This is a genomic window from Streptomyces malaysiense (assembly GCF_000980885.2).
Taxonomy (GTDB): Bacteria; Actinomycetota; Actinomycetes; order Streptomycetales; family Streptomycetaceae; genus Streptomyces; species Streptomyces malaysiense.
The window spans coordinates 57,672-115,342 of sequence record NZ_LBDA02000004.1 but is presented as its reverse complement, the minus strand read 5'-3'; the positions used below and the strand labels follow the sequence as shown (position 1 = coordinate 115,342).

At 72.7% G+C, this 57,671-nt stretch carries 39 protein-coding genes and 1 pseudogene; 17 read left to right on the top strand and 23 right to left on the bottom strand.

What is annotated here, in order from left to right; genetic code table 11:
- Positions 1–377: 377 nt before the first annotated feature.
- Entirely contained in the window at positions 378–3,647 is a 3,270-nt protein-coding gene (gene lysX / locus VT52_RS02190; RefSeq protein WP_046427767.1) for a bifunctional lysylphosphatidylglycerol synthetase/lysine--tRNA ligase LysX, read from the bottom strand.
- Positions 3,648–3,749: 102 nt separating this feature from the next.
- On the opposite strand from lysX, the gene VT52_RS02185 reads away from it, so the two are divergent.
- A complete protein-coding gene (locus tag VT52_RS02185) occupies positions 3,750–4,220 on the top strand; it encodes a universal stress protein (RefSeq protein ID WP_046427764.1) in 471 nt (156 codons plus the stop codon).
- Here the strand turns inward: VT52_RS02185 and VT52_RS02180 are convergent.
- Positions 4,156–5,406 carry an MFS transporter gene (locus tag VT52_RS02180; protein ID WP_079174788.1) on the bottom strand — a complete coding sequence of 417 codons (1,251 nt, stop codon included), beginning with the start codon at positions 5,404–5,406 and terminating at the stop codon, positions 4,156–4,158. The genes VT52_RS02185 and VT52_RS02180 overlap by 65 nt on opposite strands.
- A gap of 121 nt (positions 5,407–5,527) precedes the next feature.
- Between VT52_RS02180 and VT52_RS02175 the strand changes: the two genes are divergently transcribed.
- Both VT52_RS02175 and VT52_RS02170 read left to right on the top strand, forming a co-directional pair.
- Positions 5,528–6,475, top strand: coding sequence for a LysR family transcriptional regulator (locus VT52_RS02175; RefSeq protein WP_046427758.1), 948 nt, complete (start codon positions 5,528–5,530; stop codon positions 6,473–6,475).
- Between the two features lie 51 nt (positions 6,476–6,526).
- Entirely contained in the window at positions 6,527–7,948 is a 1,422-nt protein-coding gene (locus VT52_RS02170; protein ID WP_046427755.1) for an amino acid permease, read from the top strand.
- On the opposite strand, the gene VT52_RS02165 is transcribed toward VT52_RS02170, so the two are convergent.
- The gene (locus VT52_RS02165) at positions 7,949–9,076 is read right to left on the bottom strand and encodes a CapA family protein (protein ID WP_046427752.1); all 1,128 of its coding nucleotides are present in this window, start codon (positions 9,074–9,076) and stop codon (positions 7,949–7,951) included.
- A 512-nt stretch (positions 9,077–9,588) separates the two neighbouring features.
- Between VT52_RS02165 and VT52_RS02160 the strand changes: the two genes are divergently transcribed.
- Positions 9,589–10,122 carry a hypothetical protein gene (locus VT52_RS02160; RefSeq protein ID WP_046427747.1) on the top strand — a complete coding sequence of 178 codons (534 nt, stop codon included), beginning with the start codon at positions 9,589–9,591 and terminating at the stop codon, positions 10,120–10,122.
- Positions 10,123–10,178: 56 nt separating this feature from the next.
- Here VT52_RS02160 and VT52_RS02155 read toward each other — a convergent pair whose 3' ends face one another.
- The 3 genes from VT52_RS02155 to VT52_RS02145 form a co-directional block, all read right to left on the bottom strand.
- A complete protein-coding gene (locus tag VT52_RS02155; protein WP_046427745.1) occupies positions 10,179–11,042 on the bottom strand; it encodes an Fpg/Nei family DNA glycosylase in 864 nt (287 codons plus the stop codon).
- A gap of 137 nt (positions 11,043–11,179) precedes the next feature.
- Entirely contained in the window at positions 11,180–13,249 is a 2,070-nt protein-coding gene (locus VT52_RS02150) for a SpoIIE family protein phosphatase (protein ID WP_046427744.1), read from the bottom strand.
- A 65-nt stretch (positions 13,250–13,314) separates the two neighbouring features.
- Positions 13,315–15,249 carry a DUF6777 domain-containing protein gene (locus VT52_RS02145; protein ID WP_143070825.1) on the bottom strand — a complete coding sequence of 645 codons (1,935 nt, stop codon included), beginning with the start codon at positions 15,247–15,249 and terminating at the stop codon, positions 13,315–13,317.
- 100 nt (positions 15,250–15,349) lie between these two features.
- Between VT52_RS02145 and VT52_RS02140 the strand changes: the two genes are divergently transcribed.
- Positions 15,350–16,771 carry a lipase maturation factor family protein gene (locus tag VT52_RS02140; protein ID WP_046416926.1) on the top strand — a complete coding sequence of 474 codons (1,422 nt, stop codon included), beginning with the start codon at positions 15,350–15,352 and terminating at the stop codon, positions 16,769–16,771.
- Between the two features lie 4 nt (positions 16,772–16,775).
- Here the strand turns inward: VT52_RS02140 and VT52_RS02135 are convergent, their stop codons facing one another.
- Positions 16,776–17,690 (bottom strand): DMT family transporter, encoded by a 915-nt coding sequence (locus VT52_RS02135; RefSeq protein WP_046416924.1) that lies wholly within the window; start codon positions 17,688–17,690, stop codon positions 16,776–16,778.
- Positions 17,691–17,753: 63 nt separating this feature from the next.
- On the opposite strand from VT52_RS02135, the gene VT52_RS02130 reads away from it, so the two are divergent.
- Positions 17,754–18,704 (top strand): LysR family transcriptional regulator, encoded by a 951-nt coding sequence (locus tag VT52_RS02130; protein ID WP_240509625.1) that lies wholly within the window; start codon positions 17,754–17,756, stop codon positions 18,702–18,704.
- A 120-nt stretch (positions 18,705–18,824) separates the two neighbouring features.
- On the top strand, positions 18,825–20,171 hold the full coding sequence (locus VT52_RS02125) for an amidase (RefSeq protein ID WP_046416923.1): 1,347 nt from the start codon (positions 18,825–18,827) through the stop codon (positions 20,169–20,171).
- Positions 20,172–20,253: 82 nt separating this feature from the next.
- On the opposite strand, the gene VT52_RS02120 is transcribed toward VT52_RS02125, so the two are convergent.
- Together VT52_RS02120 and VT52_RS36655 are read right to left on the bottom strand one after the other, a co-directional pair.
- A complete protein-coding gene (locus VT52_RS02120) occupies positions 20,254–20,907 on the bottom strand; it encodes a hypothetical protein (protein ID WP_079174787.1) in 654 nt (217 codons plus the stop codon).
- 230 nt (positions 20,908–21,137) lie between these two features.
- Positions 21,138–21,311, bottom strand: a complete 174-nt coding sequence (locus VT52_RS36655) for a hypothetical protein (protein WP_106979947.1) — start codon at positions 21,309–21,311, stop codon at positions 21,138–21,140.
- Between the two features lie 458 nt (positions 21,312–21,769).
- Between VT52_RS36655 and VT52_RS02115 the strand changes: the two genes are divergently transcribed.
- On the top strand, positions 21,770–22,159 hold the full coding sequence (locus tag VT52_RS02115) for a hypothetical protein (RefSeq protein ID WP_046416922.1): 390 nt from the start codon (positions 21,770–21,772) through the stop codon (positions 22,157–22,159).
- Positions 22,160–22,200: 41 nt separating this feature from the next.
- Here the strand turns inward: VT52_RS02115 and VT52_RS02110 are convergent, their stop codons facing one another.
- From VT52_RS02110 to VT52_RS02095, 4 genes are all read right to left on the bottom strand, one after another.
- Positions 22,201–23,709, bottom strand: a complete 1,509-nt coding sequence (locus VT52_RS02110) for an SDR family NAD(P)-dependent oxidoreductase (RefSeq protein WP_046416918.1) — start codon at positions 23,707–23,709, stop codon at positions 22,201–22,203.
- Between the two features lie 293 nt (positions 23,710–24,002).
- Positions 24,003–25,334: a wax ester/triacylglycerol synthase family O-acyltransferase gene (locus VT52_RS02105; protein WP_046416917.1), complete on the bottom strand. Its 1,332-nt coding sequence runs from the start codon at positions 25,332–25,334 to the stop codon at positions 24,003–24,005.
- 145 nt (positions 25,335–25,479) lie between these two features.
- Positions 25,480–27,801: a GH92 family glycosyl hydrolase gene (locus VT52_RS02100; RefSeq protein WP_046416916.1), complete on the bottom strand. Its 2,322-nt coding sequence runs from the start codon at positions 27,799–27,801 to the stop codon at positions 25,480–25,482.
- Between the two features lie 161 nt (positions 27,802–27,962).
- Positions 27,963–28,733 carry a (2Fe-2S)-binding protein gene (locus VT52_RS02095; protein ID WP_046416914.1) on the bottom strand — a complete coding sequence of 257 codons (771 nt, stop codon included), beginning with the start codon at positions 28,731–28,733 and terminating at the stop codon, positions 27,963–27,965.
- Positions 28,734–28,977: 244 nt separating this feature from the next.
- On the opposite strand from VT52_RS02095, the gene VT52_RS02090 reads away from it, so the two are divergent.
- Positions 28,978–30,087: a DMT family transporter gene (locus VT52_RS02090; protein ID WP_167377649.1), complete on the top strand. Its 1,110-nt coding sequence runs from the start codon at positions 28,978–28,980 to the stop codon at positions 30,085–30,087.
- Here VT52_RS02090 and VT52_RS02085 read toward each other — a convergent pair.
- On the bottom strand, positions 30,077–31,129 hold the full coding sequence (locus VT52_RS02085; protein ID WP_046416913.1) for a M23 family metallopeptidase: 1,053 nt from the start codon (positions 31,127–31,129) through the stop codon (positions 30,077–30,079). The genes VT52_RS02090 and VT52_RS02085 overlap by 11 nt on opposite strands.
- Before the next feature lie 268 nt (positions 31,130–31,397).
- Between VT52_RS02085 and gndA the strand changes: the two genes are divergently transcribed.
- Positions 31,398–32,837, top strand: coding sequence for an NADP-dependent phosphogluconate dehydrogenase (gene gndA, locus VT52_RS02080; protein WP_046416911.1), 1,440 nt, complete (start codon positions 31,398–31,400; stop codon positions 32,835–32,837).
- A 596-nt stretch (positions 32,838–33,433) separates the two neighbouring features.
- On the opposite strand, the gene panD is transcribed toward gndA, so the two are convergent.
- From panD to VT52_RS02060, 4 genes are all read right to left on the bottom strand, one after another.
- The gene (gene panD / locus VT52_RS02075) at positions 33,434–33,853 is read right to left on the bottom strand and encodes an aspartate 1-decarboxylase (protein ID WP_046416909.1); all 420 of its coding nucleotides are present in this window, start codon (positions 33,851–33,853) and stop codon (positions 33,434–33,436) included.
- 300 nt (positions 33,854–34,153) lie between these two features.
- Complete coding sequence (locus VT52_RS02070) at positions 34,154–36,106, bottom strand: APC family permease (RefSeq protein WP_046416908.1); 1,953 nt, start codon at positions 36,104–36,106, stop codon at positions 34,154–34,156.
- Positions 36,107–36,254: 148 nt separating this feature from the next.
- Complete coding sequence (locus tag VT52_RS38400) at positions 36,255–36,770, bottom strand: hypothetical protein (protein ID WP_046416907.1); 516 nt, start codon at positions 36,768–36,770, stop codon at positions 36,255–36,257.
- A gap of 467 nt (positions 36,771–37,237) precedes the next feature.
- A complete protein-coding gene (locus VT52_RS02060; RefSeq protein ID WP_046416905.1) occupies positions 37,238–38,812 on the bottom strand; it encodes a Na+/H+ antiporter in 1,575 nt (524 codons plus the stop codon).
- A gap of 236 nt (positions 38,813–39,048) precedes the next feature.
- On the opposite strand from VT52_RS02060, the pseudogene VT52_RS02055 reads away from it, so the two are divergent.
- The 7 genes and pseudogenes from VT52_RS02055 to VT52_RS02025 all read left to right on the top strand — a co-directional run.
- A pseudogene (locus VT52_RS02055) lies at positions 39,049–39,279 on the top strand (sensor histidine kinase KdpD); the annotation flags it as partial.
- Positions 39,280–39,618: 339 nt separating this feature from the next.
- Complete coding sequence (kdpF, locus tag VT52_RS02050) at positions 39,619–39,708, top strand: K(+)-transporting ATPase subunit F (RefSeq protein WP_016434100.1); 90 nt, start codon at positions 39,619–39,621, stop codon at positions 39,706–39,708.
- 8 nt (positions 39,709–39,716) lie between these two features.
- The gene (gene kdpA / locus VT52_RS02045; protein ID WP_046416900.1) at positions 39,717–41,378 is read left to right on the top strand and encodes a potassium-transporting ATPase subunit KdpA; all 1,662 of its coding nucleotides are present in this window, start codon (positions 39,717–39,719) and stop codon (positions 41,376–41,378) included.
- A complete protein-coding gene (kdpB, locus tag VT52_RS02040) occupies positions 41,378–43,531 on the top strand; it encodes a potassium-transporting ATPase subunit KdpB (RefSeq protein ID WP_046416899.1) in 2,154 nt (717 codons plus the stop codon). Before kdpA ends, kdpB begins: the two co-directional genes overlap by 1 nt.
- A gap of 5 nt (positions 43,532–43,536) precedes the next feature.
- Entirely contained in the window at positions 43,537–44,151 is a 615-nt protein-coding gene (gene kdpC / locus VT52_RS02035; RefSeq protein WP_046416942.1) for a potassium-transporting ATPase subunit KdpC, read from the top strand.
- A gap of 130 nt (positions 44,152–44,281) precedes the next feature.
- Positions 44,282–44,965 carry a response regulator gene (locus VT52_RS02030; protein WP_046416897.1) on the top strand — a complete coding sequence of 228 codons (684 nt, stop codon included), beginning with the start codon at positions 44,282–44,284 and terminating at the stop codon, positions 44,963–44,965.
- Positions 44,966–44,967: 2 nt separating this feature from the next.
- Positions 44,968–47,514, top strand: a complete 2,547-nt coding sequence (locus tag VT52_RS02025) for a sensor histidine kinase (RefSeq protein ID WP_046416896.1) — start codon at positions 44,968–44,970, stop codon at positions 47,512–47,514.
- A 78-nt stretch (positions 47,515–47,592) separates the two neighbouring features.
- Here VT52_RS02025 and putP read toward each other — a convergent pair whose 3' ends face one another.
- The 5 genes from putP to VT52_RS02000 form a co-directional block, all read right to left on the bottom strand.
- A complete protein-coding gene (gene putP / locus VT52_RS02020; RefSeq protein ID WP_046416895.1) occupies positions 47,593–51,168 on the bottom strand; it encodes a sodium/proline symporter PutP in 3,576 nt (1,191 codons plus the stop codon).
- Positions 51,169–51,341: 173 nt separating this feature from the next.
- Positions 51,342–53,828 carry a SpoIIE family protein phosphatase gene (locus VT52_RS02015; RefSeq protein WP_167377648.1) on the bottom strand — a complete coding sequence of 829 codons (2,487 nt, stop codon included), beginning with the start codon at positions 53,826–53,828 and terminating at the stop codon, positions 51,342–51,344.
- Between the two features lie 168 nt (positions 53,829–53,996).
- Positions 53,997–55,580, bottom strand: a complete 1,584-nt coding sequence (locus tag VT52_RS02010; RefSeq protein ID WP_046416893.1) for an FAD-dependent oxidoreductase — start codon at positions 55,578–55,580, stop codon at positions 53,997–53,999.
- Entirely contained in the window at positions 55,577–56,308 is a 732-nt protein-coding gene (locus VT52_RS02005) for a class I SAM-dependent DNA methyltransferase (protein ID WP_046416892.1), read from the bottom strand. Before VT52_RS02005 ends, VT52_RS02010 begins: the two co-directional genes overlap by 4 nt.
- A 78-nt stretch (positions 56,309–56,386) precedes the next feature.
- Positions 56,387–57,580 (bottom strand): lycopene cyclase family protein, encoded by a 1,194-nt coding sequence (locus VT52_RS02000; protein WP_046416890.1) that lies wholly within the window; start codon positions 57,578–57,580, stop codon positions 56,387–56,389.
- Positions 57,581–57,671 lie beyond the last annotated feature (91 nt).

Genomic DNA, 57,671 nt, shown 5'->3' with positions numbered 1-57,671 from the left:
ACCATTGGGACACCCCCGTGGAACCGTACCGGCGGCTCTCCCGGCCCTCGGACCGGACGGGCATTCACATGACAACGAACAGGGGGGCGAGCCGAGTTGGCGTCGTCGGGCGGAACGGGCCGGACGCGACGCGGCGGACCGGCGGTGGTACTGCCGGCCGTTGCCCAGGTTCTAATGACCTTCGACACATGTGGCGGCCGTGCGGCGGGAGGCGGCACCCGGGGTGACCGGCGTGCGGTCGTGCCGGTCGTTCGTGGCCCACGGCGCGCACGACCGCTTCCAGCTCCGTGCGGCGCTGGCGCCGGCCGCGCCGGTGGTCGCACCGCCGACCCCGGCCAGGATCGCCCGGACCCCCGGGCCGGAACCCGAGCCGGGGCTCAGCGACGGCGCACCAGCGGGAACGGCAGGGTCTCCCGGATCGTGAGGCCGGTGAGGAACATGACGAGCCGGTCGACGCCGAGACCGAGGCCGCCGGTCGGCGGCATCGCGTACTCCAGGGCCTGGAGGAAGTCCTCGTCCAGTTCCATGGCCTCCGGATCCCCGCCGGCCGCCCGCAGCGACTGCTCGGTGAGTCTGCGACGTTGCTCGACGGGGTCGGTCAGCTCGGAGTAGGCGGTGCCGAGTTCCATACCGAAGGCGACGAGGTCCCAGCGTTCGGCGAGCCGGGGGTCGGTGCGGTGCTGCCGGGTCAGCGGGGAGACTGCGGTCGGGAAGTCCTTGTAGAAGGTCGGCAGTTGGGTGCGCTCCTCCACCAGCCGCTCGTACATCTCCAGGACGACGTCGGCGGGTTGGTCGTCCGCCGTGTACGGGACCGATGCGCGGTCGCACAGCCGGTGCAGGCGCAGCAGTTCGGTGCCGGGGCCGATCTCCTCGCCCAGGGCCTCGGACAGGGCGCCGTACACCGTCTTCACCGGCCAGTGCCCGGAGATGTCGTACTCCTCGGTGCCCCTGCGGGCCACCGGGGCGCCGTGGGCGGCGGTGGCGGCGCCCTGGATCAGCTCGCGGGCGAGGTCGAGCATCACGTCGTAGTCGGCGTACGCCTGGTACGCCTCCAGCATGGTGAACTCGGGGTTGTGCTTGGGTGACACGCCCTCGTTGCGGAAGGTGCGGCCGAGTTCGAAGACCTTCTCCAGCCCGCCGACGCACAGGCGTTTGAGGTACAGCTCGGGGGCGATGCGCAGATACAGGTCGAGGTCGTAGGCGTTGCTGTGGGTGGTGAAGGGGCGGGCGTTGGCGCCGCCGTGGATCTGCTGGAGCACCGGGGTCTCGACCTCGACGTAGCCGCGGCCGAGGAGTCCTCGGCGCAGGGCTCCCACGGCGGCCGAGCGGGCCCGCAGCACGGTGCGGGCCGCGGGCCGGGTGACCAGGTCGAGGTGGCGCAGGCGGACCCTGGCCTCGGGGTCGGTCAGGCCCCGGCGCTTGTCGGGCAGCGGACGCAGGCACTTGCCGGTGAGCTGCCAGGCGGTGGCGAAGACGGTGGGCTCGCCGCGGTCGCTGAGGCCGCTCACGCCGTTGACGGTGATGTGGTCGCCGATGTCGGCGTCGGCGGTGAAGCGGCCGAGGGCGGGGCCGCAGCGGTCGCGGGTGAGGGCGATCTGGTGGTCGCCGGACCAGTCGCGCAGCACGGCGAAGACGATGCCGCCGAGGTCGCGGACCAGCATGATCCGCCCGGCGACGGTGACCTCCTCGCCGGGCGGGACGCCGGCGAGGGCGTGGGTCGGGGGGCGGACCCCGACGGGGTAGGGGTCCGTGCCGCCGGCGCGCAGCCGGTCGAGCTTGCGGTGGCGGACGCGGACCTGGTCGGGCAGTCCCGCGTCCGGGGCGGCGGGCGTGCCGCCCCGGTCGGGGGAGGGCGCGGTCGCGAGCGGTGTGGCCGGGGGCGCGGACCGCCGGACGGCCTCCCGGTGTCCCTTCCCCCACAGGGTGCGCAGGGAGGGTACGGGGACGAAGCCCTCGGCGATCCCCGAGGCCAGGCCGATGCGCGCGAGGGAGGCGGTCTCGCCGTAGCAGATGAAGCGCGGGTACCACTCGGGGTGGTACTTGGCGTTGGAGCGGTACAGGGCCTCCAGCTGCCACCAGCGGGAGAGGAACAGCAGCAGCCGGCGCCAGAGCCGCAGGACGGGCCCGGCGCCGATCCGGGCGCCCTCCTCGAAGACCGAGCGGAACACGGCGAAGTTCAGGGAGATCCTTCGGATGCCCAACTTCGGCGCGGCCGCGCACAGTTCGGTGACCATGAACTCCATCACGCCGTTGGGTGCGGCCCGGTCGCGGCGCATCAGGTCCAGGGACACGCCGTCGGTGCCCCAGGGCACGAAGGAGAGCAGCGCGAGCAGCCGGCGGTCCTCGGTACAGGCCTCCACGAGCAGGCACTCGCCGTCGGCGGGGTCGCCGAGCCGGTCCAGGGCCATGGAGAAGCCGCGCTCGGTCTCGGTGTCGCGCCAGGCGTCGGCCCTGTCGACGATCTCCTCCATCTCCTGTTCGCCGAGCGCGGCGTGGCGGCGGATGCGGCAGGTGGCGCCGGTGCGGCGGACGCGGTGCACGGCCTGCCGGGTGACCCGCATGTCCCGGCCCTCCAGATCGAACCCGGCGACGTGCAGGATCGCCTCGTCGCCGAGCTGCAGGGCGCCCAGTCCGGCGCGGGCGTAGGCGCGGGCGCCGTCCTCGGAGGCGCCCATCACGGCGGGCACCCAGGCGTAGCGGCGGGCCAGGTCGAGCCACGCGGCGATGGCGTGCGGCCAGGCTTCCGGGTCGCCGACGGGATCGCCGCTGGCCAGGCACACCCCGACCTCGACGCGGTAGGTGACGGCGGCCTTGCCGCTGGGCGAGAAGACGACCGCCTTGTCGCGGCGGGTGGCGAAGTAGCCGAGGGAGTCGCGGTCGCCGTACGCCTTGAGCAGGGCGCGGACGCGGGCCTCCTCGTCGCCGTGCAGGGCGGCCTCCAGGCGCTGTGAACGGAACAGCGTGGCGGCCGCGTTGAGCAGGGCCAGGGCGCCGAGCAGGCCGAGCACGAAGGTGACCTCGCGGGGCGAGAGGCCGGAGAAGGAGCTGCTGGAGACGAGGCCGCCGCAGACCCGGTCGGCGGCCCAGGCCAGGTGCTCGTCGGCCGGGAGGGTGCCCGGGAACAGCAGGACCAGGCCCCAGCCGAGCAGGATCGCCGCGGCGAGCCCGCCGAGCAGCACGGCGAGGGCGCGCCACACCGCGCCGCGGCGGGAGGCGGCGTAGAACTCGCCCCGGGCGACGAGCAGCAGGACCAGCAGCAGGCCGCACAGGATCAGGGAGGGCAGCGACTGTGCGTACAGGCCGAGGGCGAGGCCGAGCGCGTCGGAGAGGACGAGCAGGCCCAGGTAGACGACGACCAGCCACCAGGCGACCTTCTTGCGGGCGGCGGTGGCCCCGGCCAGCAGGAACAGGAACACCGCGTAGGCGAGATTGGCGCTGATGGGGACCAGCAGCAGATCGATGCCCCGGGCGAGCGGACGCAGCACCCGGCGCAGGGGCTCCACCAGCGCGATCGCCGCGCACAGCAGCCCCAGCCCGGCGAACAGGCCCCCGAACGCCTCGGGCACCCAACCGAGCAGCCCGCCACCGGCCGGGGGATCCTCCCCCGTACCGTCCCTGCGAGCGGCGGGCTCCGCGGTGGCGGTCATGGTTCCGACTCTAGGTAGGGGGGCGGGGGACGCGCGCGTCGAGACATGGTCTCCGCGCACCTGGCGGTCCACGGGAAGCAGCGGTTCCGATAGCCTCGGAGCGTGACGGAGCAGCACGAAGAGCATGCGCAGCGGTTCGAGCGGGGCACGGACGGGCCGAAGGTGATCCTCGTCGGGGTGGACGGCTCCGAGTCCTCGATGCGCGCCGCGGCGTACGCGAGCGGTCTGGCCCGGCGACAGCACGCGCTGCTCGCGGTGGTGTACGTGCAGCCGGTGCTGGCGGCCGGGGCGGCGCTCGGGGCGCCGGTGCTGGAGACGACCGACGAGATCGCCGAGGATCTGGTGACGCAGATCCGCCAGGCGGCCGAGCGGGTCCGCGGGATATTCGAGGTGCGCTGGCAGTTCCACACCTTCCGCGGCGACCCCTACGCCGGACTGGTGACGGCCGCCGAGGACCTGAAGGCGGACGCGGTGGTGGTGGGCGCCTCGGAGCAGGCCGGGCACCGGATCATCGGGTCGGTGGCGGTGCGGCTGGTGAAGGCGGGACGGTGGCCGGTGACGGTCGTTCCGTAGTGGCGGGGCGCGGCCACAGCAGCAGCGGCGTGCCGAGCATCAGCACCCCGGCGAGGCCGAGCGCGGTGCGCGCGCCGGCCAGGGCGGCGATCAGCCCCCACAGCGCGGTGAGGGCGGCGGTGGCCGCCTTGCCGGTGACCGACCAGGCGGCCAGGACACGGGCCACCCGGTCGTTCGGGGTCAGCTCCAGGCGCTCGGTGACGACGAGCGGGTTGAAGACGCCGCAGCAGGTGATCAGTCCGGCTTCCACGACCATCACCACCAGCAGTCCGCTCGGGCCGGGCCCGACGAAGGCGAGGCCGACCGGCCAGCAGGCGCGCAGGACGCCCGAGACGCGCAGCACCCGGCGCCTGCCGTACCGGGTGGCCAGCGGGCGGGCCAGCCGGGAGCCGAGCAGTCCGCCGAGGCAGGGCACGGCGAAGGCGAGGCCGTACTGCCAGGGGGTGAAGCCCAGGTGGCCGAGCATGAGGACCGCGAGGACCGGGGAGCCGGCCATGATCAGCGCGTTGTTCAGCAGCACGTTGAGGAACAGCGGGCGCAGGGCACGGCTGGTGAGCAGGTGCCGCCAGCCGTCGAGCAGTTCTCCTGCGCGGGGCGCGGTGGTGCGCTCGGGGACGGTCTCCTCGCGGCCGATGGCGCGGATGCCGAGCGCGGAGAGCAGATAGCTGACGGCGTCCGCGGCCACCGTGGTCACCGGCCCGAGCAGGCCGACGAGGGCGCCGCCGAGCGGGGGTCCGAGCACGCTCGCGGTCCAGGTCGTGGACTCGAACCTGCCGGCGGCCGTCAGCAGTCCGGCGGGCGGCACGAGTGCCTTGAGGTGGGCGCCGGAGGCGGCGGTGAAGGTGATGTCGGCGGCCGCGACGACGACGGAGACCACGAGGAGCTGACCGAAGCCGAGCGCACCGAACGCGTAGGCGGCGGGCAGGGTGAGCAGCGCGGCCCCGCGCACGAGGTCCGCGGTGATCATCACCGGTCGCTTGCGGCGGAACTCGATCCAGGGCCCGAGCGGTACGGCGGCCACCGCGCCGACGGCCACCCCGACCGAGGCGAGCAGCGAGACCTGGGCGGCGCCCGCGTGCAGCACCAGCACCGCGATCAGCGCCAGCGCGTCGAAGGCGAGCCAGGTACCGAGGGTACTGACCGTGTACGCGGCCCACAGCCACCCGAACCGCCGACCCAGCTTCATCCACAACCTCCCGTTGACCCGGGACATGAAAACCACCAGGTGGGGTGCGTATCAAACAACCGGGGCGACGCCGGCCACAACCGATGGTTGTACAGCGAGGGGCGGTGGCTACGATGACGGCGTGGATCTCAGGGCCGTACGCACCTTCGTCGCCGTGGCGGACACCGGTCAGTTCCAGGAGGCTTCGGCCGTCCTCGGCATCACCCAGCAGGCCGTCTCCAAGCGGATCGCGGCGCTGGAGAAGGAGCTGGGGGTACGGCTGTTCACACGGACCGCGCGCGGGGCGCGGCCGACCATCGACGGTCAGGCGTTCCTGCCGCACGCCCGCGAACTGCTGCTGGCCGAGGAGCGCGCCGCGGCCTCGGTGCGGCCGGGGCGGCGGGCGCTGCGCGTCGACGTGGTCGGGGCCCGGCTCGGTCCGGCGGGGCTGCTGCGCGACTTCCACCGGGCGCACCCGGAGACCGCCCTGGACGTGGTGACCCTGTTCGACGCGGACACGGCCGTCGCCGCCGTGCGCGCGGGCACCATCGACGCGACCTTCCGCGCGGTCGGCACCCGGCTGCCGGAGGGGCTGCGGGCGGCCCGGGTGTTCGACGAGCCGGTACAGCTGCTGACCGGCCCGCGGCACCCGCTCGCCGGGGCCCGCTCGGTGACCCCGGCGCGGCTGGTCGGGCACCGGATCTGGATGCCGGGCCTGGTGCCCGGCACCGAGTGGGCCGCCTACTACGCGGCGCTGGCGGCAGAGTTCGGGCTGACCATCGACTCGGTGGGCCCCGACTTCGGTTCGGAGGCGCTGCTCGACACCGTCGCGGACTCCGCCTCGCTGGCCACCCTGGTCGCCGAGGGCATCCGGCTGGTCTGGCCCCAGGGGCACGATCTGCGGCGGATCCCGCTCGTCGACCCGACGCCGGTCTATCCGCACTCCCTGGTGTGGGACGCGGCGAACTCGCATCCGGGGCTCGCCGCGCTGCGCGCCCATCTCGCCGAGCGGCCCCTCGCCCGCCCGTCCTCGCGTGCGTGGACCCCCGCCTGGGCCGTGCGTGGCGCCTTCCCTGCGCGGCGCCCCTGAGCCATCATGATCCGCCGTCAGCCGTTTGCCGTCGGCGAAGAGGTGAGGCGTATGGCAAGACTCCGCGCGGGTGAGGGCATTCTCCGCCGCAAACCGATCGAACACATCGAGGACACGGAGGTCGGCCAGGGGCCCAGCCTGGAGCGGTCGCTCGGACTGTGGCAGCTCACCGCGATCGGCGTCGGCGGCATCATCGGCGCGGGCATCTTCACCCTCGCCGGTACGGTCGCGAACGGCACGGCCGGGCCCGCGGTGCTGGTGTCCTTCCTGATCGCCGGCGCGGCGAGCGCGTGCGCGGCGCTGTCGTACGCCGAGTTCGCGGGGCTCATCCCGAAGGCCGGGTCGGCGTACACCTACGGCTACGCGGTGCTCGGCGAGTTCGCGGGCTGGTTCATCGGCTGGGACCTGCTCCTGGAGTACACGGCGATCGTGGCGGTGGTCGCGATCGGCATCTCCGGGTACTTCGGCTTCCTGGTCGAGCAGATGGGCGCGAAGCTGCCGCCCTGGATGCTGGGCGCGCCCGGCACCGGTGCCGGGCACCGGGTGGACCTGTTCGCGGTGCTGCTCTGCCTGCTGATCGCCTGGCTGCTCACCCTCGGCATCCGCAGCGCGGCCCGCTTCGAGACGATCGTGGTCACGGTGAAGGTGCTGGTGGTGCTGCTGGTCATCGGGGTGGGCATGTTCCACATCGACAGCGCGAACTACCACCCGTTCTTCCCCTACGGGATCAGCGGCGCCTTCACGGGTGCGGCGACGGTGTTCTTCGCGGTGTTCGGCTACGACGCGATGTCGACCGCCGCCGAGGAGTCCAAGGACGCGCAGCGGCACATGCCGAGGGCGATCATCTATTCGCTGGCGATCGCCATGGTGCTGTACGTGGCGGCCTGTCTGGTGCTGACCGGCATGCAGAACTACCGGTACATCGACAAGGAGAGCGGATTCAGCACGGCGTTCAAGTCGGTGGGGCTCAACGCCCTCGCGGACGTGATCGCGGTGGGCGCCATCATCGGAATCCTCACGGTCATGTTCACGTTCATGCTGGGCGTGACGCGGGTCTGGTTCTCGATGTCCCGGGACGGTCTGCTGCCCCGCTGGTTCGCCAGGACGCACCCGACGCGGCACGTGCCGACCCGGGTGACCTGGATCGTCGGGGGAGCCTCCGCGCTGATCGCCGGGTTCCTGCCGATCGGGGAGGCGGCCGAGCTGACCAACATCGGCATCCTGCTGGCGTTCGTGGTGGTCTGCGTGGCGGTGATCGTGCTGCGCCGGCGGCGCCCGGACCTGCCGCGCGCCTTCCGTACGCCGTGGGTGCCGTTCGTGCCCGCGCTGGGTGTCGTCTTCTCGATCTGGCTGATCACGTTCCTCCAGTGGCAGACCTGGGTGCGGTTCGCGGTCTGGTTCGCGATCGGCTGTCTGGTCTACTTCGCCTACTCCTACCGGCGTTCGGCGCTGGCCGGGCGGTCCGCCGACTGATCACTCCCCCATGACCAGGCCGTCCTTGGCGGCGCCCCGGCTGAGCACCACGTCCCGGATCCGGTCGCGGACCCCGGCGAGGTCGGCCCCGCCGGCGACGGCCCGGCCCACGTCGACCACGCGCCCGGCGTCGAGGTCGTACATCTGCGGCACGAACTCGGCCCGCGTCACCTGCCAGCGTTCACCGGCCCGCGCGGGCGGGGCGAAGGTGAAGCGGGCGAGGGTGGACTCGTTGCCGCGCGGGTCCCGGGAGCCGTTGCCGTCGTCCAGCTCGTCGGAGATCTGGTCGCCGAGACCGTAGACCACCCAGGTGCCGTTGACCTTCTCGTACGGCTGCGGGACATGGGTGTGACTGCCGAGGACCAGGTCGATGTCCGGGCGCCGGCCGTCGGCGGCGGCGGTCAGTGCGCGGGCGAGGGCGATCTGGTCCTCGGTGGGGGCGTCGTCGTCGCCGGTGCCCCAGTGCAGGGAGAGGACGACCACGTCGGCACCGGCCTTGCGGGCGGCGCGGGCGTCGGCGACGATCCGGTCGGCGACGATCGGGGCGAGTGCCCAGGGCTGCCCGTCCGGCAGCGGCTGCGCGGTGTCGAAGGTGTACGACAACTGCGCGACCCGCGCGGAGCCGGCCCGGTAGCGGGCCGGACGCCGGGACTCGTCCTCGCTGCGGGCGGTGCCGACGTGCGCCAGGCCCGCCGCGTCCAGCGTGTCGAGGGTCCCCCGGATGCCGTCCACGCCATGGTCCAGGGCGTGTTCGGAGGCGGTGGCGCAGCCGTCGTAACCGGTCATGGCGAGGTCCTGGGCGAGCTGCGGCGGGGACAGCGGGGCCGTGCCGCCCGCGCCGTCCTCCAGGTGGCACAGCGCCAGATCGGCACCGTGGACGAGGGGTTCGACGCCGAAGAGCATGGGCCGGAAGTCGTAGCCGCCGTCCGAGGCGTCGGAGGAGGCGCGTTCGAGGACGGCGGGGTGGGTGAGGATGTCGCCGGTGGCGACGAGGGTGAAGCCGCGGCCCGCGGGCGGCCCGGCGGCGCCGCCCCGGCCGGGGTCCTGGCGGACCTGCTGGGAGCAGGCGGCCGCCGCCGTGAGGACGGCGGTCAGGGCCAGGGCCACCTGGTGTCTGCGTCCGATCATCGGCTCACCCCTCGGGATCTGCGTCAGTGCGTCAGTACGGCTGTCGTATTTACCGACCTTGCCGTGACGGGCATATGGGTATGAAGCCGACTCTCCGTCCAAACGGTCCGGGTCCTCTCATTGACCCATCCGGTGCCCTCCGCACGGGCCCGTCGGGCGGCCCGCGGCGGTACCGGACGCACGGACGGCTGTGAACACTCTCACGCCGCGGCGCCGTGACGCCCTTGCCCTCGTGCGCTTCCGCGGGACGGATGTGGCGCGAGCGGCGCGCACTCCCGGCCGCGCGCCCGGTACCGTGAGGTGCCGGGCGTTCTCCGCGCTCCACGCCCCGCGCCGGGAACTTCCGGGTCGCGGCCGACCTGCGCCGAAACCGGGGGTCGGGTCAAACCTCGGCAAAGCGCCTTGCTGCGGGCCCCTTCGGGGCAATGGGCTGTCCTCATCCGCGTTCCGGGCGAGGGCGGGTCCCCGGGGATCGGGCGACCCTTACGCACCGGAGGAAGGGCAGGACGGAAATGCCGCACAAAGGTCACGAGGGCACCGACGGCACCGACGGCGCGGACGGCGTCGGCGGTGGTGGTGGTGAACTGGTCGTACCCATGGCGTGGTTGTACGCCGAGTACATCGCCGACGAGCTGCTGCGCACCGGCGATCTGATGCCGCCGACGTCATTCGAGTTCCGGGCGGGCCGGGACGCGCTGGCGCTTACCGTCTTCCTGTCCGACACCGACGGGGAGCTGTCCGGCATCCGGGTCGTCTCCCAGCTGGAGAACTGGCTGTCGCTGACCGCCTGCGACCATCCGTGGCAGGACTGGGTCCGCACCCGCATGGCGGACCTGACCGCCCGCGCCGGCGGCACCCCCTCCCCCGACCTGGCCCTCGCCCAGGACGCCTGGCGCTGGCTGGAGGAAACCGAACTCCTGGCCACCGACCTGGACGCGGTCCCGGGCGGCAGCACTCCGGCCGACGAGGACGACGGCCCGAAGGTGTGGACTCCGGCATGGCAACTGGGTCTGCCACTGGGCCACTTGGCGATCCACCTGTTCTGAGGCGGGACGCGCTCGGCCGCTGCGGGGACCGCGCGGGACGGCGGCTCCCCGGCCCCTCACTTCAGCAGGCGGGACAGTCTTCGGTCCGCGAAGGGTCTGCCGCCCGTCTGGCAGGTGGGGCAGTACTGGAGGGAGGAGTCGCTGAAGGAGACCTCGCGGATGGTGTCGCCGCAGACCGGGCAGGGTTCGCCGGTGCGGCCGTGGACGCGCAGACCGCTCTTCTTCTCGGACTTCAGGCGTCCCGCGGCCACGCCCCGGGAGCGCTCGACCGCCTCGGTCAGCGTGGTGCGCAGCGCCTCGTAGAGGTGGTGGGCCTCCTCCGCGGTGAGGGAGCCCGCAGGCTTGAAGGGGGACATCCTCGCCGCGTGCAGGATCTCGTCGCTGTACGCGTTGCCGACGCCCGCGATCAGGGACTGGTCCCGCAGGGCGCCCTTGAGCTGACGCCTCTCGCCCCTGAGGAGGGCCGCGAAGCGGGCCTCGTCGAAGTCGGCGGAGAGCGGGTCGGGGCCGAGGCGGGCGATGCCCGGTACCTGCGCCGGATCGCGGACCACGTACACCGCGAGGCGTTTCTGCGTGCCGGCCTCGGTGAGGTCGAAGCCCGCGCCGGTCTCCAGTGCCACCCGCAGCGCCAGCGGGCCCTTGCCCGGCCTGGGCGGTCCGTCCGGCAGCCGGTCCTGCCAGCGCAGCCACCCGGCGCGCGCCAGATGCGTCACCAGATGCAGCCCGTTGTCCGCCGCGAGGTCCAGGAACTTGCCGTGCCGGCGCACCTCGGCCACCCGGGTGCCCTCGAGGGCGGTGACAGGAGGGTCGTACGTCTTCAGCACGCTGACGGCGACCGGCAGCACCCGCGCCACCCGCAGGCCCACCAGGTGCTCGGTGAGGAAATCCGTCAGCGCTTCCACCTCGGGCAGTTCCGGCATACGTCCAGAGTGCCACCCGTCACCGACGACGCCCCCGGCTCACCCGCCCGGCCCGCACCCCGTCGGCCCTCGCACGCCGGGTTCTCGCCCCGTCGGCCCCCACCCGCTCGGCCCTCGTCTCTCAGCCCCCTCGTCTCTCAGCCCTCGTCCAGCCGGAACTCGCACCACACCACCTTGCCGCCGCCCCGCGCCTCCACGCCCCAGTCGTCGGCCAGCATGTCCACCAGCAGCAGCCCCCGCCCGGACACGCCCTCCTCCCCCGCGTCCCGGCGCCGCGGCAGGGCGCTGGAGGAGTCCTCCACCTCGATCCGCAGCCGGTGCCCGGCGCCGACGAGGGACCGCAGGGTGACGATCGCCGCGCCCTCGGTGTGCACCAGGACATTGGTCATCAGCTCGTCGGCGGCCAGCTCGATCTCGTCCCCGCGTTCACCCGCGCCCCACGACCGCACCGCCGATCTGATCATGTGCCGGGCCTGGGTGAGTGCCTCCGGGTCGCCGGGCGCCACATGCTGCCGGAGCCTGCCGCGGGCCCGCGCGGTCTCCGGCTCCCGGCGGCGCAGCACGAGCAGGGCCACGTCGTCCTCACCGCCGCGCTCCTCGGCCATCCGGATCAGCCGGTCGGCGAGATCGTCCACGTCCTCGGGCCCGTCGCAGACCTGCTCCGCCAGCCGCCGCATGCCGTCGTCCAGGTCCGCGCCCGGCTGTTCGACCAGCCCGTCGGTGCACAGCAACAGGGTCTCGCCCGGGTCGAGTTCGAGGGTGGAGACGGGATAGTCGAGCCCTCCGAACTCCGCCGAGAGCCCGAGCGGCAGTCCGCCCTCCACCTGGACCCGCCGGCACCCGCCGGGCCCGCGCGTCAGCGGGTCGATGTGCCCGGCGCGCACCATCTGCACCACCCCCGTGGACAGGTCGGCCTCGGCATACAGGCAGGTGGCGAAGCGGTCGGTGTCGAGTTCGTGCAGGAAGACCGAGGCGCGGGCCATCACGGCGGCCGGGGTGTGCCCCTCGGCGGCGTAGGCGCGCAGCACGATCCGCAGCTGTCCCATCACGGCCGCCGCGTGGGTGTCATGGCCCTGGACGTCACCGATGACCGCGCCGACCCGGCCGCCGGGCAGCGGGATCACGTCGTACCAGTCACCGCCGATGTCCCGGCCGAGCGCGGCCGAACGGTAGCGCACGGCGATGTCGGCGCCCGGCACGCTCGGGATGGTGCGCGGCAGCATGGCCTGCTGGAGGCCCTGGGCCAGGTCCTTCTGCTGCTCGTAGAACATGGCCCGCTGAAGGCTCTGCGCGATGCTGCCGCCGAGCGCGACGAGGACGCCGCGCTCCTCGTCGGAGAAGCCGCGCCGGTCGCTGTAGAGCAGGCCCATCGCGCCGATCGGTCGGCCCTGGGCGATCAGCGGCAGATAGGCGGCGGAGGCGATGCGCAGATGGGTGATCTGGGGCCACAGGAGCGGATACTCCTCGGCGAACTCCTCCGGTGTCTCGACGAACCGGGGACTCAGCGTGCGCACGACCTCGCTCATGGGGTAGGGCTCGTCGATCCGGTTCACCTGGGTGGCGGGCACGAAGCTGCCGGCCGGAGCCTCCGCGACGAGCCGGATCCGCCCGGCCTCCACCAGGGCCATCACGAAGCTCGCCGCGCCCAGGCGGCGGATGCCGTGGGTGTCCTTGAGCACGTCGATGACGTCCTGCACGGTACGGGCGTGGGCGAGGGCCGCGGAGACGACCTGGACGATGTTGGTCTGCTGGCGGAAGGCCAGTTCCTGAGCCGCGCGCATGCCGCGGGACGTGCTGTCGGCCAGTTCCTCGGTGGCGTCCCGCACGATGCCGACGACCCGGCGGGGCCGCCCGGTGGCGTCGCGGCGGATGTAGCCCTGGGTGTGGGTCCAGCGCGGCGTTCCGTCGCGGCAGCGGATGCGGAAGTAGGCGCCGTAGTTGTCGCCGCCCTCCTTGATGACCTGGGCCACCAGGGCGTCGAGCCGGGCCGCCTCGTTCCGCGGCACGCGCGGGACCAGGGATTCGGGGCGTCCGTCGAACTCCTCGGGCAGCAGGTCGAAGACCGCGTGCGCCTCGGCGTCCATGTGGAACAGGCCCTTGTCCAGGTCCCAGTCGAAGGTGCCCATGTGGTTGAGCGCCAGGATCGGGTCCGGATGGGCGGGCCAGTCCTCCGGGAGTGACAGGGCACTCGCTCCCCGATCAGCCATGGGCCCACCTTGCCAGGATTCGCCGGATTCTTCGACCGGTCCCGGGGCCACGACCCGGCCCGCGGTCAGCCGCCGAGCAGGCCGGCGGGGGTGGGGGCGGCTCCCCCGGTACCGCCGCCGGGTTCGGGCATACCACCGGGAGCCGCCGACGTGTCGGTGCCGCTGGGCGGGGGCATGGCGGGTGTCCCCGTGACGTTGGCCGGACCGATCTCGTCGGAGTCCTTGGGCGTGAGGGCATCACCGAAGGAGGGCGGGTCGTAGAGGGAGGTGTCGGGGGGATAGGCGAGGGGGTCGCGGAGGGTGGGGGCGGCGGAGGACACGCTGGGGGTGGGTTCCGGGGCGGCCGGCGGGTCCGAGGGGCCTGAGGAGGCCGGCGGGACCGAGGGAAGTACGGCGCGTGCCTCGGGGGAGGCGGTGGAGGCCGGCGTGCTCCGTTCGGGGGCGGCGGAAGCGCCGCGGGCGTCGGCGGCCGGGGTGGCGCGGCCGGCGTCGGCGGCCGGGTCGCCGGACGCCTCGGCTGTCCGGGGGCCCCGGTCAGGGGCGGCCGGCGTGGCGGACGTGTCGACGGCCCGGGGCGAGTCGCCGGTCGCGACCGGGGGGCTGGGCACGTCGGAGGTCTGTGTGCCGTGGCCGGACACGACCGGAGCGCCGGACGCATCGGAAGTCCGGGCACCACGGCCGGACACGACCGGAGCGCCGGACGCATCGGAGGTCCGTGTGCCGTGGCCGGGCGCGGCCGGGGCGCCGGACGCGTCACCCGCGCCCGTCCCGTGCCCGGTCCTGCCCGCGGTCCCGTGCGCGTCGGGCGCCGGGGACACCCGCGCGTCCGCCGCGTGCGTGCCCTGTCCGCCGGCGGAGTCGGCGCCGTGCGTCCCGGCGTCCGGTCTCGCCTCCGCGCTGTGCGACCCGGTCGGCGGCCTGCTCTCCCCCCGACCGGTCACCCCCTGCCGCACGGCCCGCGCACCCCGCTCCCGCGTCCCCGTGCCGATCCCGTCCGCGCGGGTACGACGATCGTCCGCACGCTCACCACGGCCCGCACCGCGCCCCGCCGTCACCCGCCCGGTGGCTGCCACCGCTCCCCCGATCTCGCCCGCCGCCGTGTCCGGCCCGCTCTCCCGGGGGCTGGGCGAGCCGGTGTCCGGCCGGGACGGGTGCGGGAAGCCGGTGAGCCCCGGATCCGGGGGCGCGGTCTCGGAGACGGCCGGCGGGGCCACGAGGTGGTCGTTGCTGACGTCGGGGCCGACGCGGCGTTCGATCCAGGTGTTCGTTCCGGCGTCCAGCAGCGTGAGGCTGTCCACGGCCTGGGTCGCCGGGGTCACCACGATGACCTGGTTCGGCCGGTAGCCCGGCCAGGCGGTGCCGCGCGCGCCGACGCCGCCGCGGGCCTCCTCGGGCGGCCGCAGCGGGTTCCCGCAGGCGCACCGCACCCGGGGCACGCCCCGGTTGTCGACCAGCACGGCGGTGCCCGCCTGGAGCACGGCCTGGTAACCGGCATTCTGCCCGTCCCGGTAGCCGTGGTTGGTGACGCGGGTGTCGGCGCGCAGCAGGACCGGGGTCAGGGCGCGCAGGTATCCGGGCAGATCCGTCCTGGAGACACCGGCCACATGGGCGAACGCGTCCTCCCGGGCGGGGTCCGCCGTCAGTCCGTCGATCTGCCGCTCGACATCGCAGCCGGCGACGCGGACGCTGCCGCTGTAGAGGCCGGGGGTGCCGCCGGACAGGGCGCGGGCCGCCGCCAGGGGGGCGACGGCGAGACCGGCGGGCGGCGCGCTGACGTCCGCGGTGCCACCGGTGCCGGCCGACCGGGGCGTGCCGGTGCGGGCGGAGCCGTTCGCCGTGGAGGCGGTGAAGGGGTTCGGCCCCTGCTCGGCGGCGGGCTGCAGGAACACCTCCTCGCCCAGTTGGGCCTCTTTGACGGCGGCGCCCGCACACCCGGTGAGGAGCAGCGCCACCGACAGCAGCACGCAGGCCATGACCATGGATCCGGTGGGTATGCGCACCGTGCACTCCGCATCACTGTGGGTGAATTATCACTATTATTTGCTTTGCCCCCGTTTCGCTGGCAACTCGGGGGGACCGGCGCGAGAGGGCGAGGCGGTCGTGGACTGGTTCACCGCACCCGACTACTGGCTGAGCCGGCTGGTCCTCCAGCGGGCCCTGGCCGCCGTGTACCTCGTCGCGTTCCTCTCGGCCGCCCTCCAGTTCCGGGCACTGCTGGGCGAACGCGGCATGCTGCCGATCCCGCAGTACGTGGCACGGATCAGCTTCCGGCGGGCACCGAGCCTGTTCCAGCTGCGTTACTCCGACCGGTTCTTCGCGGGCACGGCGTGGGCGGGGTGCGCGGTGTCGGCGGCGCTGCTCGCCGGGGTGGACGCGCTGCTGCCGCTGTGGGCGGCGATCGCGCTGTGGCTGGTGCCGTGGGCGCTGTACCTGTCGATCGTGAACGTGGGCCAGACCTGGTACGCGTTCGGCTGGGAGTCGCTGCTGCTGGAGACCGGCTTCCTGGCCGCGTTCCTCGGCAACGACGAGGTGGCGCCCCCGGTGCCGGTGCTGTTCCTGCTGCGCTGGATCCTGTTCCGGGTGGAGTTCGGCGCCGGACTGATCAAGCTGCGCGGCGACGCCTGCTGGCGCAAGCTGACCTGCCTCTACTTCCACCACGAGACCCAGCCGATGCCGGGCCCGCTGAGCTGGTTCTTCCACCATCTGCCGAAGCCGCTGCACCGGGTGGAGGTCGCCGCCAACCACTTCACCCAACTCGTGGTGCCGTTCCTGCTGTTCACTCCCCAGCCGATCGCCTCGGCAGCCGCCGCGCTGATGATCGTGACCCAGCTGTGGCTGGTGCTCTCCGGCAACTTCTCCTGGCTGAACTGGATCACGATCGTGCTGGCGGTCTCCGCGCTGCGGCTCCCGGCCACGCCGCCCTCCGCGCCCTCCACCCCCCTGTGGTACGAGATCGTGGTCCTCGCGACGGCCGCGCTGCTGCTGTTCCTCAGCTATCACCCGGTGGTGAACATGGTCTCCCGGCGCCAGGTGATGAACCGCTCCTTCGATCCGCTCCACCTGGTCAACACCTACGGCGCCTTCGGCAGCGTCAGCCGGGTGCGCTACGAGGTGGTCGTGGAGGGCACCTCGGACGAGGTGGCGCGGGAGGACTCGGACTGGCGGGAGTACGAGTTCAAGGGCAAGCCGGGCCGACTTCGCCACTGGCCCCGGCAGTTCGCGCCGTACCATCTGCGCCTGGACTGGCTGATGTGGTTCGCCGCGCTGTCCCCCGCCTACGCCGGGGAGTGGTTCGGCGGCCTGGTGGAACGCCTCCTGGAGAACGACCGCGCCACGCTGCGGCTGCTGCGCCGCTCCCCCTTCCCGCCGGACACCCCGCCCCGCTACGTCCGCGCCCGCCTCTTCCGCTACCGCTACACCTCCTGGCGGGAGCTGCGGGAGACGGGGGCGTGCTGGGACCGGACGTACGTGCGCGAGTACCTGCCACCGACCCGGCTGGCCCGAGCGACCGAGCGCCCGTAGCCGCTCACGCGCGCACGCGGGGCGCGGCCGCCCGCCGGGCCGGGGACGCCGCCGTACGACCGCGCCCCCGGCCGCGTCCGGCCGGCGCCACCCCGGCGACGGTCAGCAGTCCGCCCAGCAGTTCGACGGGCCGCGGGCATTCACCCAGCCACATATAGGAGACGGCGAGGGTCGCGGCCGGCACCAGGTACAGGGCGGCGGTCGCGGCGGTGACCGTGAGACGGGCGACGGCGTGGCCCCAGACGACGAATCCGGCGGCCGACGGCAGTGCGCCGAGGTAGGCCGCGGCGAGCAGCGACCCGGCGGGGGCGCGCAGGGCGGCGCCGATCGCGCCCGGGGCGAGCGGCAGCAGCAGGGCGGTGCCCGCCCACATCGCGTAGGCGGCGACCTCCAGGCCGGTGCAGCCGCGCAGCAGGGGCTTGACGCCGAGGTGGTAGGCGGCCTGGACCGCGGCGGCGGCCACGACCGCCCAGGCGGCGGCGGTGTATCCGGTGTCGCCGCCGGCTGCCGCGATCACGGCCGCCCCGGCGAGTGCCACGGCGGACCCGGCGACCCCGGCCGGACTGAGCCGCTCGCGGAAGAGGACGGCCGCGAACAGGGCGCTGAGCGCCGGGGCGACGGCCACGATCATGCTCGCGGTGCCGGCCGGTACCCGCGACTCACCCCAGTTGAGCAGGAGTTGGTAGGCACTCATGCCGAGGGCACCGACGAGGACGATGCGAGGCAGATCTCGGCGGGCGGGCCTGCGTACCCCCGTCAGGAGTGCCGCGGCGGCCAGGACGAGCGAGGCGGCCGCCAGGCGCAGGAAGGACAGGTCGGCAAAGCCGTAGCCGCGCAGGGCGACCCGGATCGCGGGGAAGGCGGAGGCCCACAGCAGCACCGTGGCGGCCAGGGCGAGGAAGATCTTGTCGGGCTTCACGACTTCGACTGTGCGCCGTAGAATCGAAAAGATCTATTTACTCTTTCTTCGTCGATCCGATAGGTGGGCTTCTTGCTGGAGGTGCGCAGACTCCGGGTGCTCGCCGAGTTCGCGGCGCGCGGGACCGTGACGGCGACCGCCGAGGCGCTGCACCTCACCGGTCCCGCGGTGTCCCAGCAGCTCGCGGCGCTCGAACGGGAGGCCGGGCTGCCGCTGCTGGAGAAGCGGGGCCGTACGCTGCGGCTGACCGAGGCGGGCCGGCGGCTGGTGGAGCATGCCGCGGTGGTGCTGGGCACGCTCGCGGCCGCCGAGTCGGACATCGCGGCGCTGCGCCGGGGCGAGCGCGCCCTGGTGCGGATCGCCGCGTTCCCCTCGGTGGCGCGGGCGCTGCTGCCGGGGCTGTGGCCCGACCCGGACGGCCCCGCCGGTTCGGACGGCCCGGACGATCCCGGGGCGCCGCTCATCGAGCTGGTCGAGCACGAGCCCGACCCGGCCGAGGCGGCGCTGGCCCGCCGTGAGGTCGATCTCGCGATCACCCACTCCTACAGCCTGCTGCCCAGGCCGCTGCCGGCCGGCTGTGAGCGCCGGGACCTGTTCCGGGAGCCGGTGTTCCTGGTGCTGCACCGGGCCGAGGCCGAGGAGCGCGCACTGGCCGCCGGGACCCCGGCCGACCTGACCGCGTTCGCGGACGCCCCCTGGCTGCTGCCGGGGCCGGACACCGCCTGCCACGAGATGGCCGGGCGGGCCTGCGGGGCGGCCGGGTTCGTGCCCAGGGCGGTCGCCGTGGCCAGCGACTTCGCGGTGCTGTGCGCACTGGCCGCCCGGCGCGCCGGGGTCGCCCTGGTGCCCCGCCTCGCGCTGCCGGCGCCCGTCCCGCCCGGCCTGAGCGTGCATCCGTTGCGGGAGCCCGTGCACCGCGGCGTGCACGCGGTGTACCGGGCGGGGACGGGCGGGCATCCCGGCACCCGCCGCGTCCTGGACCGGCTGGCGGAACCGGCGCCGCCGCAAGGGTGATTCAGGGCCCGCGCGGGGGCGGCGCCGGCGGACCCTCGACGTACCGCGCCCGACGGGGCACAGTTCTCCGTGCGCACCTGTGCGTACTGGCGAGTAGGCGACGAGTGACCGAGGAGTGCCGTGGGGAACCGGGCCGGGCGGAGTGCCGCCGAGACAGCCGCCGCCGTGCGGGAGAAGCGGGTGACGCCACGGGAGGTGGTGGCGGAGCACCTGGCACGGATCGAACGCTACGACGGGCGGATCGAGGCGTTCCGCACCGTACGGACGCGGGCTGCGCTCGCCGAGGCGGACGAGGTGGCCTCGCGCGCCGATCTCGCCGAACTGCCGCTCGCGGGCGTGCCGGTGGCGGTGAAGGACAATCTGGCGGTGCGCGGCGAGGCCCACCGCGACGGCTCCGCCGCGACCCCGGACACCCCGGCGGCCGAGGACCATGTCACGGTGGCGCGGCTGCGGGCGGCGGGCGCGGTGGTCGTGGGCCTGACGAACGTGCCCGAGCTGTGCGTCTTCGGCACGACCGAGGGCCCGTACGGCACCTCGCGCAACCCCTGGGACACCACGCGCACGGCGGGTGGCTCCTCCGGGGGCAGCGCCGCCGCCGTGGCCGCGGGGTTCGTGCCGGTGGCGCTCGGCAACGACGGCATGGGCTCCCTGCGCATCCCGGCGGCGAACTGCGGTCTCGTCACCTTGAAGCCGGGTTTCGGGGTGGTGCCGGCGGGGATCGGCAAGGGCGACTGGTTCGGCATGTCGGAGAACGGCCCGCTGGCGACCACGGTCGAGGACCTGCGGCTGGTGCTGGGCGTCCTGGCCGGCCGGGACTTCCCCGCCACCGCGGAGCCCGCGCGGCGCACGATCGCCGTGGCCCTGCGCAATCCGCTCCCCCTGGCCGGCGTCGGCCGCCCGTACACGAGCGCGGTCCGGCAGGCGGCGGGAGCGCTGGCGCGGGCGGGTCACCGGGTGCGCCGGGCGGAACCGCCGTACCCCCTGACGATGGGTGTGAGCGCGCTCAAGCACTGGACGGCGGGTACGGCGGTGGACGCCGAGGGTCTGGACGCGTCGCGGCTGGCCCGGCGCACCCGGGTGCACGCGGCGATCGGCCGGCGCTTCGTCGGCTCGGTGCGCACCGGCACCGAACGCGAACGCCTGCGCGCCCGGCTGACCCCGTTCCTCACCGAGCACGACGTCCTGCTCACCCCGGCGCTGGCCCGCCGCGCCCCCGCCGCCGGGCCCTGGCACGAACGCGGCTGGCTGCGGAACGTGCTCGCCGACTCGGCCTACTCGCCCTTCACCCCGCCCTGGAACCTGACCGGCTGGCCGGCGATGTCCGTCCCCGTCGGCGCCCTCCCCTCGGGCGCCCCCGCCGCCGTCCAACTGGTCGGCCGCCCCGGCACGGAGGCCGTCCTGCTGGACCTGGCCGAGGAACTGGAGCGCTCGCTCCCGTGGCGTCGTACGGCACCGCTGGGCGACTGAGGCATCACGGCGGCGCAAGGCACCGGGCACCGGCGTATGACGCGTGCCCCGGCCTTGCGCGGCTCCCGCTCCTCCGCTCCCCTCAGCCCCGCTCCCCGATGAGCCGCCGGGCCTCCTGGACCCACTCCGTCACCGTCTTGGCGCCGCAGCTCCCGGCGACCCTCCCGGCCTCGTCCAGGTGTCCGAACGCGGTCGCCCGGTCCCCGGTCTCGGCGGCGAGGTAGCCGAGCGCCACCAGCCCGGCCGCCTCGCCGGCCGGGAAGCCGATCTCCCGGCGCAGCGCCACGGATTCGGTCAGCCGCTCCCGGGCCCGCTCGAAGCGCCCGGCGTCCTTGTCTGCGAAGCCGAGATGCCGCACGGCGTAGGACATCGTCCTGCGGTCTCCGGCGTCCCGCGCAAGGGCGTACGACCGCTCGAAGTACGGCACGCCGGCCGGGCCGTCCCCCTTCACCACCTGGTGGCAGCAGCCGATCCAGAACAGCGCGTCCGCCTCCCCGGGGCCGTCCCCGAGGCGCCGGTACAGCTCGGCGGCGCGCTCGAACAGCTCCAGTTCCCCTGGCCGCTCGACGCGGTCGCCCAGGAAGCGGAGGTGCAGCACCTTGCCCCGCGCGAGGGCGAGCGGCGCCTCGACCGCGTCCAGTACGTCGTCGGACCGCTCCAGCGCGCCGGTGTCCCCCCGGAACATCGCCGCCTCGAAAAGCTCCCCCGCCTGCCCGGTCCAGTCCCGCTCCCGCACGTCCCGCCCCTCCCCGTCGATACCGGCGGCGCCGAGACTATCCGCCCGCGTGCGGCGGGCGCGCGGGAAATCCCGGGGGTGGCGGGCGACTTGTGCGTGTCGGGCGGGCCGGGCCGTGGCGGCGGGGCCGGATCCGCGGCCGGTCGCCGGGAACGGCCGCACCGGTCGGTCGGCGCGGGCGGGACTCCTTCGTCACGCCCGTACGGGGCGGCGATCGCGAACGGAGGGGGTCAGTCGACGCTCGGCAGGATATGGGGCTCGGCGAGGTCCTCCTCGTAGCCCGCGAGGCGGATGGGGGCGGACCGGGCCCACACGTCGAGACTGCCGAGTTCTCCGGGCCGGCGGCCCGGACGCTCCGGGTACTCTTCGGGGCTTTGCTCGCGTTTCGTCTTCTCCGGTGTCACCGCGCACTCCTTATGTGTCGGGTCACCCTCGGGGCGTACCGGACAATCTGCGCTCCGGCGCTCGCCGCCCGCTCGGGTCTGGATGGAAGGCCAGTTCGGACGCGGTGGCGCCGGTACTTCGGGCGGTGCGGACCGATGATCTCGGGCACGCTCCCGACGGACGAAATGGGTGTGGGTGGGACCCCTTTTCGCTGTCCGTCCATCCCAGATTAACCAAATGAGCGGACTGCCGCTCGATAGGGAGTGCAAACAAGGGGTAACTATCGCGTTTCGAACGGCAACCCAATACCGTCCAATATGCAGCTATACATAACAAAGCGCATCGCGGGCGCGACGCTCCGTATCACCCGTTCGGCGTACACGCCGTTCGCGGCGCCGTTCAGATGCCGTTGGCCGGGCCGCAAGCTCCCCATGATCTGCTGGCGCCCGACACGGCCCTCTCGCGGAAGGACCGACGCATGGAGCTGCGCAGCGTCGAGGAGCTGATGGACCTGCTGCACGCCGGACGGACCCAGCACGCGCTGCGGACCGCCGCGCTGCTGCGCCGTGGCCGCCCCGCAGACAAGGAGCTCCAGGTGGCGGGGCTGGTGCAGGGCATCGGGCCGCTACCGGCCCCGGGGGACGAGGCGGACTCGGCGCGCCGCGCCGCCGCGGCGGTGCGGCCGCTGCTCGGGGAGCGGGTGTACCGGCTGGTGCGCGGGGAGGCGGACACCGCCGACGACGATCTCCTGCGGCTGGCCCGCGAGGAGGGCCTTACTGCGGGGTTCGACGCCGGTGTTCCGGAGGACTGGCGCACGGTCCTGGAGCTGGTCGCCGCCCGCCGCTGCCGGCTCGACGCGGTCGACTGACCTCCGGGGGGAGGACCCCGGAGATCAGTGCGCGGCGTCTCCTACCACTTGCCGGGCGCGTAGTCCTTGAGGAAGACGCCGTACACGTCGTCGCCGGCCTCGCCGCGGACGATCGGGTCGTAGACGCGGGCCGCGCCGTCGACCAGGTCGAGGGGCGCGTGGAAACCGGCCTCGGCGAGGCGCAGCTTGTCGTAGTGCGGGCGCTCGTCGGTGATCCAGCCGGTGTCGACGGAGGTCATGAGGATGCCGTCGGTGTCGAACATCTCCTGGGCGCTGGTCCGCGTCACCATGTTCATGGCCGCCTTCGCGGCGTTCGTGTTCGGGTGCCCGGCGCCCTTGTAGCCGCGGCTGAACACCCCCTCCATCGCGGAGACGTTGACGACGTACGACCGTCCGCGTGCCGCCTTGCGGGCCGCGTCGGCCATCGCCGGGCGGAGCATGCTGATCAGGATGAACGGAGCCGTGTAGTTGCACAGCTGGGTCTCCAGCAGCTCCACCGGGGAGATCTGCTCGATGGACTGCACCCAGGTGTTGGTGTCCACGACGTCCGGGACCAGGCCGCCCGCGTCGATCGCGGTCCCGTCCAGGTGCCGGGCGACACTGGCGTTGCCCGCGACCAGCGCGAGGTCGGCGACCTTCTGCGCGTCCAGACCGCCGGCGCCGACGGGCAGCGCGGCGATGCCGTCGACGGCGCCGGAGTTGAAGGCGCCGATCACATGATGGGCGGGGAGCTCACCGGCGGGCAGCGGGGCGCTCTCGCCCTCGACCAGCGCGGCGTACGCCGAGGGCAGCCGGCGCACGGTCTGCGTCGCGTTGTTGATCAGTATGTCGAGCGGCCCGGCCTCGGTGACCCGCTCGGCCAGGGACACGGCCTGCGCCGGGTCGCGCAGGTCGATGCCGACGACCTCCAGGCGGTGCAGCCACTGCGCCGAGTCCTCCATCGCCTTGAAGCGGCGGATGGCGTCCTTGGGGAACCGGGTGGTGATCGTCGTGTGCGCACCGTCGCGCAGCAGCCGCAGCGCGATGTACATGCCGATCTTGGCACGGCCTCCGGTGAGCAGGGCGCGCTTGCCGCCGAGGTCGGCGCGGGCGTCCCGCTTGGCGCGGTTCAGCTGGGCGCACCGGGGACAGAGCTGGTGGTAGAAGTAGTCGACCTCGACGTAGCGGGTCTTGCAGGTGTAGCAGGAGCGCGGGCGCTGGAGTATGCCCGCGATGCGCCCCTCCTCGACCTTCGAGGAGGGCAGGATGCCCTCGGTCTCGTCGTCGATGCGCTCGGCGGAGCCGGTGGCCGTGGCCTCGGTGACCGCGCGGTCGTGCGCGGTCTTGGCGGCCCGGCGCTCCTGGCGGCGGCGCTGCTTGACCGTCCGGTAGATGTGCGAGGTGGCCCGGCGCACCAGGATCGCGTCGGGGTGGTCGACGTCGATCGTGTCGAGCTCCTCCAGCACGCTGAGGCAGACGGCCAGGCGCTCGGGGTCGATCCCCGGGCCGTGGACGACCTCTTCCGCGGCCATGGGGTCCGTGGCCATGGGGCCGTCTTCTGTCACCGTCATCGCGCTGCCGTTTCCCTGATCCCGCGCAGCGCTCCGACTCGCGCCCGCTGTCGAACGCGAAATTTTAACGGAGCGCGGGAGGGGGAAGCGAAACCCGGCCGGAGCGGGAGCAGGGGCGGGGGGCGTGGCCGGTGCGGAGCGTGGGCCGGGCCGGCCCGGCGCCCTCGGCTGTCCCACGAGCACCGGCGGCCCCGCACAACGCGCCGGCCACGCCCGTCACGGGCCCCGGCCCGGCGGGGCAGGGCCGGGCCCGTGACGCACCGCGCCCGGCCGACCTGCCGAGGCACCGCCCCTCAGCAGTCGCACGCCGCCAGCAGCGCCTCCGCCTCCGTCGACACCGCGCGCGCGAACCGGTCGAGGTCCGGTACCGCCGCCGCGTCCGCGACCAGGCCGTAGTGCACCCGCCCGCGGTACGTCGAGATCGCGACCGCCAGCGACTGGCCTGGCGCGAGCGGGGCCAGCGGGTAGACCTCGCTGAGCTGGTGGCCGCCGAGCCGCAGCCCCACTCCGGGCAGCGGCACGCTCGTGACCAGGATGTCGAACCACAGCCGCGCGGCCTGGCCGACGAGCGGGCCGCCGAGCCGGTGGCCGAGGGCCGGCACATGGTCGGCGAGCAGCGCGACCGCGCCGGCGCCCCGGTCGGGTCCCGCGTCCTTGTTGCGGACCATCGCGGTGCGCACGGCGGCGAGCCGGCCGAGCGGGTCGGGCTCGTCCACGGGGAGCCGTATCAGGTAGCCGGAGAGCCGGTTGCCGGGTGGCTGGGCGGTGCGCGGACGGCGCCGGGAGACGGGGATCAGGGCGCGCGGCGCCACCCCCGCGCTGCCGTCGCCGCGTTCGTCGAGCCAGCGGCGCAGCGCTCCGGCGACGACCGCGATGAGGACGTCGTTGACGGTGCCGCCGGCCGTCTTGCGCACCCGGTGCACATCGTCGATGTCGAGGACGACACCGGCGGTGCGGCGGGTGCCGCTGGGCGGGGAGGCGAGCGCGTCGCTGGGGCGCATGCGCAGCGTGGACAGGGCGAGGGAGGCCCCGATGTCCAGGGCCCGGCCCACATCGGAGAGGGCACCCCTGACCAGGCCGGGGAGCATGCCGGGCAGCTCGCGCACGTCCGGCAGGGCGCGGCGCGGCGGCTCGGCGGGGCGCGCCGGCCGCTCGGGCAGGTCCGTCGGATCGAGGACGCCCGCGGCGAGTCTGAGCGCGCGCAGTCCGTCGGCGAGGGCGTGGTGGAACTTGAAGAGCACGGCGAAGGAGACCCCGTCCTCGCCGGGCAGGACGTGCGCCTCCCAGGGCGGCCGGCCCCGCTCCAGCGGACGTTCCATCAGCCGTCCGGCGGCCGCGTGGAAGTCGCCGGCCGGCGCGTGCAGCCGTACATGGTTCAGCGGATCGAAGTCCGGGTCCGCCTCGCGGGTGGCGCCGCCGAAGGCGAGCGGCCCCCAGACGTCCCGGATGCGCAGGCGGAGGCCGGGGACCGCGGCGGCGCGGGCGGCGAGCAGGTCGGCGGCGTGGGCGCCCGCGGTGGGCGAGTGCGCGCCGAACACGCCGAGCGCGCCGAGGTGCATCGGGTACCGGTCGGACTCGATGTTCCAGAAGGCCAGGTCGAGGGGAGCGAGCAGATCGGAGGTCATCGGGCTTGCCTCGCGCGTCGGCGGAAGGGAGCTTCAGTCAATCCCCGAGTGTCGATTACGGTCAAGTTCGATCGATATGCACTGAGTTAACAAAAGATAAAGTCCCGCCCCTCCGAACGGGGCGGGACTCGGGTGAAGCTTGAGGTCACTTCAGTACCGGGGGCGCCGCCTGGGCCGACGTACCCCACTCCGACGGGCGCGGGCCGACCGTGAACGCCAGCGAGCGCAGGGAGCGCAGCGCACGCGTCGTCAGATAGGTCCGCCCGTGGGCCGAACCGTCGACGCGCACGTTCTGGACGTAGCGGTCGGCGGCCGAGGTGCCGGGCGCGGTGATGGTCAGGCCGCCGCTCGGCCAGTAGCGGCGGTCCAGGATCAGGTCGACGCGGTCGAAGACCGGGGTGGACAGGCCCCAGGTGTCGTAGCCCGGCTGGATCGGGAAGAGCCCGATGGACGAGAGCACGTTCCAGGCGGACATGGTGCCGAGGTCGTCGTTGCCGGTCATGCCGGTGGGGCCGTCGGTGAACAGGGTCAGGGCCGCGTGCACGACGTCGGTGGTCTTCCAGGGCTGGCCGGTGGCGAGGTAGGTGTAGGGCGCGATGAGGTCGGGCTCGTTCATCGGGTTGTAGACGGCCGCGTTGTAGTAGGCGTACGCGTCGCCGTGCACCCACACCTCACGGGCCGTCCTCGCCGGATCGGCGAGCAGCCGGTCGTAGGCGAAGAAGGAGTCGAGGCGGTCGTCGGCGGCGCGCTTGCCGCCGATCAGGCCGATCATGCCGGCCAGGTCCTGCGGGACCAGCCACTGGTACTGCCAGGCCGTGCCCTCGTGGAAGCCGGTGCCGAGCGCCGGGTCGGTGGAGCCGGTGAAGGCGCCGGAGGCGTCGCGGGCCCGGAAGAAGCCGGTCGAGGGGTCGAAGACGGTGCGGTAGTTACGCGAGCGGGCGGCGTACCGGGCCGCGTCGGCGTCATGCCCGAGGCCCCGGGCCATCTGGGCGAGCATGGCGTCGGCGAGGGCGTACTCCAGGGTGACGGAGGCACCGTGGTGGTAGTCGGAGTCGCCCATCTTGGCCGGCGGCCGGTCCTTCTCGAACGGGGCGAAGCCGTACTTGATGTACTCGGCGTTGGCCTCGCGCCCGATCCCCGGGTTGGCGGCGGGCGGCACCCCGTCCGCGTTCTTGCGCAGCGCCCGGTACGCCCGCTCCTCGAACCCCTTCAGCAGGCCCATCTGATAGGCCGTGGTCAGGAACGGGGTCACCGGGTCGCCGCTCATCACGTTGGTCTCGACCGGGCCGTACCCCCACTTGGGCAGCCAGCCGCCGTCCTCGTCGATCGCCACCACCGAGCGGGCCATGTCCCGCGCCTCGCGCGGCGCGAGCAGGGCGAGCAGCTGGGCCTGGGTGCGGTAGGTGTCCCAGAGCGACCAGTTCTGGTAGTACGTGAACCCGTTCGCGTGGTGGACGCGCCGGTCCCAGCCGAAGTAGCGGCCGTCGGCGTCGCCGCCGATGTTGGGCGCGAGGTACGACCGGTACAGCGAGGAGTAGAACGTGCGGCGCAGGGTGTCGCCGCCGCCCCGCACCCGCACCCCCGCCAGCCGCGCCTCCCACCGCTCGCGGGCCGCCCGGCGCACGGTGTCGAACGACCGGCCGCCCTCGGCCCGCAGATTGCCCGCCGCGCCGGCCGGGTCGACGTACGACAGCGCGGTGGTCGCCTCGACCGTGCGGTCCCCGGTGGTGTCGAAGCGGACATAGGCACCGCCGTGCCCGCTGCGCGAGCCCGCGGTGACGGTGGCTCCGTCCCAGGTGCCGTACGCGGTGAAGGGCCGGCTGAAACGGGTGATCGTGTAGACCGTGTACGGCCCGGTGTCCCGGCAGAAGCCGTGCCCGGTGATCTCGGTGCGTACGGTGCGGTCGTCCAGGATCTCCACCTTGCCGCCGCTCGTCCTGTGCAGCGACTGGGCGGCGTTCAGCAGGACGTTGGCCTTGGTGGTGGCGGGGAAGGTGTAGCGCTGCACCCCGGTGCGGGCGGAGGCGGTCAACTCGGCGCGGATGCCGGAGCCGAGGCCGACGCGGTAGTAGCCGGGGCTCGCCGCCTCGTCGTCGTGCGTGAAGGAGGCCGCGTACTTGGCGTCGTCGGTCTGCTCCACGTCGCCGGTGGTGGGCAGCACGGGCAGGTCGCCGCCGATCCGGCAGCCCACACCCGACAGGTGGACCAGCGAGAAGCCGCGGATCCGGCTCTGGGTGTAGTCGTAACCGGTGTTGTGACCGGTGTCGGGCGAGAGCTGCACCATGCCGAAGGGCACGGCGGCGCCGGGGAAGGTGTTCCCCTCGTCCTGGCTCCCGATGAAGGGGTTCACCAGGTCGGTGAGGTGGCCGTCGGTCCGCTCGGCGGCTCCCGCGGCGGGGGTGGCGATCAGCGCGGACGCTGCCATCACCCAGGCCAGGCACAGCCGTGTGCGCCGGGTCCCTCTCATCTCGGATGACCTCCGGAGGTTCGACATCGTTGCCTGCATCGTGGCGGGCGAATGCCGTGAATCCGGGCATTACGCGGCGTGAGAGGGTAAACGCGTCGCGGCGAGGGTGATTTGACGGATCGTGAGAAAACACGCCCGGCTGCCGCCCCGCGGTACGGATCTCAGCCGGCCGGCGGATCTCCCTTGTCCGGTACGGCGGTTGGGGCGGGCGGTGCCGCCGGGGGCCGGGGGAAGCAGCAGTCGCCGCACACCCCGCCGCCCGGGACCCGGTAGTACAGGCAGCAGCTGCGGCGGCGGAAGGCGGTGCCGGTGCGGGTGCCGGTGTCCCGCAGCAGGGGGTGGCCGAAGAGTTCACCGGTGAGGGCGCGGGTGCGTGCCGCCGTGCCGGTGCGGCCCTGCGCGCGGGACCAGCGCTCCAGTTCCCGCGCGGCCCCGGCGAGCGCGGAGCCCGCGTTGCCCCACAGCAGCCCGGCCGCCACCCCGTAATGGTCCCTCAGGGTCTTCCCCAGGGGCTCCAGATGGCCGAGCAGCACGGTGTCCGCGAGGGCGGCGGCGGTGCCGGCGGCGTCCCCTGGTCCCCGGCGGACCTCGGTGAGCCACAGGTCGTCGGGCGCGGACGCCTCGACGTCCCAGCGCAGCAGGCTCGGGCGCAGGTCCGGCAGCCGGCCGTAGAGGACGGCGCAGCCGAGCGCGACCGACCAGAGCCGGGCGGCCAGGCCCTGCTGGGCGAGGGAGGCGGCGACCCGGGGTTCGGGGGTGCGCAGACGCCGGGCGACGATGTCCACGCGTGCGGTCAGGGGATCGCCGGGGCCGTCAGGGGCATAGGCCCTCGCGAGGGCCGGCAGCCCGGCCGGGTCCCCGCAGGGGACCGTGCGCAGGGCGAAGAAGGGGCCCGGCGGGCGGAGGGCGGCGAGTTCGGGGTCCAGGTCCACGAGGACACTCGTACCAGGCCCGTTCGCGCACCGGTTGTCCGGGGGCTCCCCCTGGGTAACCCATCTCAGGGATGATCACCGAACCGGTGTACTCCATCGGGAGTAGGACGCATTGCGTGCTCAGGGACGACGACGGGAAGGGCGCCAGCGGGCAGAGTGCTGACCATGGAAGCCGACCGAAGGCCGCGCCGGGCCCAGGACCCTCGCCGCACGCACAGGAGACACCGATGAGCGGGAGAGGCCGATGAGCGCCCTCGCGCTGTCCGTGCTGCTGTCGCTGGTGTCCGCCCTCGGCTACGCGGGCGGCGCCATCGTGCAGGAGCGCGTCGCCGTGACGTCGCCCGGCACCGCGTACCTGCCGCTGCGCAGGCCCGGTTGGTGGGGCGCGCTCGCGCTCAACGGTCTCGGTGGGCTGCTGCACGTGGTGGCACTGGCCTACGGCCCGCTCAGCATCGTCCAGCCGCTCGGCGCGCTGACCATCGTCTTCGCCCTGCCCCTGGCCGCGCTGTGCGTCGGCCGCCGGGCCGGGGCGGCCGCCTGGCGGGGCGCCGTGATGGCCACCGTCGGGCTCGCCGGGCTGCTCTCCCTGGTCGGCTCCTCCCAGGACCACGCGCTCGACGCCGCCCAGCGGCTGGCCGTCGCGGTGGTCACCGGCGGCGCGGTGGTGGCGCTGATGTGCGCGGGCCGGGCCGCCCACCGGCACCCCGCGGTGCGCAGTGTGCTGATCGCGACGGCGGCCGGCACCGCGTTCGGCATGTCCTCGGTGTTCACCAAGTCCGTCACCGTCGGCTGGGACGGCGACCTGGACTCCTCCGGCACCCTCTTCTCGCTGGCGCTGATCGTCGTGTTCTCGGTGGCCGGCGTCCTGCTGTCCCAGGCTTCCTACGGGGGCGGCGGCCTGGCCGCGCCGCTCGCCACGGCGACCGTGGTCAACCCGGTACTGGCCGCCGTCGTCGGCATCCTCATGTTCGGCGAGACCTTCCGCCACGGCACGACGGGCACCCTGCTCGCCCTGGGGTGCGCGGTGCTGGCGGCCGGCGGGCTGATCATGCTGACGACGGAGCGGATGGAGGAGACGGGGGCTCCGGCCCCGGAGCCGTCGGCCGCCGCCGGGGGCCGGACCCCCGCGGGGCGGTCCCCCTCGGTGCCGCGGCAGCGGGCCGACGGCGAGAACGCACGAGGTCCCGCGGACGCGGACGGACTCAGGGCACCGGGCCTGCGGGAACTGCTCGTCCCGGCGGGCGACACCGCCCGACAGGACGCGGGCGGGCCCGTACCCTCCGGGGAGCGCGCGCCGGCGGCGCCGTACGCCCGCCGGACCGTCCCGCACCGGCGGCCGCGGGTCAGATCCTGACGCCGTGGGCCCGGAGGTAGGCCAGCGGGTCGACGTCCGTGCCGAAGCCGGGGCCCGTGCGCACCTCGAAGTGCAGATGGGGGCCGGTGACGTTGCCGGTCGCCCCGGAGCGGGCGATCCGGCTGCCCGCGGCGACGTACCGGCCGACCCGCACGGAGATGGCCGACAGATGACCGTACTGGGTGTAGTGCCCGTCGGCGTGCCGGATCACCACCTGGTACCCGTAGGAGCCGCCCCAGCCCGCGGCCACCACCTCCCCCGCCTCGGCGGCGCGCACGGCGGTTCCGGTCGGCACGAGGAAGTCGACGCCGGTGTGGTACCCCTTCGACCAGTGCGGGCCGGCCGCCCGGTACCCGGTTCCGATGGCCGCGTGGACCGGGGCGACGACGCCGTGCGTACTCGTCCCACCCGTCGAACTCTCGCCACTCTTGGCGTTCTTGCCGCTTTCGCCGCTCTCGGCCCGATGGTGGACCTTCGGCTTCGCCGGGTGTGAAACCGTCTTCCCGGTCGTGGCCCCGGCGGTCCCGGCGGCCGCCTTCGTGGACGTCGGCGCCTTGGTGGCCCCGGACGCAGTCGGGGCCTCGGCTGATCCGGGGGACGCCTTCGCGGGGCGCAGGCCGAGCCGTTCGCCCGGCAGGATCAGGTCGGGGTCGGCGCCGACGGTGGCACGGTTGGCGGCGTAGAGCTCCCGCCAGCCGCCCTGGACACGGTGCTCGTCGGCGATGCCGGAGAGGGTGTCGCCGTGGACCACCGTGTACATCGTGGTGCGGCCGGCCCGGGACTGGGGCGTGGTCTGGGGGCGCACATCATGGGCGGAGGCGTCGAGGACCCCACCGGGCTCGGCGTCCCGGGCCCCGGCCGACGGGCCCGCGTGGGAGCCGGCCTCGCCGCCGGTGCGGGCGTCCGCCCCGGTGGCCGTGCCGGCGGCCGTGCCCGCGGCGATCAGCGGGAGCGCGAGGCCCGCGCCGCCCGCCGTGACCGTGAGCGAGGCGCGGTTGATCCTGTTCGGCTGGTACCGGCGGTGCCGGCCGCTTAGGGCCATGTGCGATGTCCCCTCATGCGTCAGGAGGGGCAAAGCTATGCGCCGCGAACATGCCACGACAAGACGGCGTTTCGGCCGTCCATGGGCGTCAACTGGCCATGATCGCAAGGCCGTCGGCTCGTCTCTCCCCGGACCGGCGGGGACGCGTCCGACACCTCGCTCCCGGGGATGGCGAGTCTGATGTGCGCTCGCCCGGGGGGCACGACAGGATGGGCGGGGACCCGTAGCGACGGGGCCGCACTCACGAGGCGATCAGGGAGCAGGCGGTATGAGCAGTTCAGCGCAGATCGGCGTCACCGGCCTCGCGGTCATGGGCCGCAATCTCGCCCGGAACTTCGCGCGCAACGGCTACACGGTCGCCGTGCACAACCGTACGGCGTCGCGGACGCGGGACCTGGTGAAGGAGTTCGGGCAGGAGGGCGACTTCGTCGCGACCGAGACCGCCGAGGAGTTCGTGGCCGCCCTGGAGCGTCCGCGCCGCCTGATGATCATGGTCAAGGCCGGTGACCCCACGGACGCGGTGATCAAGGAGTTCGCACCGCTCCTGGAGCCCGGCGACATGATCATCGACGGGGGCAACGCGCACTTCGCGGACACCCGGCGCCGGGAACGGGAGCTGCGCGAGCAGGGCATCCACTTCGTCGGCACCGGCATCTCGGGCGGAGAGGAGGGCGCGCTGCACGGGCCGAGCATCATGCCGGGCGGGTCGAAGGAGTCGTACGCCTCGCTGGGCCCGATGCTGGAGAAGATCTCCGCCAAGGCGAAGGACGGCGCGCCCTGTGTGACCCATGTCGGCCCGGACGGCGCCGGGCACTTCGTGAAGATGGTGCACAACGGCATCGAGTACGCCGACATGCAGCTCATCGGCGAGGCGTACCAGCTGCTGCGGGACGTGGCGGGCTACGCGCCGGCGCAGGTCGCGGACATCTTCCGCACCTGGAACACCGGGCGGCTGGACTCCTATCTGATCGAGATCACCGCCGAGGTGCTGTCCCACGTGGACGCGGCGACCGGCAAGCCGTTCGTGGACGTGGTGGTGGACCAGGCCGAGCAGAAGGGCACGGGCCGCTGGACCGTCCAGATCGCGCTCGACCTCGGCGTCCCGGTCTCCGGCATCGCGGAGGCGGTCTTCGCCCGCTCGCTGTCCGGCCACGCCGCACTGCGGGCGGCCTCCCGCCATCTCGCCGGTCCCCAGCCGGCGCCGCTGAGCGGTGCGGAGGCGGCGGCCTTCGCGGACCGGGTGGAACAGGCGCTGTACGCCTCCAAGATCGTGTCGTACACACAGGGCTTCCACGAGATCGCGGCGGGCGGCGAGGAGTACGGCTGGGACATCGACCAGGGCGCCGTCTCCGCGATCTGGCGGGCCGGCTGCATCATCCGCGCGGCGTTCCTCGACCGGATCCGCGCCGCGTACGACGCCCGCCCCGACCTGCCGAGCCTGCTGTCCGACGAGACGTTCGCCCGGGAGATCGCGGCCGCCCAGGACGACTGGCGCGAGGTGCTCGCCACGGCGGTACGGCAGGGCGTCCCGACCCCGGGCTTCGCGGCGGCCCTGTCCTACTACGACGGACTGCGCGCCCCCAGGCTGCCGGCTGCGCTCACGCAGGGGCAGCGCGACTTCTTCGGGGCGCACACGTACCGGAGGGTGGACCGGGAGGGCACGTTCCACACGTTGTGGGGCGGGGACCGGACCGAGGTCTCGGCGTAGGGGACCGGCAGGCCCCTGTGCCCCAAGGGCACGGGGCCGCCCGGGGGGGGCGTGGCACCCCGTTCCCGGCGCGGCGGCAGTCGCCATTGCCGGGCGCGGCCCGAGGGGTGCGGGAAACCCCCGTCGAGCGGCCGCGGCTTCGCCGTGGCCGGTCGCGCGGTTCCCCGCTCCCCTCGGGGTCACGTTTTCGCGGGACCCCGCCTCAGGTGGTCAGGGGTGGGCCCGGTTCGGGGCTCGGTACGGGTTCCGGGCCCGGCGGGATCGGGGAAGGGGACGGCTCCGGAGGGCCGGGCACGGGTGGCGTCGGGCCGGGACCAGGTGGTGGGGTCGGCTGCGGACCCGGTCCGGGTGGAGGCGGCGTCGGCCCGGGACCCGGTCCGGGCTCCGGAGGCGGTACCGGGCTGGGATAGGGGTCCGGGACCGGGGGCGGCTCCGGGATGGGAGGTGTGCCCGGTGGGGTGGGGTCGGGGTGCGGGTTCGTCATCATGTCCTCCGCGGTCGATGACACTGGACGTCGCCTCTGGACTCCTCCCCCGCCTACCCGATCACCGCCCGGCCACTCACCCGGGAGCGGCGGCCGGACGGGCCGCCCGGGTTCAGGCCGTCGCGGCCTGCGGGCTGCGCCGCTGCTCGGACCCCGGTACCGGCTCGGACGGATCGGCACCGAGGGCCACGATCCGGTTGCCTGCGTCGACATGCACCACCCGAGGCTTCAGCTCCCGCGCCTCGACATCACTGACCTGCGCGTAACTGATGATGATGACCAGATCCCCGGGGTGCACGAGATGCGCGGCCGCCCCGTTGATCCCGATGACCCCGGAACCCCGCTCCCCCTCGATGACGTACGTCTCCAGCCGCGCGCCGTTCGTGATGTCCACGATGTGCACGAGCTCCCCGGGCAGCAGATCGGCCGCGTCGAGCAACTCGGCGTCGATCGTCACCGATCCCACGTAGTGCAGGTCGGCCTGGGTGACGGTGGCACGGTGGATCTTGGACTTGAACATGGTGCGCAGCATTCAGCACTCCTAGAAGACGGCTCCCTGCCTGCTTTTTGCAGGTCAAGGGCGTCGTTCACTATGGCACACCTGCCCCCCGACGTCACCGCGATGCCCGAACACACCACAGCAAGTGGGAGCGAGCGTGCAGTCCGGCCCAAGTCCAGCTGAGGCGGTATGACCGAGCAGCGGGAGGCGTCGCTCGGCGGAAGCTGCATGCCCACAGGTGCCCGCACCCGGTGCGGCGACCACTGCTTACGGGCTCCTGACGCCGTACGGCGAATGTTGACGGGCCCCTGACGGGGTCGCCGACGGCGGTCCTCAGCCGGTATGCACACGCGGGCGGCGTTCCCGGTTCGGCTCGGCCTCGCGCAGGACCTCTCGGGTGACCGGGGCGACCTCGCCCTGGCCGAAGAGGAAGAAGCGCAGGAAGTTGGCGAAGGGGTTGCCCTCGGTCCACTCGAAGTAGATGTGCGGGGTGCAGCCGGTCATGTCCCGGGCGTGCAGGACGAGGGCGGCCAGGGCATTGGAGATGGAGGAGGACTCCATGGTCAACACGCGGTAGCTGTCGTGCAGAACCTCACCGCGGACAGTGAGGCTCTCCTCCTCGAACTCGGAGGGGTCGCTGACCGTGACCTCGACGAAGACGAAGTCCTCCTGCTCGGGCATGTCGTTGTCGGCGCGGATCTGCTCGATCTTGTCGCGGTACTCAGCCTTGTCGCGCTGGTCCGGCTCGTTGGCGATGAAGCGGAGCTTGCGGCTGGCCATGTCCCGGATGAATCGTTCCGCCACGGGGTCCAGTTCGACCTGCGTGACGCGCAGCTCGAAGGCACGGGCCAGCCGGGACAGCATCGAGACGAGGATGATGGCGGCGATGAAGCAGGCACCGATCTTCACACCGTCCGGGCGCTCGACGACGTTGGCGCCGGTGACATAGAGCAGCACCGCGGTCACCACCGAGAAGCCGATGAGCCACCCACGTTCTCCGGCACGGTGAGCGGCGATGGCCACCGCGATCGAGGCCGAGGACATCAGGACCAGCACACCCGTGGCGTAGGCGCCGCCCTGCGCATCGACACTGGCGTCGAAGAGCCAGGTGATCAGGAAGGAGATCAGAGTGAAGACGATCACCATGGGGCGCACGGCACGCGCCCACTGCGGGGCCATGCCGTAGCGCGGCAGATAGCGGGGCATGAGGTTGAGCAGGCCGGCCATGGCGGAGGCGCCGGCGAACCACAGGATGGCGATGGTGGAGAGGTCGTAGATCGTGCCGAAGGTGCCGCCGAGGTATTCGTGCGCCATGTAGGCCAGCGCGCGTCCGTTGGCCTGGCCGCCCGTCTCGAACTCCTTCGCCGGGATGAGCACGGTGGTGATGAAGCTGGTGAGGATCAGGTAGATGCTCATGATCACCGCAGCGGTGGTCAGCAGCTTCCTTGTGTCCCGGACCCGGCCCTTGGGGTTCTCCTCGGTGTCGTCCGGGTCTCCCTGGATGTGCGGCATGACCGCGACGCCGGTCTCGAAGCCGGAGACGCCGAGGGCCAGCTTCGGGAAGACCAGCAGAGAGACGCCGATCATGGCGAAGACGTTCCCGTGCTCGGCGGTCAGACCGTGGGTCCAGTCGGTGACCACGTGGCCCGCGGTGAACACGTGCCACAGCCCGACGGCCACCACGACCGCGTTCAGGCCCAGGTACGCCACCACCAGAACGACCGCGACGCCGATCGCCTCCATGAAGCCCTTGAGGAACACCGCGCCCAGCAGGGCGACGAGGAACAGCGTGACCAGCATCTGCTGGTTGTGCAGCAGGCTGTTCAGATGCGGGTTCTCCACCAGGTGGGTGGAGGCGTCGGCCGCGGACAGGGTGATGGTGATGACGAAATCGGTGGCGGCGAAACCGAGCAGGGCCAGGACGAACAGCTTGCCCTTCCAGAAGGAGAGCAGCCTCTCCAGCATCGCGATCGAGCCCTCACCCCGCGGGCTCTCCGCGGCCACCCGGCGGTAGACCGGCAGAACGCCGAAGAGGGTGACCACGACGAGCACGACGGTAGCCACCGGGGACAACAGTCCGGCCGCCAGGGCGGCGATCCCGGGCTGGTAGCCGAGAGTGGAGAAGTAGTCGACACCGGTCAGGCACATCACCCGCCACCAGCGCTGCCCCGCGTGCGGCGCACCCGCCTCGGCGTACGGCCCCTGCTGGTGTCCCGCCCGGTCGGCCAGACCCTCCAGCATCCACGTCCGCAGTCGGCTCGGCGGCGGGTGTTCGGTGGTGGCCATCGACGTGCTCTCCAGGTGTGCGGCTCAGCGGCTCGGTCGGGGTCCGGCCATCCCACGGATGGCGGCATCAGCTAAGCAGAGAGCGGCCCACGGGCCCGTGAGCGATCTCACGGAGCGCGTCAAGTTTCCGTTAAGGCGGCATACTCTCTCACCGGCTGGAGCGTGACCACGACCAGAAGGAAGACGATGCGGTCGGACAGGACCGTTGTGCCGCCCCTGACACCACTGCCGCCGCCACCCGCCTCCGTGCGGGCGGTCGCCAGGTCGTGCCGTAGTTCCAGTGGTCCGGCCGCAGCGCCACCGTGTCCGTGCGGGCCCTGCGCAGCGACTCGGCCCATGCCTTGCCGCGGTCCTCGGCGACGGCCTCGGCAAGGTTGGCGAAGACGACCGTCAGCCAGAGACTGATGATCCAGGTGAACATGGCTGGATGCAGTAACGCCGACAGCGTGGTGAGGACCGCGCCGACGGACACGACGAACAGCACCGGGTTCCGCGCCAGAACGCGCGGGTGGAGCTTGCGCGGCGCCTCGGGGAAGGAGCGGACGAGCGGGGCGGGTTCGAACAGCCCGCTCGGGGCGCGCCGCCTCGCACTTCCCTCCGCCCTGGGCCGGGGCGCGCGTTCGGGGCGTGAGAAGGGGGCCTGCTCCGGGGCAGCGGGAAACATGGACACCTTCGTGCCTTGACCGTGGACAGGGACTGTGGCCGCCACCGTGCGGGGCCGGGGCCCCGGCCCCGCACGGTGGCGCACGAACGCCGGCGATGAGGCGACGGCAGGCGTCCTGCGCGCGTGCGCGTCCCCTCGGACACGCACCGGGCCGCCTTCGCGTCACCGCGAAGTGGGGACTCCGCTCCTCGTGAGCGGCCGCTGACGTCCGTGGCCCCAGCGGCGGCCGACAGTGAATCCAATCCCGCTCGCCGCTCCGACCGGCACGGCGCCCAGGGAATTTGCGGCACTCGTACGGCGCGGCGCGGGTCGCCGTCAAAGTGCCGTCGAACAAAGCCGGTTCGCCATCAGAAAGCCGTCCGGACGAGACAGAGGTGGCTGAACATGCTGCTCACCGTCCTGTGGCTGCGCCCAGGCTGACGGAATTCCGCTCAGCGGTCATCGGTGACGCAAGGAGGAAAAGTCGCTCAGGCATCCGTGAGCCGGGCTTCTTCCAGGTCGAGGGAGCGCTGGAGGCGGCGGCGGGTGGTGTCGCTGATGCGGTGGGCCTCGTACAGACACTGCAGTTCCTCCGTCTCCACGGCGATCAGGTCGCGGCGGAGCTGGCGGTAGGCGAGATCGGCCGACTCGGTGGCCGCGGCGGTGCCGTTGTTCTCGGCGAGGTGGTCTCGGGCGTCCTCCAGGCGGGCGTTCAGACCGCGACGGAGCCGGTCGAGCACGATGTCGGAGACGGCCTCCAACTCGGCCAGCTCCTCAAGCCGGGCCAGCCCCGCTCGGGCCAAATGGGAGCGGGCCTCGGTCTCCTCGCGTTCGGTGTGGGCCTGTTCCAGGGCGATGCCGGAGGCACGAACCACGGGCGCGAGGGTGAAGCCCTGGACGACCAGGGTGACCACGACCACGGAGGTGGTGAGCACGAGGACGAGGGGCCGGTCGGTCAGCGTGCTGCCGCTCCTGGTGACCTCGGGGAGGGAAAGGGCAGCGGCCAGCGGCATCACGCCGCGCGTGCCGGCCCAGGTGAGGACCATCGGGAGCCGCCAGTTCGGCGGGTGGATGCCGCCCTTGCGCTGCACGATCGCGGACAGCGGCGCGAGCCACAGCATCCGCACGGCGATGAGCGTGGCTGCGACGGCGAGGGCGTACAGCGGCCAGGTGCGGTCGCCGTCGGCCAGCGCCCGTACCTCGGCCGGGAGGGCCAGCCCGATGAGGCTGAACACCACGCTCTCCAGGAGGAACACGACCGTGCCGTACACGGCGTGCAGTTGGAGCCGTATGCGGGCGTTGGTGAGCCGGTCGCCCCGGCCGCCCAGGATCACCCCGGCGACCACGCACGAGGTCACTCCGGAGGTGTGCGCGGCCTCCGCCAGGAGATAGGAGGCATACGGGGTGACCAGCGCGATCACCGTCTCCAGCACCGGGTCCTCAGTACGGCGGCGGATCAACATGATCACTCCGGCGACCGCCGCCCCGATCACCGTGCCGCCTCCGGCCAGCAGCAGGAACTGACCGCCGGCCGCACCCCAGTTCGCGGCCGCCGACGCGATCGCGATACCCGCCGCCACCCGGACCAGCACCAGGGAGGTGGCGTCGTTGAACAGGCTCTCCGCCTGGACCAGGACCTGCACCCGGGGTGGGAGGGCGAGCCTGCGTCCGAGCGCGGTCACCGCGACCGGGTCGGTGCTGGCCAGCACCGCGCCCAGCACGAACGCCATCTGCCAGGACAGCGGCGTCACACACGCCGCCACCACAGCGACAGCTGCCGCCGACGCCAGGACCAGACCGATCGCGAGGATCCCGACCGGCTTCCACACCGCCCGCAGCTCGCGCCACGGCATGTCCTCCGCGCTCGCGTACAGCAGAGGCGGCAGCACCACCAGCCCGATGATCTCGGGGCTGATCTGGATCTCGGGAGTGCCCGGCAGGAGCGCGACGGCAAGACCGGCCACCACCAGCAGGGAGGGGGCTGGGATGCGCCACCGGCGCGCGAAGGTCGCCACCAAGGTGGCCAGAACGACCAACACGAGAACCGTCCCGACGCTCCGCATGCCGTGTCCCCCTGGGCTGAAAAAGGGGAGCCGCCCCGACCCCCCGCCGACCAGACTTCCCGGCACACCGCTCTCACCTTATCGGCCCAGGTCACGTCAAAGCAGTGTCAAGGCGATCGGTATCGACGCCAAGGAAGCGCTAAGAGGCGTCCCGCACGGCTCCGGGAGAGGCCTTCTTAGGAGCAGCCCCTTCATCATGGGGGAGTTGATCCAGTGAGCGGAGCGCGTCGGCGGCGATGAGTGACGTACGGCCCGGACGACTGAAGGTCTACCTCGGCGCGGCCCCCGGGGTCGGCAAGACCTACCGGATGCTCGACGAAGGGCACCGCCGTGCCTCGCGCGGGGCGGACGTGGCGGTCGGCTTCGTGGAGTGCCAAGGCCGCCCGCACACCGAGGCGATGCTCGACGGCCTCCAGGTCGTCCCGCGTGCCCCCTGCCTGTACCGCGGTGGGGACTTCGAGGAGATCACCGCGTTCCATACCAGTGACGTCAGAGACGCTGAGGACGCGAACAAATCATTTTGACGCCGTTCTGATAAGGACCACGCGGTCCTCGGTGTCGCTCACACGCCAGGGCTGCCGGCCGGTATGGGTCACTGGCGTAAGGGCTCCGTCAAGGTCGACGGGCCTGCCGTAAGAGGGCCGTCAACGGACGACCGGATCCGGCCAGAACCGCGGTTTCCTCTAATCGTCCTTGTTCCGCCCCCGAATCTCTCAGGAGTTCACGATGGCCGATCTGGCCTTCGTCGCCATCACGGTCGCGGTGTTCGCGCTGGTGGCTCTCGTCGCCAAGGGGGTGACGAAGCTGTGACCGCCGAAAACATCGTCGGTCTGGTCGTGGCCGTCGCCCTGCTGGGCTATCTCGTCCTCGCCCTGATCTTCCCGGAGAGGTTCTGAGTACAGACATGGGTCCCGTCCTTGCTGACGTGCTCTTCGTGACCGCGCTGATCGGCGTGCTCACATTGGTGCACCGTCCCCTCGGCGACTACATGGCCGCCGTCTTCCAGTCCACGAAGCACCTGCGCGCCGAGCGGTGGATCTACCGCTCGGTGGGCGCCGACCCGGACGCGGAGATGCGCTGGCCCGCCTACCTGCGAGGGGTGCTGTTCTTCTCCGCCGTCAGCGTGCTGTTCCTCTACCTGCTCCAGCGGGTGCAGGACAAGCTGCCGCTGTCGCTGGGCTTCAAGCCGATCAGCCCGGACCAGGCGTTCAACACGGCCGCCTCCTTCGTGTCCAACACGAACTGGCAGTCGTACTCGGGGGAGGTGGCCATGAGCCACGTCACCCAGACGATGGGTCTGGCCGTGCAGAACTTCGTCTCGGCGGCCGTGGGCATCGCCGTCGCGGTGGCGCTGGTGCGTGGCTTCGCCCGCTCACGAACCGGTGAGCTGGGCAACTTCTGGGCAGACCTGGTGCGCTGCGTCATCCGGATCCTGATCCCGCTCTCCGTTGTCGCGGCCGTGGTGCTGATCGCCTGCGGTGCCATCCAGAACTTCGGTGACATCCACCACATCACCACGCTGACCGGCCAGAGGCAGGCCATCAGCCCGGGTGCCGTCGCTTCGCAGGAGGCGATCAAGGACATCGGTACCAACGGCGGCGGCTACTTCAACGCCAACAGCGCACACCCGTTCGAGAACCCCAACGGGTTCACGAACTGGCTGGAGATCTTCCTGCTGCTGGTGATCCCGTTCTCGCTGCCGCGTACCTTCGGCAAGATGGTCGGCTCGGTCAAGCAGGGCTACGCGATCGTGGCCGCGATGGGCATCATCTGGTTCGCCGGCGTGCTGGCCGTGACCTGGCTGGAGTACGCCCACCCGGGCACCGCAGCGCAGCTGGCGGGCGGCGCGATGGAGGGCAAGGAACAGCGCTTCGGCGAGGGCAACTCCTCACTGTTCGCGGTGTCCACCACCATGACGTCGACCGGCTCGGTGGACGCCTTCCACGACTCCTTCAGCGGTCTGTCCGGTGGCGTGCTGCTGCTCGGCATGATGCTGGGCGAGATCGCGCCCGGCGGCACCGGCTCCGGCCTCTACGGCATGCTGATCATGGCGATCATCGCGGTGTTCATCGCCGGTCTGATGGTCGGCCGCACCCCCGAGTACCTGGGCAAGAAGATCGGCGCCCGCGAGATGAAGCTGGCCGCCTGCTACATCCTGGTCACCCCGTCCCTGGTGCTGATCGGCGCGGCTCTGGCGATGGCGCTCGGCAAGGGCCAGTCGTCGATGACGAACGTGGGCGCGCACGGCTTCTCCGAGGTGCTGTACGCCTACACCTCCGCGTCCAACAACAACGGCTCCGCGTTCGCCGGATTCGGCGCGAACACCGAGTACCACAACACGATGCTGGGCCTGTGCATGCTGCTGGGCCGCTTCCTGCCCATGGTGTTCGTGCTGGCTCTGGCCGGCTCGCTCGCCGAGCAGAAGCCGATCCCGGTCACCGCGGGCACCCTGCGCACGGAGAAGCCGCTGTTCACCGGCCTGCTGGTGGGAGCGATCCTGATCATCACCGGTCTGACGTTCTTCCCGGCCCTGGCCCTGGGCCCGCTTGCCGAAGGCCTGGCGTGATGACCACCGACACATCGAAGACAGAGATAGAGAAGCAGGACTCCATGTCCACTCCGTCCACTCCCACCCTCGCGCCCCACCAGGACGCGCCGACGGGTCACAAGGCCGACGAGGGCCGGGTCGGCGGCGGCCTGTTCGACCCCAAGCAACTGCTCAGCTCGCTGCCGGACGCTTTCCGCAAGCTCGATCCGCGGGTGATGGTCAAGTCGCCCGTGATGTTCGTGGTCCTCGTCGGCTCCGTCCTGACGACGGTCTTCTCCTTCAAGGACCCGACCGACTGGTTCGGCTGGACCATCAGCGCCTGGCTGTGGCTGACGGTGATCTTCGCCAACCTGGCGGAGGCGGTCGCCGAGGGCCGCGGCAAGGCCCAGGCCGACACCCTGCGCAAGGCCAAGACCGACACCGTCGCCCGCCGGCTGCTCGCGGACGCCACCACCGAGGAGAAGGTGCCCGGCACCGCGCTGACCATCGGCGACCTGGTGGTGTGCGAGGCCGGCGACATCATCCCCGGCGACGGCGACGTCGTCGAGGGCGTCGCCTCGGTGGACGAGTCGGCGATCACCGGCGAGTCCGCACCGGTCATCCGCGAGTCCGGCGGTGACCGGTGCGCCGTCACGGGCGGCACGAAGGTGCTGTCCGACCGGATCGTCATCAAGATCACGACGAAGCCGGGCGAGACCTTCATCGACAGGATGATCAACCTGGTCGAGGGCGCCGCCCGGCAGAAGACCCCCAACGAGATCGCGCTCAACATCCTGCTCGCCTCGCTGACCGTCGTCTTCCTGCTCGCCGTGGCCACCCTGCCGCCGTTCGCGAACTACGCGCACTCCCACCTCGGCATGGTCGTGCTGGTCGCCCTGCTGGTCTGCCTGATCCCGACCACCATCGGCGCGCTGCTGTCCGCGATCGGCATCGCCGGCATGGACCGCCTCGTCCAGCGCAATGTGCTCGCCATGTCGGGCCGCGCCGTCGAGGCAGCCGGTGACGTCTCCACCCTGCTCCTGGACAAGACCGGCACCATCACCCTCGGCAACCGGCAGGCCGCCGAGTTCGTGCCGGTGCACGGGACGACACAGGCCGAGGTCGCGGACGCGGCCCAGCTGTCCTCGCTGGCGGACGAGACCCCCGAGGGCCGTTCCGTCGTCGTCCTGGCAAAAGAGAAGTACGGGCTGCGGGAACGCCACCAGGGCGAGCTGACCCACGCCGAATGGATCGCCTTCACCGCCCAGACCCGTATGTCAGGTGTGGACGTCGACGGCCGCAAGGTCCGCAAGGGCGCGGCCGGTTCGGTCATCACGTGGGTCAGGGAACAGGGCGGCACGGTCGCCGAGGACGCCGACACCGTCGCCGACCGGATCTCCGAGGCCGGCGGCACCCCGCTGCTCGTCGCCGTGCACGACGAGCGCGGCGCCCGCGTCCTCGGTGTCATCCACCTCAAGGACGTCGTCAAGGAGGGCATGCGCGAGCGGTTCGAGGAACTGCGCCGGATGGGCATCAAGACCGTGATGATCACCGGCGACAACCCGCTGACCGCGAAGGCGATCGCCGAGGAGGCGGGCGTCGACGACTTCCTCGCCGAGGCCACCCCCGAGGACAAGATGGCCCTCATCAAGCGGGAGCAGGCCGGCGGCAAGCTGGTCGCGATGACCGGTGACGGCACCAACGACGCGCCCGCGCTCGCGCAGGCCGACGTCGGCGTCGCGATGAACACCGGCACGTCGGCCGCCAAGGAGGCCGGCAACATGGTCGACCTCGACTCCAACCCGACCAAGCTGATCGAGATCGTCGAGATCGGCAAGCAACTCCTCATCACCCGCGGCGCGTTGACGACGTTCTCCATCGCCAACGACGTGGCGAAGTACTTCGCGATCATCCCGGCGCTGTTCGCCGCCGTCTACCCGGGCCTGGACAGGCTGAACATCATGCGGCTGTCCTCGCCCGACTCCGCGATCCTGTCCGCCGTCATCTTCAACGCGCTGATCATCATCGCGCTGGTCCCGCTGTCCCTGAAGGGCGTGCGGTACCGGCCCATGAGCGCCGACAAGATGCTCCGCCGCAACCTCGGCCTCTACGGCATCGGCGGCCTGATCGCCCCCTTCATCGGCATCAAGCTCATCGACCTGCTCATCTCGCTCATCCCCGGGATCGGGTGAAGGACATGAACAATTCCTTTGTGAACTTCGGCCGCATGACGTGGGCCGCCTCGCGCATGCTGCTCGTCCTCACCGTCGTGACCGGCATCGTCTACCCCCTCCTCGTCACCGGCATCGGTCAGACCGCCTTCCGCCACAAGGCCAACGGCTCGATCGTCGAGGTCGACGGCAAGGAGGCCGGCTCCTCCCTGATCGGCCAGAGCTGGAACATCAAGGGCACCGACAAGCCGGACCCGAAGTGGTTCCAGCCCCGCCCGTCCAACAGCGACTACGACCCACTGGCCACCGGCTCCAACCAGCTCAGCGCCAGCAACCCGAAACTGGTGAAGCTGGTCCGGGACGCCAAGGAGCGGGTCGCCGAGTTCAACGGCGTACCCCAGTCCGAGGTGCCCAAGGACGCGGTTACCGGCTCGGCCTCCGCGATCGACCCGGACATCTCCCCGAAGTACGCGGACATCCAGGTTGGTCGTGTGGCCAAGGCGAACGGACTGCCCGCCGCCCAGGTCCGGAAGCTGGTCAAGGACCACACCGACGGCCGCGTCATCGGCTTCATGGGCGAGCCCCGCGTCAACGTTCTGGAGCTCAACATCGCGCTCAAGGGCCTCGTGGCGAAGCGTTGATGGGATTACACGACATGCTCGGGAGTCGACGGACGAGGGAAAACCCGAGTCCGTCGGCTCCCGCTGTCATGAGGTCGGCAGGCTCTCCCGGCGCCTTCGGCCCGGCGTACGAGAGGAAAGGCACACACCCATGACCAGGGTGCTCGTGGTGGAGGACGACCCGCAGCTCGTACGGGCCCTCGTGATCAACCTGCAGGCGCGCCAATACTGTGTCGACGCCGCCCCCGACGGCGCCACCGCACTCCATCTGGCAGCGGCCCGCCAGCCCGACGTGGTACTTCTCGACCTCGGCCTGCCCGACATGGACGGCGCCGACGTCATCAGGGCTCTGCGCGGCTGGACCCGCGTCCCGATCATGGTCCTGTCCGCCCGCCAGTCGTCCGACGAGAAGGTCGCGGCCCTCGACGCGGGCGCCGACGACTACGTCACCAAGCCGTTCAGCATGAACGAGCTGCTCGCCCGGCTGCGCGCCGCCGTCCGCCGCACCGAGGACACGCCACTCGTCCCGGAGACGACGCTGGTCGAGACGGAGGACTTCACTCTCGACCTGCCGGCCAAGAAGGCCGTACGGAACGGGCGGGACGTACGGCTGACCCCGACCGAGTGGCACCTGCTGGAAATCCTGGTCAGCAACCCCGGCCGGCTGATCACTCAGAAGCAGCTGCTCCAGGAGGTCTGGGGGGTCTCGCAGAGCAACAAGACCAACTACCTGCGCGTCTACATGGCCCAGCTGCGGCGCAAACTGGAATCCGACCCCGCTCACCCCCGCTATCTCATCACCGAGCCCGGCATGGGCTACCGCTTCGAAGGATGAACATGGCACGCGGCAAGTTCCGGATCTACCTCGGCGCGGCACCCGGCGTCGGCAAGACCTACGCCATGCTGTCCGAGGCGCACCGCCGGGTGGAGCGGGGCACCGACTGTGTCGTCGCCTTCGTGGAGCACCACGGCCGCTCGCGCACCGAGGTGATGCTGCACGGCCTGGAACAGATCCCGCGCAAGCAGATCGAGTACCGGCGCGGCGTCTTCGGCGAAATGGACGTGGACGCCGTCCTCGCGCGCCGCCCCCAGGTGGCGCTGGTGGACGAATTGCCGCACACCAACATCCCCGGCTCGCGCAACGCCAAGCGCTGGCAGGACGTGGAGGAACTGCTCGCGGCCGGTATCGACGTCGTCTCCACGGCCAACATCCAGCACCTGGAATCGCTCGGGGACGTCGTGGAGTCGATCACCGGCGTTCGGCAGCAGGAGACCGTTCCGGACGAGATCGTCCGGCGGGCCGACCAGATCGAACTGGTCGACATGTCCCCGCAGGCCCTGCGGCGCCGAATGGCGCACGGCAACATCTACAAGCCGGACAAGGTCGACGCGGCCCTGTCCAACTACTTCCGCCCCGGGAACCTGACCGCCCTGCGCGAGCTGGCACTGCTGTGGGTGGCGGACCGGGTCGACGAATACCTGACCGAGTACCGCAGCGAGCACCGGGTCTCCAAGATCTGGGGCTCTCGCGAGCGGATCGTGGTCGGGCTCACCGGCGGTCCCGAGGGCCGTACGCTCATCCGGCGCGCCTCGCGCCTGGCCGAGAAGGGCGCGGGGGGCGAGGTCCTGGCCGTCTACATCTCCCGCAGCGACGGCCTGACCTCCGCCTCACCGAAGGAACTCGCCGTCCAGCGCACCCTGGTGGAGGACCTGGGCGGCACCTTCCACCACGTGGTCGGCGACGACATCCCCGCGGCCCTGCTCGACTTCGCGCGGGGCGTGAACGCCACCCAGATCGTGCTGGGCGTCTCCCGTCGCAGCAGCTGGCAGTACGTCTTCGGGCCGGGTGTCGGCGCCACGGTCGCCCGGGACTCCGGCCCCGACCTCGACGTCCACCTGATCACCCACGACGAAGTGGGCAAGGGCCGAGGACTGCCCGTCGCCGCCAGGGGCGCGCGGCTCGGCCGGGCCCGGGTCATCTGGGGATGGCTGGCCGGAATCGGGGGACCGGTGCTCCTGACCTGGCTGCTGAGCAGTGTCGCCCCCGGCCTCGGACTCGCCAACGACATGCTGCTGTTCCTGACGATGACCGTGGCGGCGGCCCTGCTCGGCGGGCTCCTCCCCGCCTTGGCCTCGGCGGTGGTCGGATCCGCCCTGCTGAACTGGTACTTCACCCCGCCAGTCCACACCTGGACGATCGCCGATCCGAAGAACATCGTCGCCATCGCGGTCTTCTTCGGCGTCGCCGTCTCCGTCGCCTCCGTGGTGGACCTGGCCGCCCGCCGCACCCACCAGGCGGCCCGGCTCCGCGCCGAGTCGGAGATCCTTTCCTTCCTCGCGGGCAACGTCCTGCGCGGCGAGACCACCCTGGAAGCACTCCTGGACCGGGTCCGCGAGACCTTCGGGATGGAGTCGGCGGCCCTGCTGGAACGCGAGAACGACATCGCTCCCTGGACCTGCGCCGGCAGCGTCGGCCCCCGCCCCTGCACCGCCCCCGACGCAGCCGAAGTGGACGTCCCGGTCGGTGACCACCTGACCCTGGCCCTCTCCGGCCGTGTCCTGCCCGCCGAGGACCGCCGCGTCCTGGCCGCCTTCGCCGCGCAGGCCGCCGTCGTCCTGGACCGACAGCGTCTGCAGCAGAAAGCCGACGAGGCGAAGGCCCTGGCCGAGGGCAACCGCATCCGCACCGCCCTGCTCGCCGCCGTCAGCCACGACCTGCGCACCCCGCTCGCCGGCATCAAGGCCGCCGTCACATCCCTGCGCTCGGACGACGTGGAATGGTCCGAGGCCGATCAGGCGGAGTTCCTGGCGGCCATCGAGGAGGGTGCCGACCGCCTGGACCACCTCGTCGGCAACCTCCTCGACATGTCCCGCCTCCAGACCGGCACCGTCACGCCGATCATCCGCGAGACCGACCTCGACGAGGTGATCCCCATGGCGCTCGGCGGCGTACCCGAGGACCGCGTCGACCTCGACATCCCGGAAACCCTCCCCATGGTCGACGTCGACCGCGGGCTGCTGGAACGCTCCGTCGCCAACGTCGTCGAGAACGCGGTCAAATACAGCCCGCCGGATGAGCCTGTCCTGGTCTCGGCCAGTGCCATAGCCGACCGGGTCGAGGTCCGCGTCGTCGACCGCGGCCCCGGCGTCCCGGACGAGGCCAAGAGCCGCATCTTCGAGCCGTTCCAGCGCTACGGCGACTCCCCCCGCGGCGCAGGCGTCGGCCTCGGCCTCGCGGTCGCCCGTGGCTTCGCCGAGGCCATCGGCGGCACCCTCGACGCCGAGGACACCCCCGGCGGCGGCCTCACCATGGTCCTCACCCTGCCGACGGCACCCGGGCGCTGCCAGGAGGAGCCCGAGCGCACGTCCGCCGTCACGCGATGAACGGCATGGAGCGCAGGAGCCTCAGCCCGTATGGCTAGTGCCGCAACAGGCGACGGGCGAACGTCGCCTGCCGCGGCACTAGTCGGCCGCGATGACCTGCTCGGTCCAGATGATCTTGCCGTTCTTCGTGTACCGAGTGCCCCACCGGAGAGCCATCTGGGCGACGATGAGCAGGCCCCGTCCCCCCTCGTCGGTGGTTCGCGCGTGGCGCAGGCGGGGCGAGGTGCTGCTGGCGTCGGAGACTTCGCAGATCAGGCCGCGGTCCCGGATGAGGCGCAGGCAGACCGGTCCGGTCGCGTGGCGGATGGCGTTGGTCACCAGTTCGCTGACGATGAGTTCCGTGGTGAACGTCAGATCGGGGATGCCCCACTCCGTCAGCTTCCGGGTCGCGAGGTCGCGGGCGTGCGCGACGGCGGCCGGGTCGGTGGGGAGGTCCCAGGAGGCGACGCGGTCCGGGGGCAGGACACGGGTACGGGCGAGGAGCAGGGCCGCGTCGTCGGCGGGCGGGCCCGTCAGCAGGCTGTCGATCACTCGCTGGCCGGTCTCGCCCAGGGTGGGCAGGGGTGCCGCGAGGGCATCGCCCAGCCGGGAGAGCCCGACGTCGATGTCCCGGTCGACGGACTCGATGAGGCCGTCGGTGTAGAGGGCGATGAGGCTGCCGTCCGCCAGCTCGGTCTCGATGGACTCGAAGGGGAGGTAGCCGAGGCCGAGCGGGGGTCCGGCGGGCAGGTCCAGGATGTCGGCGGCGCCGTCGGGAGCGACGATCATCGGGGGGAGGTGACCGGCTCGGGCCATGGTGCACAGCCTGCTGACCGGGTCGTAGACGGCGTACAGGCAGGTGGCGCCCAGGAAGGCGGTGCCCGTCGCCTCGCCCTCGGCGGCCGGCGGGGTATCGATGTCGTGCGCCCCCATGAGGCCGATGACCAGGTCGTCGAGATGGGCCAGCAGTTCGTCCGGGGAGAGGTCGAGGTTGGCGAGCGTGCGTACCGCGACGCGCAGCCGCCCCATGGTCGCCGCCGCGTTGATGCCGTGCCCGGCCACGTCCCCGACGACCAGGGCGACCCGTGCTCCGGAGAGCGGGATCACGTCGAACCAGTCGCCGCCCACCCCGCTGGGGGCGTCCGCCGGCAGGTACCACGAGGCCACGGCCAGGGCGGAGCCTCCCGTCAGGTCCTGCGGCAACAGGTAGCGCTGCATGGAACGGGCCGCCGTGCGCTCACGGGTGAAACGGCGTGCGTTGTCGATGCACACCGCCGCCCGGGATACGAGTTCCTCCGCGAGGCGGACGTCGTCGTCCTCGAAGGGGCCCAGCCGGCGTGCCCGTGCGAACGTCGCCGCCCCCAGGGTGACGCCGCGCGCCCGCACGGGGACCACCATGACCGAGCGGAGGTCGTAGTCGAGGAACGAGGCGCCCAGCGTCTCGTCGACGGTCACCCACGGGCTGTTGGTCCGGTCCAGGACCCGTTCGACCAGGGTCCTGCTCTCCAGCAGGCAGCGGGTCACGGGCGAGGCGGGCGCGCGCCGGACCGTCTCCCCCACGGCCAGGGACGCCTCGGGGCAGCCCTCGCGGACCGACTGCTGGGCCGCTCGGCGGATGATGGGCACCATGCCGACCGGCCCGGGTGCCGGTTCCTCGCCCCTCATGACCGAGTCCAGCAGGTCGACGGCGACGAAGTCGGCGACGGCCGGCACCGCGTCGTCGGCGAGTTCCTGGGCGGTCCGCGTCACGTCCAGGGTGCTGCCGATGCGCGCGGCGGCGTCGTTGAGCAGGGCCAGGCGCTCCTGGGCCCGCCAGCGTTCGGTGACGTCGATGATCATGTACCAGATGCCGACGTTCCGGTCGTGGCGGTCCTTCATCGCGAAGAAGGAGACGGAGATCGCGCGGCTTCCGTCCTGCACCGTGTAGCCCGCACCGCGGTACTCGTAGTCCATCACCGGCGCGCCGGTCCGGAGGACCTCGTGCATCTTCTCCTCGAAGGCGTCCGCCTCGGCCTGCGGCAGGATCTCCGCCATCCGTCGCCCCAGCCGTCGTCCGAGGGGGATCTGGCGGTCCAGTGGCTCGTTCACCCAGACGTACCGCAGATCCGTGTCGAGGACGGCGATGCCGACCGGCGCGTGGCTGAGGAAGGGGGTGAGCATCAGTCGGCTCACCCCGCCGCCCGGCATCCGCCAGAAGGCCCGTTTCGGGGGGCGGCCGACGAACCTGCCGAAGACCAGGGCCGCGGCCGTGGCGACCAGGACGCCCGGGATCATCTCGTAGACGCCCGACCAGAAGGGGCCGTGCAGCGGTCTGACCACACGCCACAGGAGCACCGTGGTCGCGCCGGACACGATCCCGGCCATGGCCCCCGCCCAGGTCATGCGGGGCCAGTAGAGCGACAGCAGGACGACCGGCCCGAAGGCGGCGCCGAAGCCCGCCCAGGCGTAGCCCACGATGCCCAGCAGCCCGCCGCCCCTGAGCGCGATCAGGGAGGCCACCAGTGTCACGGTGACGACGGCGGCGCGCCCGACCCACACCAGCGTCCGGTCCGAGGCCTGCCGCTTGAGGAACGCGTGGTAGAAGTCCTCGGTGAGGGCGATGGACGACACGAGGAGCTGGCTGTCCGCGGTCGAGATGATCGCGGCGAGCACCGCGATCAGCAGCACACCGGCGCCCCACGGGCTGAACAGCGTCCGGCTCAGAGCGATGTACACCGTCTGCGGGTCGTGCAGCGGTGTGCCGAACCGCGCGATGCCCAGCAGACCGACGAGCGTGGCGCCGGCCAGCACCACGATCACCCACCCGGTCTCGATACGGCGGGCCGCGGGCACGGCGCCGGTGCTGCGGATGCCCATGAAGCGGGCCAGGATGTGCGGCTGTCCGAAGTAGCCGAGGCCCCAGGAGAGCAACGAGATGATCGCGACGACGCCGAGCGGTCCGCCGCTTCCCGACCAGTGCCCGTTCACGAAGTCGACCTTGGCCCCCATGTCCAGCAGGCTGGGCGTCTTCGCGTCGAGGGAGTCACGGAGCGTACCGAAGCCGCCGAGCGTCGCGATACCCACGACGGGGAGCACGAGCAGGGCGAGGAACATCAGCGTGGCCTGCATGACGTGTGTCAGGCTCACGGCCAGAAAGCCGCCCAGGCACGAGTAGACGACGATCACCAGGGCGGTCAGGGCCACCCCGAGCCTGAACCCGGCACCGAAGATGTGCCCGAAGAGCAGCCCGCCGGCCACCAGTCCACTGGCCACGTACACGGTGAAGAACACGAGGGTCACCGCCGCCGAGACCATCCGGAGCATCCGTGTGCGGTCCTCGAACCGCTCCTCCAGGTAGGACGACAGGCTCACCGCGTTCCCGGCGCGTTCGGTGTAGGTGCGCAGCCTCGGTGCCACGAACAACCAGTTGAGGTACGTACCGAGCACCAGGCCGACCGCGATCCAGCTGCCACCGAGACCGGCCGCGTACACCGCTCCGGGGAAGGCGAGGAACAGCCAGCCGGACATGTCGCTGGCTCCCGCGGACAGCGCGGCGACGAGCGCGTGGAGTCTGCGGCCGCCCAGAGCGAAGTCGGCGAACGTGCGCGTACGGCGGTAGGCCCAGACGCCTGTTCCGATCATGACGGCCACGTACACGAGGAACGTGGCCACGATCGGCGCACTCAAGTCGGACATACTGCCTCACCTGCGAGGTTCATGAGCACGGGCCTGCAACCGCACGACCGACAGTGATCCCTACTGCACAAATGTACAGATTACGGTCGTCCACGGCGGCCGGTGACGCCCGCGCCGGTGCCCGCACGGGCACTGCGTGACGCAGGGGCCGAGGAGGATCTCCGCCGGGGCGATCAGGCACGGGCATCCCCTTCCTTCGGCAGGGGCAGTCCGATCAGGAGCAGTGTCACGTCGTCGTCGTGGGCGGCCGGGTCCGGCAGGAGGGTCTTGATCAGCAGGTCGGCGGTCTGGTCGAGGCTCCTCTGATCCGCGGATACTCCTTTCAGCGCCGAGTCCAGCGTGCGGGCGAGGGTGTCGATCTGGGCCTCGATGTCGGTGCCGGGCCGTTCGACCAGTCCGTCGGTGTAGAGGGCCAAGGTGGAGCCCGGTGGTACCGGCCCGGTCGCCTGGCGGAACGGCACCACCGCTCCGCACGGATCGTTGACGCCCAGCGGGACCCCGACCGGCGCCCGGAGCGTTCGGGCGGGCCCTTCGGGGGGCAGGGCGATGACCGGGAGGTGTCCCGCCGAGCAGACGGTGACCTCATGGGTGCTCTGGTCCACCACCAGGTAGACGCAGGTCACGAGCTGGTCCGCCAGGTCGGCCACGAACGCGTCCAGCCCGGTCATCAGCCGGCTCGGCGCCACGTCCGTGCGGGCCAGCGCGTGGGAGGCCGCCCGCATCTGGCCCATGACGGCCGCCGCCTCCAGGCCGCGGCCCATCACGTCACCCACGACGACGCCGGTGCGGTGAGCGTCCAGCGGGATGATGTCGAACCAGTCGCCGCCCACTCCCGGGTCCTTGACGGACGCGAGGTACCGGTGGGCCGCGGGCAGGTGGGGCAGGGCGGAGGGCTCGCCCATGAGGCTGTGCTGCAGGGTGTAGGCGATACGCCGGTGCTCCTCGTAGCGCTCGGCGCGCTCGGCCTCGACGCTTCTGCGTTCGGTGATGTCCCGCACGGTCAGGAACACCTGCGTCTCCTCCTCCGCGTGGAGGTCGCTCACGCTCACCTCCACGGGGAACTCGCCGCCGTCGCCGCGCAGCCCGTACAGTCCCCGGTCAAGGACGATCGGCTTGCGGTCCGCCTGCCGCAGGTAGGCACGCAGGAGTGCGCTGTGCGCGCGGCGCCGCGGGGCGGGCACCAGGTCGACGACCGGGGTGCCGACGAGGTCGGCCGGCGAACGTCCGAACAGCTTCCGCACCTGCGCGTTGGCCATGAGGATGACGCCCCGGCCGTCCGTGATCAGCAGGGCGTCGGGAGCCGATTCCAGCAGCGCGAGGAAGCGCCGGTTGGTCCGCCGGACCTCGCGCTGGGCCGCGACCCGGTCGGTGATGTCGGTGGTCACCCCGCACACGGCGTACGGCGTGCCGGAAGCGGTCTTGAGCGGGAAGAGGCTGGTGAGGAAGTCCCGCGGTCCGCCGGGCAGGACGATCAGCTCCTCGCGCTGCGTGGGAGCGCCCTCGGCGAGCATGGCGAGTTCGGCGGCGCGCGTCTGATGCGCGAGGCCGGGCGGCAGGACGTCCCGGTCACGCCGGCCCAGTACCCGTTCGCGGGACAGGCCGAGGATGTTCTCGAAGGTCGTGTTGACGGCCAGGAAGCGGCCGTCCAGGTCCTTGATGAACACCACGGCGGGCGTGTGGTCCATGAACGCCTGCACCAGTTCGTTCTGCCGCACCTGCCACTCGGCGCGCGCGTGCGCCAGCTCGACACGGCGGCCCACGACCAGTGTCGCGAAGATGACCGTGGTGAACACGGCCACGTGCCCGCACACCAGCAGCGCGGTACCCAGCCGCCCGCCGAACAGCCTCGCGTCCTCACCGGCCAGTACGAGCCCGCCCAGCAGCGGCGGAACCACCAGGACGGTGGCGAAAAGCCGGCGCCCCAGCGCTCCCGTGGTGCCCGCGTTCATCAGCAGTCCGGCAGGACCGCGTTCCGGCCGGGCGAGGAAGGCGGCGAAGCCCAGCAGCACGAGCGCCATCCCGGTGTTCAGGGCCATCCCCTTGTAGGCACCGAACCGCTCGAGTTCGGGTACGGCGTACGCGAACCCGTAGAGCCGCAGCATGCCCAGGGTGAGGACGGCCAGGCCAGGGACCTGGCTCGTCCACGCGGGCAGCCGGGGCGTGCTCGCGCACAGGGCCGCCGCTCCCCCGGCGATCAGTGCGGCGGCCGTGTTCGACGCCACCCGGCCGGGCAGCTGCGATGCCATCGCGGCGGTGTCGTCCCTGAAGAGGAGCTGATCGATGCCCAGGGACGCCCCGGTCGCGTACTCCACCGCGCTGAATCCGCCGATGAGCAGGGCCAGCGTCCCGGCCGCGCGCGCCACGACGGTCATCCACGGGGTGAGACTGCGGTGAGCCACCGCGAACAGGGAGATACCCAGCGCCAGCAGGCCCAGGGCCGTGTTCGCGTTCATGGCCGCGTCGCCGCCGGGCACCCGTCTGAGGACCTCGATGCCGAAGATCCAGCCGGAGAGGGCCGACGCCCCCAGCACGACAGCCAGCAGTGCGGCGCTCCGGGCCACGACGCGGGCAGCATCCAGGGCGGACTGCTGGTACGGCAAGTCCGCGGCCTGCCCTGCTCCGAGCGCACCTGGCGACTCGGCCGTCTGCTCTTCTGCCACCGAACACTCGCCCATAGGAACAAACAACGAAATATGCTCTTACACCTTAAGTTTTTTGCGCCGCCTGTGCCCTGGTCCGATCGTCCTCGTCGGACCTGGCCGGCCCGGTGCACGGCTCGGCGAGCCCGCCGAGCGGGGCCGCGGCGGTCCGGGCGGGCGGCGCACGGGTCACGCCCCGGCCAAAGCGGCGCCGAGCGAGCCTCGTGGCCGTGCGCCCGCCAGGGCCCGCAGCAGGCGGCTCCGGCCCCGGTCGGGCACGGTCCACAGGGGGTGGCCCCGTACGCCCCAGGACTCCAGGAGGGCGTTGGCGGCCAGGAAGCCGCTGGTGGCGGCGCGTTCCATCAGGGCCACCGGCAGGTCCGTGCGCACCAGGTCGCCCGCGAGCATCAGACCCGCCTGCGGGGTGCGTACGCCGGGGCGGTCGGGGTATCCGCCGACGGGGAACAGGGGGCAGTCCCGGCGCCATTCGTGCCGGGCGTCGAGGATCTTCGCGTCGCGGGTCTCGGGATAGACGCCGTGCAGCCGTGCGATCAGGCCCCGGGCCTCCGTGCCGGGGTCGGCGGTCTCCGGCAGCGCGTAGCCGTGCAGTTCGACCACCGATCCGCCGGTGCGGGCGGACCAGCCGGCCGCCTCCCGCTCCCAGCGCTCCAGGACGCTGACGTTGTCGAGCGAGCCGTATCCGGCGGTGCCAAGGAATCCGGGCCGGTCCGGGGCGACGGGACGGTCCAGCCAGAGGCGGCTGACGAGGAAGGGCGGGGCGGTGCGCAACCGGGCGACGCGCTCGCGCCAGGCGGCGTCGCCGAGGCCGGGCGAGCGGCCGACCAGGGAGCGCAGTCCGGGTGTGTCGAGGGCGAGGACGACGGCGTCGTGGCGGGTCTCCTCCCGGTCGGTGGCGACGACGAAGGCGCCGTCCGCGGTGGGCGAGACGTTCTCGACCGGGGTGGAACCGCGCAGGTCGGCGCCGTGGCGGCGCAGATGGCCGGCGAGCGGTTCCCACAGGGCGGCCGGGAAGGGGTCGTCCGGCACGTCGAAGAGCAGTCCCTCGGCGCTGCCGAGGAAGTAGATGTGGAACATCAGGACCATCTCGGCGGCCGAGAGGCCGCGGGGGTCCGCGAAGAAGCTGCGGGAGAAGACCTCGAAGGCGAGGTGGCGGGCGGCCGCCGGGAAGCCCAGCGAGTCGAGGAAGTCGTGGGCGCTGACGGCGTCCAGGCGGGCGTAGACCTCCGGGACGCGGACGTCCAGCAGCGGGAGGGCCGCCGCGGGTTTCATGCGCACCATGTCGCCCCAGCGGAAGGACGGGCTCCGCGCCACGAAGCCGGCCGCGCTCAGGGGCGGGGTGCGCGGCACCCCGCGGAAGCTGTCCCGCAGTCCGTCGCGGTGCCACAGCGGGTAGTCGGGCAGGCTGGTGAGGCGATCCAGACCGGGGTCGGCGCGGCGCAGCAGGTCGCGCAGGTTGTAGTACTGGCGGAAGAAGGCGTGGAAGCCGCGGCTCATGGTGGCCGTGGAACCGTCGCGCAGGTCGACGCTCCAGCCGCCCACGCGGCCGCCCAGATAGGCCTCGCGTTCGTACAGCGTGACGTCGACGCCGCGTTCGGCGAGGGCGGTGGCGGCGGCGAGGCCGGCGATGCCGCCGCCCACGACGGCGGCGCCGCGGGCCCGGCCGCCGAGCCGGGCGGCGCCGGGGGGCGGGGGCAGGAGGACGGCGCGGCGGTCGCGTCCGGGGCGGGCAGGCTCCGGCGTGCGGGCGCTCATCGTCCGCTCCGGGCGGGCGCCTCGGCGCGGCGGGCGACGACGGTGTGGGTGATGCCGGTCTGCCGGCCGGGCAACGGCAGGGCGCGCACCCGGTCGAATCCCCGGGCACGCACACGCTCGGTGAAGCGGTCGGCCGTGTCGAACTCGACGACACTGCGCCACAGGTGGCGGTAGAGGCCGCCGTCCCCGAGGGCGGAGGCGACGGGCAGCACCAGGCCCCGGCACACGGCCGTCCAGACCGCCCGGTGCGCGGGGTGTCCGCTGAGCGTGTACTCGTGCACGGCGAGCCTCCGGTGCAGGGCGAGCAGGGCGTGCACGGCGCTGAGTACGGCGTCGGGATCGGTGACGTCGCGGAAGAGGCAGGCGGCGAGGACCGCGTCGTAGGGGCCGGTCACACCCGCGTCCGCGAGGGCCTCCGCGGGGGCGCGCACGAACCTGACCCCGCCGCGCCACGGCTTGGCCGTGGCGCGTTCGAGCATGCCGGCCGAGGCGTCGACGGCCGTGATCTCGGCGTCGGGCAGCACCCGGGCGAGTGCGGCGGTGGAGACGCCGGTGCCGCGGCCGAGGTCCAGCACGCGCAGTCCCGTACCGGGGTGCGGCAGGCCGAGCCGGCGGGCCGAGCGGCGCAGCTGTGCGTGGTAGCCGGGGGTGGCGGCCACCAGCGTGTCGTAGCTGTGCGCCGCATGGTCGAACGCGGTGGACAGGTCCGCGTCACGCAGCAGGGTCACGCTGCCTCCTGGGTCTGGGCGTCGGGGTGCCGGCGGTCCGCCGGGCCGTCGGGGCTGTCGGGAAACGCGCACGGGCGGTCAGGGGCCGGGGAAGGGGCGCCGGGTGAGCAGGGGCAGTTCCGCGGCGGCCCGCAGCATGGGCAGGACAGGGGTGCGCAGACCGATGGCGACGTCCTCGTGCAGCCGGGTTCCGCCGTCCAGGAAGCGCAGGAGCCTGCTCATGGGGACCCTCGTGAACAGCCGCGAGAAGAAGTCCGCGCCGTCCACCAGACCGCTGTCCAGGGCGTGCAGCAGGACGCCGTCCATGGCGCGGGAGCGTGCCGGGTGGGGCAGCGGGGGCACGGGCCGCCGGCCTCGGCGCAGGGCCGCGGCGACGGCGGCGGTCTGGCGTTGTACGCCGGCGAAGGTGTAGCCGGTCGAGGGCCGGGTGGCTCCGCCGGCCGCGCCGATACGGAAGACGGACTCGCCGGTCTGCCGCGCGAACCTGGCGTCGGTCATCGGGATGACGCCGGTCTCGGTGCCGGTCACCTCGACGTCCTCCAGCCCGAGCACGGCCTCGGTGTAGTGGCCGAGCGCCGTGTCGTAGGCGTCCGGGGACAGGACCGCCGGGGAGAACTCCGTGTACTCGACCAGGGCCTGGTGCGGGCCGGTGGGCAGGACGTAGCCGAAGGAGAGGCCCCGGGCGGGCTGGGGGGTGCGGAAGTCCATGAACTCCACGCGGTCCGGGTCGAAGGCCGGGCTGCCGGTGCGCACGAACCAGCCGCGGAAGTGCTGGAGCAGGGTCGTGCGCGCGGCGGGCAGGCTGTCCAGCGGCCGGGAGTCGAACACCCAGCGGGCCTGCACGAATCCGGGGTTCCCCGCGGCCGTACGGGTGTGGATCCGGGCGCCGCGCGGCAGTTGCTCGACGCTCTCGACCGTCCTCTCCAGGCGTCGTACCCGGTCGCCGCGGGCGAGGTCGTGGTCGACCAGGGACTCGAAGTCGTCGGAGCGGATCATCTTGTAGCGCAGGGGTGAGATGTCGTGCTCGCCCGGCTCACCCGTGGGCCGGTGCACGCGCAGCCGGTGCCAGGAGCGGGTGACCGCGGCGTCGTAGCGTCCTCGGCCCGCCTCCCAGAAGCACCAGGTTCGCCTCGGCGGTCGCAGTGGTCCGGGCGGGGCGTCCAGCAGGACGACGGACGGGCCCCGGGCGCCGGGGGCGGGGCACGAGAGACGGTGGGCCAGGGACAGTCCGGCCGCCCCGGCTCCGATGATGGCGACGTCCGCCTCGTGCACGACCGGTCTCTCCCCTCGCACCGTCTTCGGACCCTGCGTCAGCGTTCCGGTCTCCGTACCCGTACGGATGCGGATCCTCACCCGCGGCCCG

Coding starts and splice junctions, on each gene's coding strand:
- VT52_RS02165 (WP_046427752.1), bottom strand. CDS start 9,076: ATGATCGGACGCAGACACCAGGTGGCCCTGGCCCTGACCGCCGTCCTC.
- VT52_RS02085 (WP_046416913.1), bottom strand. CDS start 31,129: ATGGCCCTAAGCGGCCGGCACCGCCGGTACCAGCCGAACAGGATCAAC.
- VT52_RS02110 (WP_046416918.1), bottom strand. CDS start 23,709: ATGACGGTGACAGAAGACGGCCCCATGGCCACGGACCCCATGGCCGCG.
- VT52_RS02180 (WP_079174788.1), bottom strand. CDS start 5,406: ATGAAGCTGGGTCGGCGGTTCGGGTGGCTGTGGGCCGCGTACACGGTC.
- kdpC (WP_046416942.1), top strand. CDS start 43,537: ATGAACAATTCCTTTGTGAACTTCGGCCGCATGACGTGGGCCGCCTCG.
- VT52_RS02030 (WP_046416897.1), top strand. CDS start 44,282: ATGACCAGGGTGCTCGTGGTGGAGGACGACCCGCAGCTCGTACGGGCC.
- VT52_RS02025 (WP_046416896.1), top strand. CDS start 44,968: ATGGCACGCGGCAAGTTCCGGATCTACCTCGGCGCGGCACCCGGCGTC.
- VT52_RS02155 (WP_046427745.1), bottom strand. CDS start 11,042: ATGCCGGAACTGCCCGAGGTGGAAGCGCTGACGGATTTCCTCACCGAG.
- VT52_RS02060 (WP_046416905.1), bottom strand. CDS start 38,812: ATGCGGAGCGTCGGGACGGTTCTCGTGTTGGTCGTTCTGGCCACCTTG.
- VT52_RS02070 (WP_046416908.1), bottom strand. CDS start 36,106: ATGGCCACCACCGAACACCCGCCGCCGAGCCGACTGCGGACGTGGATG.
- VT52_RS02150 (WP_046427744.1), bottom strand. CDS start 13,249: ATGGCTGATCGGGGAGCGAGTGCCCTGTCACTCCCGGAGGACTGGCCC.
- gndA (WP_046416911.1), top strand. CDS start 31,398: ATGAGCAGTTCAGCGCAGATCGGCGTCACCGGCCTCGCGGTCATGGGC.
- VT52_RS02105 (WP_046416917.1), bottom strand. CDS start 25,334: ATGACCTCCGATCTGCTCGCTCCCCTCGACCTGGCCTTCTGGAACATC.
- kdpB (WP_046416899.1), top strand. CDS start 41,378: ATGACCACCGACACATCGAAGACAGAGATAGAGAAGCAGGACTCCATG.
- putP (WP_046416895.1), bottom strand. CDS start 51,168: ATGTCCGACTTGAGTGCGCCGATCGTGGCCACGTTCCTCGTGTACGTG.
- VT52_RS02160 (WP_046427747.1), top strand. CDS start 9,589: ATGCCGCACAAAGGTCACGAGGGCACCGACGGCACCGACGGCGCGGAC.
- VT52_RS02010 (WP_046416893.1), bottom strand. CDS start 55,580: ATGAGCGCCCGCACGCCGGAGCCTGCCCGCCCCGGACGCGACCGCCGC.
- VT52_RS02090 (WP_167377649.1), top strand. CDS start 28,978: ATGAGCGCCCTCGCGCTGTCCGTGCTGCTGTCGCTGGTGTCCGCCCTC.
- VT52_RS02170 (WP_046427755.1), top strand. CDS start 6,527: ATGGCAAGACTCCGCGCGGGTGAGGGCATTCTCCGCCGCAAACCGATC.
- VT52_RS02100 (WP_046416916.1), bottom strand. CDS start 27,801: ATGAGAGGGACCCGGCGCACACGGCTGTGCCTGGCCTGGGTGATGGCA.
- VT52_RS38400 (WP_046416907.1), bottom strand. CDS start 36,770: ATGTTTCCCGCTGCCCCGGAGCAGGCCCCCTTCTCACGCCCCGAACGC.
- panD (WP_046416909.1), bottom strand. CDS start 33,853: ATGCTGCGCACCATGTTCAAGTCCAAGATCCACCGTGCCACCGTCACC.
- VT52_RS02115 (WP_046416922.1), top strand. CDS start 21,770: ATGGAGCTGCGCAGCGTCGAGGAGCTGATGGACCTGCTGCACGCCGGA.
- lysX (WP_046427767.1), bottom strand. CDS start 3,647: ATGACCGCCACCGCGGAGCCCGCCGCTCGCAGGGACGGTACGGGGGAG.
- kdpA (WP_046416900.1), top strand. CDS start 39,717: ATGGGTCCCGTCCTTGCTGACGTGCTCTTCGTGACCGCGCTGATCGGC.